Genomic DNA, 55,783 nt, shown 5'->3' with positions numbered 1-55,783 from the left:
CTGGCTGCCCTCCTCCTTACCGACCCACACATCTTGCACTCTTGAGTTGGTCCTTTTCCCACCCCACCGCCCTCTTCTTATCCCGGGGTGTGTGTCTCTTCGTCTGCCCCCACCCCCCCCCCGCCCCCAGGTGCTTCCCCACGGCCGGACCGCGGGGTCAGCGCCTCATTCGTCCTCGTCCTCCGCCTTGTCCTCGGCGGACAGCGGCTGCTCCAGCACCGGTCCCTCGCCCGGTGCCAGGGAGCCGAGAATCCGCTCCAGATCGTCTATCGAGGCGAACTCGACGACGATCTTTCCCTTCTTCTGACCGAGGTCGACCTTCACCCGCGTCTCGAAGCGGTCCGACAGCCGGGACGCCAGATCCGTGAGCGCGGGGGATACCCGGGCACCGGCCCGCGGTCCCTTCGACTTGGGAGCACCGTCCGACCGCGACCCCATGAGGGTGACGATCTCCTCGACCGCCCGCACCGACAGCCCCTCGGCGACGATGCGATGCGCCAGCCGGTCCTGTTCCTCCGAGTCATCCACGGAGAGCAGGGCCCGGGCATGGCCCGCGGAGAGGACGCCCGCCGCGACCCTGCGCTGGACGGAGGGAGAGAGCTTCAACAGCCGCAGCGTGTTGGAGACCTGCGGACGCGAACGCCCGATCCGGTCCGCCAGCTCGTCATGCGTGCAGTTGAAGTCCTTCAGCAACTGGTCGTACGCCGCCGCCTCTTCGAGCGGATTGAGCTGTGCCCGGTGCAGGTTCTCCAGCAGCGCGTCGAGCAGAAGCTTCTCGTCGTCGGTGGCCCGGACGATCGCGGGAATCTTCTCCAGCCCCGCCTCACGGCAGGCCCGCCAGCGCCGCTCGCCCATGATGAGCTCATAGCGCTCCGGCGCCAGCTGCCGCACCACGACCGGCTGGAGGAGGCCGACCTCCTGGATCGAGGTGACCAGCTCGGCCAGGGCGTCCTCGTCGAACACCTCACGCGGCTGACGGGGGTTGGGTGTGATGAAGTCGAGCGGCAGCTCGGCGAAGTGCGCCCCGGCCACCTCGTCCACCGGGGCCGGAGGCGCGGCCTCGGGCTCCTTCTCCGGCGGGGCGGGTGGCTCGGTTTCACGTGGAACGCTCTGTGCGGCCAGACCGGCCACCTTGGCCGCCGCCACCCCGCGCTCCTGGGTGAGCACCGGGACCGCGGTCGGTGAGGTGCTGGCCCCTGAGGCCGTGGCCGTCCCCCCGCCCGTCGCGGACCCGGCGTTGTCGGTCCCCTTCGGCGCGGGAGGGATCAAAGCACCGAGCCCACGGCCCAGTCCTCTGCGTCGCTCACTCACTGAATCCCCTCCTGCTGCATGCTGTGCTGGTCGTGCTGGCTGATCTCGGGCATGGGCAAGGCATGAGCGTGCTGGGGGTCGTACTGCACGTTCACCCCGCGGAGCGCGATCTCCCGGGCCGCCTCAAGATAGGAGAGCGCACCGCTCGATCCCGGGTCATAGGTGAGGACCGTCTGCCCATAGCTGGGGGCCTCGGAGATGCGCACCGATCTCGGGATGCTCGTCCGGAGCACCTCGCCGCCGAAGTGGCTGCGGACCTCGTCCGCCACCTGGGAGGCCAGCCGGGTCCGGCCGTCGTACATCGTGAGCAGGATCGTCGAGACATGGAGCTTGGGGTTGAGATGACCCCGCACCAGATCGACGTTCCGCAGGAGCTGCCCGAGCCCCTCCAGAGCGTAGTACTCGCACTGGATCGGGATCAGCACTTCCGCCCCGGCGACCAGCGCATTGACCGTCAGCAGCCCGAGCGAGGGCGGACAGTCGATGAGGATGTAGTCCAGTGGCTGTTCGTAGGCCTGGATGGCTCGCTCCAGCCGGCTCTCTCTCGCCACCAGAGAGACCAGCTCGATCTCGGCACCGGCGAGGTCGATCGTGGCCGGGGCACAGAACAGCCCCTCCACGTCCGGCACCGGCTGCACCACATCGGACAGCGGCTTACTGTCGACCAGGACGTCGTAGATCGAGGGGACTTCGGCGTGGTGGTCGATCCCCAGCGCCGTCGAGGCGTTGCCCTGCGGGTCGAGGTCGATCACGAGGACTCGTCCACCGTGCAGGGCGAGAGACGCCGCCAGATTGACCGTGGTCGTGGTCTTCCCGACCCCGCCCTTCTGGTTGGCGACCACCATCACCCGGGTCTGCTCCGGCCTGGGCAGTCCCTCACCAGCCCGGCCAAGCGCTTCCACCGCCAGTTGAGCGGAACGGCCAATTGGGGTGTCGTCCATCGGGGGCGGAGTTTCACGTGAAACGTCCTCCCCCGCCGATTCGGTACGGGGGCCGGGGACCGGATCGGTCATCGGCCCCGCGATGTTGGCGTCGGACCGCAAGGATTCACTCTCCTCGACATCAGGCTCGCGATGCACAGAGCCTGCCATGCTTTGGGGGTTGTGAACCAGCGAGGCCCGTCCTCCTGTGGATGAATCCACATCTTTACGGGGGCGACGGTCGCGGGGCAGAGCCGCCGCACGACCGCGACTGATGATTCCATGCAGCAGGGAGCGACGTTTCACGTGAAACACGATGCACGGGCAGGCCCGTTGTTCCGTCGCGACACTCCGGTATGCGTAGTTTAGGCAGCTTGTATGGAGCACCCTGTCAGGCCGGTCGGCCTACGTCAGGGGGCTCAGGGACGACGTCGCGGCGCTTTCCGCGCCGCCTTGGCACGCTTCGCGGCGAACCTCACACCACCGGGGCTCTCCCCGACCTCGACCCGCACCACGGTGGACAGCGGATCCACGACGCCCTCGCCGACATGCAGCACCGAGGTGTCCACCACGCCGAGCTTGCTCAGCGCCGCGCGGGCATGCTTCAGCTCCTCCTCGGCCGTGTCGCCCTTCAGTAGCAGCATCTCCCCGTACGGCCGCAGCAGCGGAACCCCCCAGCCGGCCAGCCGGTCCAGCGGGGCCACCGCACGCGCCGTGACCACATGCACCGGAGGAAGCTTCCCCAGGACCTCCTCGGCCCGGCCGCGCACGACCGTGACATGCTCCAGGCCCAGCAGCTCCACCACTTCCCGAAGGAAGTTCGTACGGCGCAGCAGCGGCTCCAGCAGAGTGATCCGCAGATCCGGGCGGGTCAGGGCCAGCGGGATGCCGGGGAGGCCGGCGCCCGAGCCCACATCGCACACGGTGACGCCCTCGGGCACCACCTCGGAGAGCACGGCGCAGTTCAGCAGATGCCGCTCCCACAGCCGCGGCACCTCGCGCGGGCCGATCAGCCCGCGGGTCACGCCCACATCGGCCAGCAGCTCGCCATACCGAACAGCCTCCGGGAAGCACTCACCGAATACATCCCGAGCCTCCTCGGGCGCCGGGGGTAGCTCCGCTGCTTCCGTCACGGGGACCGTCCTTCCGTACCGAGCACTGTCTGAACGATGCTGATGTAAGGCTGACAAGATTCGGCCCCGTCTGCGCACAGACGGGGCCGGGGAGACCATGAGGCCGGGCCTGGTCAGGCCGGGAGTACGACCACACAGCGCTGGGGCTCCTCGCCCTCGGACTCGCTGTGCAGTCCGGCGGCGGCCACCGCGTCGTGTACGACCTTGCGCTCGAACGGCGTCATCGCCTTGAGCTTCACCGGCTCGCCGGAGCCCTTCGCGTCTTCCGCGGCCTTGGTGCCCAGCTCGGTCAGCTCGGCGCGCTTACGGGCCCGGTATCCGGCGATGTCGAGCATCAGCCGGCTCCGGTCACCGGTCTCCCGGTGCACCGCGAGCCGGGTCAGCTCCTGAAGGGCCTCCAGCACCTCACCGTCACGGCCGACCAGCTTCTGCAGGTCACGGCTGGTCGATTCGCTGATGATCGACACCGCTGCGCGGTCGGCCTCGACGTCCATGTCGATGTCACCGTCGAGGTCCGCGATGTCCAGCAGACCTTCGAGGTAGTCGGCCGCGATCTCCCCTTCCTGTTCGAGGCGGGTCAGGGTGTCGACACCCTCGGCGGCGGGGGTGGTGCCTTCCGTCACGGATGGACTCCTTCGTTACTTCTTGGACGGGTGCTTGGGCCGCTGCTGGCCCTTGCGCTGCCCGGACTTCGTGTTCCGGGAGCCGGAGGCCGAGCCGCCGGCCGGCTTGCCGCCCTGCGAGCCCTTCTTCTCCGCCGCGCTCTGCTGCGTCGGCTCCTGGTCGGACTTGGTCACCTTCGCCGTGGATTCCGACTGCGCCGTCGCCTTGCTGTGGCCGTGGCCGCCCGCGGTGGTGCGCTTCGACTTGGTCTGCCGCTTGGGCTGCTGGCGGTTGGCACGGGCCGTCTCGGCGGCCTCCTTGGCGGCGACCTCGGCCGGCTCCTCCTTCAGCTTGCCCTTGGCCCGCAGCCGCTCCTGGCGGGCCTCGAAGGCGACGCTGCCCGGGGTGGGGTTGCGGCGGATGACGAACATCTGCTGGCCGAGGGTCCAGACGTTGGTGGTCAGCCAGTAGACGAGGACACCGACGGGGAAGTTGATGCCGAAGACGGCGAACATGATCGGGAAGACGTACATCAGCATCTTCTGCTGCTGCATGAACGGCGTCTTCACCGTGAGGTCGACGTTCTTGGTCATCAGCTGGCGCTGGGTGAAGAACTGCGACGCCGACATCAGCACGATCATGGTGATCGTCACGATGCGGACGTCCGTCAGCGACGCTCCGAGGGACTCGACCTTCGAAGCGGAGTCCATGAACTTCACGGACAGGGGAGCGCCGAAGATGTGCGCGTTACGGGCGCTGTCCAACAGCGACTGGTCGATGACGCCGACCGTCTTGTTGTTCGCGATGTGGTTGAGGACCTGGTAGAGCGCGATGAAGAACGGCGACTGCGCCAGAATCGGGAGACAGCTCGAGAGCGGGTTGGTGCCCGTCTCCTTGTAGAGCTTCATCATCTCTTCGGACTGGCGCTGCTTGTCGCTCTTGTAGCGCTCCTGGATCGCCTTCATCTTCGGCTGGAGCGCCTGCATGTTCCGCGTTGCCTTGATCTGCTTCACGAAGAGCGGGATCAGACAGATGCGGATCAGCACCACCAGCGAAACGATGGACAGACCCCACGCCCAGCCACTGTTCCGGTCAAAAAGAAGGCTGTAGAACGAGTGGAACTGGACGATGATCCAGGAAACTACGTCATAAAGAGGACCGAGGATCGTGTCCACGAATCAGGCTCCTTGGGCGTTGGGCTGGGTCTCGGGCTGTGCGGCAGGCTCCACAGCGGAGTGCCCGCCGAAGCGGTTCCGCAGCCGCTGGTGCCACACCGGATGCTTCCGGGGCGGCACATGGTCGACGCCACCGGGCGACCACGGGTTGCAGCGCAGGATGCGCCACGCCGTCAGCGCCGTTCCTTTCACCGCGCCGTGCCGGTCAATGGCCGTGTGGCCATAGTGTGAGCACGACGGGTAGTACCTGCAGACCGGTCCCAACATGGGGCTGATGGTCCACTGGTACAGCTTGATCAACCACAGCAGCGGGTACTTCATCGCGGCACCCCTCCCAGTAGCCGCTGCACTGCGGTGTCGAGGTCGCGGGCCAGCTGGTCGTGACCCGCCTCACCCGCACCGGGCAGCGCCCGTACGACCACAAGGCTACCTGCGGGAAAATGATCGAGACGGTCCCGCATGAGATGGCGCAGTCTGCGCTTCACCAGGTTGCGGACGACGGCACCGCCGACCGCCTTGCTGACGACGAAACCCGCACGCGCCGGGGGAGCACTCTCCCCAGGTGCGTGCGGGTCCGTGTTTTTGCTGGTGAGGCCGCTGCGAAAGTGCACGACGAGAAGCGGGCGACCAGCCCTGCGTCCGCGTCGTACCGCGGCGGCGAAGTCCTGGCGCCGCCTCAGCCGATGCTCGGTAGGCAGCACGTCATGGACCTTGGGTCAGGCTGCTCAGGCCGACAGGCTGGCGCGACCCTTGCTACGGCGGGACGCGAGAATCGCGCGGCCGGCACGGGTCCGCATACGCAGCCGGAAGCCGTGGGTCTTCGCGCGACGACGGTTGTTCGGCTGGAAGGTGCGCTTGCTCACTCGGGGGCTCCAGAAATGAATCGGGTAGTGGCGGTACATCGCCTGGCTGTCACCGTGCGCCCACGAGTAGCTCGCAATACGCCCGAGTGCACCGCTTCACGATCACGGATCATGAAGTCCGTGACCCTTGCCCATCGGAGGCAGGCGGCAGCAGCCATCGACAACTCGACCTGGTTACGGTACGCGCGGTTACGCCATCCGGTCAAACCGACAGACGGCCCGCACCGCGCACCGCTCCGTCCGCCCGTGGGGCACGGGAACGACCGGCGACATCACATGGCACATTTGTACACACCCTGTGGACAACGACTTGAACCCTGTACCCCGGCCTGACTACCGTGGCCGGGCTCCGATTCCTTCCCACCCGTCCCGAGAACCACCTTTCGTGGGACATGTCGGCGTCCCCCACCCAGCGAGTGAGAGAGCGTGCCCTGTGGCTGACGTACCTGCCGATCTTGCCGCAGTGTGGCCACGCGTGCTGGAACGGCTTCTGGGAGAAGGCACGGGTCAGGGAGGGCAGGGCGTCGAGGCCAAGGACGAGCACTGGATCAAACGGTGCCAGCCCCTCGCCCTCGTCGCCGACACCGCCCTGCTCGCCGTCCCCAATGAATTCGCCAAGGGCGTGCTGGAGGGCAGGCTGGCCCCGATCGTCAGCGAAACGCTGAGCCGGGAGTGCGGCCGCCCGATCCGCATCGCGATCACCGTCGACGAGTCGGCCGGTGAGCCGATCATCCCGCAGCAGTCGCAGCGCGACAGCCGGGACAGCCGGGACGGATACGAGAACCACCGCGAGGGATACGAGAACCGCGACGGTCGCGACGGGTACGAGAGTTACGAGAGCCGCGACGGCTACGGCCGCCAGGCGCCCGACGAGCTGCCGACCGCCCGCCCCGCGTACCCCGGCTATCAGCAGCAGCGCCCCGAGCCCGCCGCCTGGCAGCGGCCCCATGACGACTACGGCTGGCAGCAGCCCCGGCTCGGCGGTTTCCCCGAGGCCGATCCGTACGCCTCGCAGCAGCGCTCCCCGTCCGGCTACGACCAGCAGCCGTACGACCAGCAGCCGCGCGGCGACTACCGGGGCCCCGGCCAGGAGCGCCCCGGTCCGGGCGGTTCCGGCAGCCACGGTGGCCATGGCGGTCATGGGGGCCACGGCGGTCCGGGCGGCCACGGCGGCGCACCCGAGCGCCCGCCGTACGAGCAGCAGCGCCACGATCTCCCCGACCCGCTGGAGCGCGCCCGCGGCGGACCGCCCGTCCTGCCCTCGCAGACCGGCGCCCCCGGCCCGCTCGCCGCGCAGCCCGCGCCCGCGTCCGGCCCCGGTGAGCCGACCGCCCGGCTGAATCCCAAGTACCTCTTCGACACCTTCGTCATCGGTGCCTCCAACCGCTTCGCGCACGCCGCGGCGGTCGCGGTCGCCGAGGCGCCGGCCAAGGCGTACAACCCGCTCTTCATCTACGGGGAGTCGGGGCTCGGCAAGACCCATCTGCTGCACGCCATCGGGCACTACGCCCGCAGCCTCTATCCCGGCACCCGGGTGCGCTACGTGAGCTCCGAGGAGTTCACCAACGAGTTCATCAACTCCATCCGCGACGGCAAGGCGGACGCGTTCCGCAAGCGCTACCGCGACATGGACATCCTGCTGGTCGACGACATCCAGTTCCTGGCGAGCAAGGAGTCGACGCAGGAGGAGTTCTTCCACACCTTCAATACGCTCCACAACGCCAACAAGCAGATCGTGCTCTCCTCCGACCGGCCGCCCAAGCAGCTGGTCACCCTGGAGGACCGGCTCCGCAACCGCTTCGAGTGGGGGCTGATCACCGATGTGCAGCCGCCGGAGCTGGAGACGCGGATCGCGATCCTCCGCAAGAAGGCGGTGCAGGAGCAGCTGAACGCGCCGCCGGAGGTGCTGGAGTTCATCGCCTCCCGGATCTCCCGCAACATCCGGGAGCTGGAGGGTGCGCTGATCCGGGTCACGGCCTTCGCGAGCCTGAACCGGCAGCCGGTGGACCTCGGCCTCACCGAGATCGTCCTCAAGGATCTGATCCCCGGCGGCGAGGACGCGGCCCCGGAGATCACCGCCACCGCGATCATGGCCGCCACCGCCGACTACTTCGGGCACACGGTGGACGACCTGTGCGGCGCCTCCCGCAGCCGGGTGCTGGTCACGGCGCGGCAGATCGCGATGTATCTGTGCCGTGAGCTGACCGATCTCTCCCTGCCCAAGATCGGCGCGCAGTTCGGCGGCCGGGACCATACGACCGTGATGCACGCGGACCGCAAGATCCGGGCTCTGATGGCCGAGCGGCGCTCCATCTACAACCAGGTCACCGAGCTGACCAACCGCATCAAGAACGGCTGAGCGGGCCGCGGAGACGGTCGGCGACGGGCGCCACACGGCCCCGTGACACACCGCAGAGACGCACCAGGGCGCTCCGGGACGGACAACTCCCGGGGCGCCCTTCGTCGTTCGCTCTCCCCAGCTGTTCGATTCCATGCCCTGACAGGCGAGTTCTCCACAGATCGGCGGCGAATGCGCCGTCCACACCTTGGGGACTTCTCGGTTGTCCCGAATCCGTCCACAGGCTTGGGGTGCAGGATGGGATCAGTGGAGGTCAGGCGGTTGTGGAATTGTGGCAAACCTCAGTCCACAGACTGTGGACGACGAGATTGCCCACAGGCCGTGCTTCGAGTTGTCCACCGGCCGCCCACAGGCACAGGGGGGTTACCCACAGCTCCTCCACACGCCTGTCCACTGTTCGGCAACGAAATGGTCACCCTCACCGGACCGAGTGAAAGGCGTCACACCAAGGAGCCGGGTTGGGCTGTGGGGAACGTGGGTAAAACTGGGGACGCCGCTGGGGAGAACCGGGCCACTCCTGTGCATCGCGTGTGCAGAACTTTCCGGCGTCCACAGAACGCGTGAGTTGTCCACGGGTGCCGCCCACAGGGTCGGTGGACAAAAAAGCGGTGCTGACCTGCGCAAAGGCAGTTATCCACGGTTTCCACAGGCCCTACTACTACGACCACAGAGTTAGAGCGGGGAAATCGCTTCGAAGTGGGGCCTGTGCACAACTTCGGGCCGAGCCGCCCGACACGTCTCGCACCGACTTGACCCCGAGCCGCGCCGACTGTCAGCGCCGTGCGTCAGACTGGTCTCCGGCACAACAGCCGACGACGAAGGCCAGCAGGGCGAGCCAGCAACAGCAGGAGGCGGTTTCCGGTGAAGATCCGGGTGGAGCGCGATGTACTCGCGGAGGCAGTGGCCTGGACAGCCCGCAGCCTCCCGGCCCGTCCGCCGGTGCCCGTCCTCGCGGGCATCCTGCTGAAGGCGGAGGAAGGCGCGCTGAGCCTCTCCGGCTTCGACTACGAGGTCTCGGCCCGCGTCTCCGTCGAAGCCGACGTGGAGGACGACGGCACGGTCCTGGTCTCCGGCCGCCTCCTCGCCGACATCTGCCGCGCTCTCCCCAATCGCCCTGTGGAGATCTCCACCGACGGTGTGCGCGTGACCGTCGTCTGCGGCTCGTCGCGCTTCACCCTTCACACACTGCCTGTGGAGGAGTACCCGGCGCTGCCGCAGATGCCGACCGCGACCGGCACCGTCCCCGGTGAGGTCTTCGCCGCCGCCGCCGCCCAGGTCGCCATCGCGGCCGGCCGGGACGACACCCTGCCGGTGCTCACCGGTGTGCGGATCGAGATCGAGGGCGACACCGTCACGCTGGCGTCCACCGACCGCTACCGGTTCGCGGTCCGCGAGTTCCTGTGGAAGCCGGAGACGCCGGACATCTCCGCCGTCGCCCTGGTCCCCGCCAAGACGCTGCTCGACACCGCCAAGTCGCTGACCAGCGGCGACACGGTCGCCCTGGCGCTGTCCGGCTCGGGCGCGGGCGAGGGGCTGATCGGCTTCGAGGGCGCCGGGCGCCGTACGACCACCCGGCTGCTCGAGGGTGACCTGCCGAAGTACCGCTCGCTCTTCCCGACCGAGTTCAACTCCGTCGCGGTGATCGAGACCGCGCCCTTCGTGGAGGCCGTCAAGCGTGTGGCCCTGGTCGCCGAGCGGAACACGCCGGTGCGGCTCAGCTTCGAGCAGGGCGTGCTGATCCTGGAGGCCGGTTCCAGCGACGACGCACAGGCTGTGGAGCGCGTCGACGCCCAGCTCGACGGCGACGACGTCTCCATCGCCTTCAACCCGACGTTCCTGCTCGACGGGCTCAGCGCGATCGACTCCCCGGTCGCCCAGCTGTCCTTCACCACGTCGACGAAGCCCGCTCTGCTCAGTGGCAAGCCCGCCATGGACGCCGAGGCGGACGAGGCGTACAAGTACCTGATCATGCCGGTCCGGCTGAGCGGCTGAGGTGCCGAAGACCGAGCGGATGAGCGGGTGTAGCCAACATCTGTGCGGACACTCGCGGGCGTAGGCTCGGTCCCAGGTACGAACCGCACTGACTACGGCATAAGGATCATTGATGGAGCTCGGTCTCGTCGGCCTCGGCAAGATGGGCGGCAACATGCGCGAGCGCATTCGCCGCGCAGGCCACACCGTTATCGGATACGACCGCAACCCGGACGTCGCCGATGTGCACAGCCTCGGTGAGCTGGTGAGCGAGCTCAAGGGCCCGCGCGTGGTGTGGATCATGGTTCCGGCCGGTGTCGCGACCCAGACCACCATCGACGAGCTGGCCGAACTCCTGTCGCCCGGCGACATCGTCGTGGACGGCGGCAACTCCCGCTGGACGGACGACGAGAAGCACGCCGAGGAGCTGGGCGCCAAGGGCATCGGCTTCGTCGACTGCGGTGTCTCCGGCGGAGTCTGGGGCCTGGAGAACGGCTATGCGCTGATGTACGGCGGTGCGGCCGAGCATGTCGCCAAGGTCCAGCCGGTCTTCGACGCGCTCAAGCCCGAGGGAAGCGCCGGGGCCGTCCACGCGGGCAAGGTCGGCGCGGGCCACTTCGCCAAGATGGTCCACAACGGCATCGAATACGCGATGATGCAGGCCTACGCCGAGGGCTGGGAGCTGCTGGAGGCCGTGGACTCGGTCACCGACGTCCGCGAGGTGTTCCGTTCCTGGCAGGAAGGCACCGTCATCCGCTCCTGGCTGCTGGACCTGGCCGTCCGCGCCCTGGACGACGACGAGCACCTGACCAGGCTGCGCGGATACGCCGAGGACTCGGGTGAGGGCCGCTGGACCGTGGAAGCCGCGATCGACAACGCGGTGCCGCTGCCCGCGATCACGGCGTCCCTGTTCGCCCGCTTCGCCTCGCGTCAGGACGACTCCCCGCAGATGAAGATGGTCGCCGCGCTGCGCAATCAGTTCGGCGGTCACGCGGTCGAGAACACCAAGTAAGCAGCACCTCAAGGGTGTAGTACTGCCGGGGGAGGTCGGCGCAGCCCATCATGCACGTCACGCATCTGTCGCTCGCCGACTTCCGCTCGTACGCCCGGGCCGAGGTCGCCCTGGGCCCGGGCGTCACCGCCTTCGTCGGGCCCAACGGCCAGGGCAAGACCAATCTGGTCGAGGCCGTCGGCTATCTCGCCACGCTCGGCAGTCACCGCGTCTCCTCAGACGCCCCGATGGTGCGCATGGGCGCCGAGCGGGCGGTCGTCCGGGCCGCGGTGGTCCAGGGGGACCGGCAGCAGCTGATCGAGCTGGAGCTGAACCCCGGCAAGGCCAACCGCGCCCGCATCAACCGGTCCTCGCAGGTCAAACCGCGTGATGTGCTCGGCATCCTGCGCACGGTGCTGTTCGCGCCCGAGGACCTGGCCCTGGTCAAGGGCGACCCCGGTGAGCGCCGCCGCTTCCTCGACGAGCTGATCACCGCCCGTGCACCGCGCATGGCCGGGGTCCGCTCGGACTACGACCGGGTGCTCAAGCAGCGCAACAGCCTGCTGAAGACCGCCGCGTTGGCCCGTCGGCACGGCTCGCGCGGCGGGAGCGGCGGCAGCAGTGGCGACGCGGCGCTGTCCACCCTCGACGTCTGGGACCAGCACCTGGCCCGGACCGGCGCCGAGCTGCTCGCCCAGCGCTTCGATCTGATCGGCGTGCTGCGGCCGCTCGCCGACAAGGCGTACGAGCAACTGGCCCCGGGCGGTGGCCCGGTCCTGCTGGAGTACCGCGGTTCGGCCGGTGAGGACCTGGCCGCGGCCGGCAGCCGCGAGGAGCTGTACGAGCGGCTGATGGCCGCCCTGGCCGACGCGCGCAAACAGGAGATCGAGCGCGGCGTCACGCTGGTGGGACCGCACCGGGACGACCTCGTCCTCAAGCTCGGGCGGCTTCCGGCCAAGGGCTACGCGAGCCATGGCGAGTCCTGGTCGTACGCCCTCGCGCTGCGGCTGGCCTCGTACGACCTGCTGCGCGCGGAGGGCGCCGAACCGGTGCTGGTCCTCGACGACGTCTTCGCCGAGCTGGACACCCGGCGCCGGGAGCGGCTGGCCGAGCTGGTCGCCCCCGGGGAGCAGGTGCTGGTCACGGCGGCCGTGGAGGAGGATGTCCCGGAGGTGCTGGCGGGCGTGCGCTACGCGGTGGCCGAGGGGGAGGTGCGGCGGGTATGACGGACCAGGCCCCGAAGACCCCCGAGCCCTCGGGCGTCGATCTGGCGCGGGTCGCGCTGCGCGCCGCCAAGGAGCAGGCGCGGGCCCGTGGCGCGGCCGCCCAGCAGAAGAAGCAGGCGCGTCGAGGGGGCTTGCGCTCCGGCGCGCGCGCCGATGGACGCGATCCGCTCCCGCTGGGTGCGGCGATCAACCGGCTGATCACCGAGCGGGGCTGGGAGGCCCCGGCGGCGGTCGGCGGGGTGATGGGCCGCTGGCCGCAGATGGTCGGCCCGGAGGTCGCCCAGCACTGTGAGCCGCAGCGGTACGACGAGGACGCCCGGGTGCTGACGGTGCGCTGCGACTCCACGGCGTGGGCGACCCAGCTGCGGCTGCTCGCACCGCAGCTGGTGGCCCGGCTCAACGCCGATCTCGGGCAGGGCACGGTGCGGTTGATCAAGGTGCTGGGCCCGGGCGGCCCGCCCCGGCGCTACGGCCCGCTGCGCTCCCCCGGCAGCACCGGCCCGGGTGACACCTACGGCTGACGGTCGCCCGGGGCCCGTACGGATCCGTCCCCGGAAGCCTGTCCGGCCCGCCCCCGGACGCCGTCCGGACCCGTCCTCAGGGCCTGTATGGACGCCTGAGCACAGGGTGACGGCTGAGACCCCGGTCACGGTAGCCGGTGGTTGACAGCTCGAAGCGCTGAGTGGCGGTGTGAGCCTCTTGGAGCCCGTCCCCGCATATGGGGAGTCGCCGCCGACCGGTTCAGGGCGGCACATGCGGACTCAGGCACCAGCAAGCCCCCATTCTTGTCGGCGCTACCGGTAGACTGGGCGAGTACACCGTCGCCGCTGGCGCACCGAGCGCTTGCGGACACATGTTGAACGACGCAGCCGCTCCTGCCTGCCCGGAGACGGCATGTGCTGTGCCAGAAAGGGCGCTTCGTGGCCGATTCCGGCAACCCCATCGAAAACATCACGTCCATCCCCGGCGGCGAGGCCCTGGCTCCGCCGTCGTACGACGCCAGTGCGATCACCGTGCTGGAAGGGCTGGACGCGGTCCGCAAGCGACCCGGTATGTACATCGGTTCCACCGGCGAGCGCGGCCTGCACCACCTCGTCCAGGAGGTCGTCGACAACTCCGTCGACGAGGCCATGGCCGGTCACGCGGACTCGATCGACGTCACGATCCTCCCCGACGGCGGGGTTCGCGTCATCGACAACGGCCGCGGCATCCCGGTGGGCATCGTCCCCTCGGAGGGGAAGCCGGCCGTGGAGGTCGTGATGACCGTCCTGCACGCGGGCGGCAAGTTCGGCGGCGGCGGCTACGCCGTTTCCGGTGGTCTGCACGGTGTCGGCGTCTCCGTCGTCAACGCCCTGTCCACGAAGGTCTCAGTCGAGGTCAGGACGGACGGACACCGCTGGACCCAGGACTACAAGACTGGTGTGCCGACGGCGCCCCTGGCCCGCAACGAGGCCACGGAGGAGACCGGCACGACGGTCACTTTCTGGGCCGATGGGGACATCTTCGAGACCACCGAGTACTCGTTCGAGACGCTGTCCCGGCGTTTCCAGGAGATGGCGTTCCTGAACAAGGGGCTGTCGATCTCGCTGCGGGACGAGCGCGACGCCCATGTGGACGAGGAGGGCAACCCGCTCTCCGTGAAGTACCACTACGAGGGCGGCATCGTCGACTTCGTCACGTACCTCAACTCCCGCAAGGGCGAGCTGGTTCACCCCACGGTGATCGGCTTCGAGGCCGAGGACAAGGAGCGGCTGCTCTCCTTGGAGATCGCGATGCAGTGGAACACCCAGTACTCCGAGGGTGTCTACAGCTTCGCGAACACCATCCACACCCATGAGGGCGGTACGCACGAGGAGGGCTTCCGGGCAGCGCTGACGTACCTGATCAACAAGTACGCGCGCGACAAGAAGCTGCTCCGCGAGAAGGACGACAACCTCACCGGTGAGGACATCCGCGAGGGCCTGACCGCGATCATCTCGGTCAAGCTGGGCGAGCCGCAGTTCGAGGGCCAGACGAAGACGAAGCTGGGCAACACCGAGGCGAAGACCTTCGTCCAGAAGATCGTCAACGAGCACCTGACCGACTGGCTGGACCGGAACCCCAACGAGGCGGCGGACATCATCCGCAAGGGGATCCAGGCGGCGACGGCCCGGGTGGCGGCCCGCAAGGCGCGCGACCTGACCCGCCGCAAGGGGCTGCTGGAGACCGCGTCGCTGCCGGGCAAGCTGAGCGACTGCCAGTCCAACGACCCGGCGAAGTGCGAGATCTTCATCGTCGAGGGTGACTCCGCCGGCGGTTCGGCCAAGTCCGGCCGTGACCCGCAGTACCAGGCGATCCTTCCGATCCGAGGCAAGATCCTCAACGTCGAGAAGGCCCGGGTCGACAAGATCCTCCAGAACAACGAGGTCCAGGCGCTGATCTCGGCCTTCGGCACCGGTGTGCACGAGGACTTCGACATCGCCAAGCTCCGCTATCACAAGATCATCCTGATGGCGGACGCCGATGTCGACGGCCAGCACATCAACACCCTGCTGCTGACGTTCCTCTTCCGCTTCATGCGTCCGCTCGTCGAGGCCGGGCACGTCTTCCTCTCCCGCCCGCCGCTCTACAAGATCAAGTGGGGCCGGGACGACTTCGAGTACGCGTACTCGGACCGGGAGCGGGACGCCCTGATCCAGGCCGGCCGCGAGCAGGGCAAGCGCATCAAGGACGACTCGGTGCAGCGCTTCAAGGGTCTGGGCGAGATGAACGCCGAGGAGCTGCGCGTGACCACCATGGACCTCGACAGCCGGGTCCTCGGCCAGGTCACGCTGGACGACGCGGCGCAGGCCGACGACCTGTTCTCGGTCCTGATGGGCGAGGACGTCGAGGCCCGGCGTTCGTTTATCCAGCGCAACGCCAAGGATGTCCGCTTCCTCGACATCTGAGTCGGCCACCCGCAGCCGCAGACGACAGAAGGACTTGACCAGCAATGGCCGACGAGAACAACCCCACCACGCCCGACGAACTCGCCGAAGGCGCCGCCATGCGCATCGAGGCGGTCGGCCTCGAGACCGAGATGCAGCGCTCGTACCTCGACTACGCGATGAGCGTCATCGTGAGCCGTGCGCTGCCCGACGTCCGGGACGGCCTCAAGCCGGTGCACCGGCGCGTGCTGTACGCGATGTACGACGGCGGATACCGGCCCGAGAAGGGCTTCTACAAATGCGCCCGCGTCGTCGGCGACGTGATGGGCACGTACCACCCGCACGGTGACTCGTCCATCTACGACGCCCTCGTGCGGCTGGCCCAGTCGTGGTCCATGCGCATGCCGCTGGTCGACTCCAACGGCAACTTCGGCTCCCCGGGCAACGACCCCGCGGCGGCCATGCGGTACACCGAGTGCAAGATGGCGCCGCTGGCCATGGAGATGCTCCGGGACATCGACGAGGAGACCGTCGATTTCCAGGACAACTACGACGGCCGTAACCAGGAGCCGACGGTCCTGCCGGCCCGCTTCCCGAACCTGCTGGTCAACGGCTCGGCGGGCATCGCGGTGGGCATGGCCACCAACATCCCGCCGCACAATCTGCGCGAGGTCGCCGAGGGTGCCCAGTGGTTCCTGGCGAACCCGGAGGCCACCCAGGAGGAGCTGCTCGAGGCCCTGATCGACCGCATCAAGGGCCCGGACTTCCCGACCGGCGCGTTGGTCGTGGGCCGCAAGGGCATCGAAGAGGCGTACCGCACCGGGCGTGGCTCGATCACGATGCGAGCGGTCGTCGAGGTCGAGGAGATCCAGGGCCGCCAGTGCCTGGTGGTCACCGAGCTGCCGTACCAGGTCAACCCGGACAACCTGGCGCAGAAGATCGCCGACCTGGTGAAGGACGGCCGGATCGGCGGCATCGCGGACGTCCGCGACGAGACCTCGTCGCGCACCGGCCAGCGCCTGGTCATCGTGCTCAAGCGGGACTCGGTCGCCAAGGTCGTCCTCAACAACCTCTACAAGCACACCGATCTGCAGACGAACTTCGGCGCCAACATGCTGGCGCTGGTCGACGGCGTGCCGCGGACCCTGTCGCTGGACGCGTTCATCCGCAACTGGGTCACCCACCAGGTCGAGGTCATCGTCCGCCGGACCCGCTACCGGCTGCGCAAGGCCGAGGAGCGGGCGCACATCCTGCGCGGCCTGCTCAAGGCGCTGGACGCGATCGACGAGGTCATCGCGCTGATCCGGCGCAGCGACACGGTCGACACCGCGCGCGGCGGCCTGATGGGGCTGCTGGAGATCGACGAGATCCAGGCGAACGCGATCCTGGAGATGCAGCTGCGGCGGCTGGCCGCCCTGGAGCGTCAGAAGATCATCCAGGAGCACGACGAGCTGCAGGCGAAGATCAACGAGTACAACGCGATCCTCGCCTCGCCCGAGCGGCAGCGGCAGATCATCAGCGAGGAGCTGACCGCGCTCATCGAGAAGTTCGGCGACGACCGGCGCTCCAAGCTGGTGCCCTTCGACGGCGACATGTCCATCGAGGACCTGATCGCCGAGGAGGACATCGTCGTCACGATCACCCGTGGCGGCTATCTGAAGCGGACCAAGACCGAGGACTACCGCTCGCAGAAGCGCGGCGGCAAGGGCGTGCGCGGGACGAAGCTGAAGCAGGACGACATCGTCGACCACTTCTTCGTCTCGACCACCCACCACTGGCTGCTGTTCTTCACCAACAAGGGCCGGGTCTACCGGGCCAAGGCGTACGAGCTCCCGGACGCGGGCCGCGAGGCGCGCGGTCAGCACGTCGCGAATCTGCTGGCGTTCCAGCCGGATGAGCAGATCGCCCGGATCCTGGCGATCCGGGACTACGAAGCCGTGCCGTACCTGGTGCTGGCCACCAAGTCGGGTCTGGTGAAGAAGACACCACTGAAGGATTACGATTCGCCGCGCTCCGGCGGTGTGATCGCCATCAACCTCCGGGAGATGGACGACGGCCGCGAGGACGAACTGATCGGCGCCGAGCTGGTCTCCGCCGCGGACGATCTGCTGCTGATCAGCAAGAAGGCGCAGTCGATCAGGTTCACGGCGACCGATGACTCGCTGCGGCCGATGGGGCGCGCGACCTCGGGCGTGAAGGGCATGAGCTTCCGCGAGGACGACGAGCTGCTCTCGATGAATGTCGTCCGGCCCGGTACGTTCGTGTTCACCGCCACCGACGGTGGGTACGCGAAGCGTTCGAACGTCGACGAGTACCGCGTCCAGGGTCGCGGCGGCCTCGGAATCAAGGCCGCCAAGATCGTGGAGGACCGGGGTTCGCTGGTCGGAGCGCTGGTGGTCGAGGAGAGCGACGAGATCCTCGCCATCACGCTCGGCGGCGGTGTGATCCGTACACGGGTCAGCGAGGTCAGGGAGACGGGCCGTGACACCATGGGCGTCCAACTGATCAACCTGGGCAAGCGCGATGCCGTCGTCGGCATCGCCCGGAACGCCGAGGCCGGTCGTGAGGCTGAAGAGGTCGAGGACGTCATCGAGACCGCGATCGAGGCAGCCGAGGAGGCCGCGTCCGAGGCGGCCGGGGGCACGCCGCCCCCGGCCGATGAGACGACCGAGGAGTAAGTCGTGAGTGGAGCCACGGGCGGAGCGGGTGGCGGCACGGGAGCCGAGGGGCGTCCGGGATCGAAGCCCCCGTCCTCCGCGGGCGGCGCGTCCGCCGGGAAAGACGCCCGTGGCCCCGCCTCCGACTCCCAGGGGGGCGCCGACTCCCACGGGGGCACGGTGACGGAGACCCGGAAGTTGCGTCCCGTGCCCGCGTCGGACGCCGAGCCCGCGCCGCAGGCCGAGTCGCAGTCCGAGCGGCGTACGGCGAGCCCGCTGCCCAGTGAGCGGGCCGCCCAGCCGCAGCCCGAGCGGCCGTACCACCCGCCGCAGGCCTACTCGCCGCCGCCCGGCGGCGGCGCGGCGGGCGCCGCGGGCGCGTCGGCCACGGCCGGGCGCGGAGCCTCCACGGCGCAGCAGCCCGCCGTGCCCGGGCAGCAGCCCCACGGGGCGGCGGCCCGCCGCCCCGGCCCCGGTACCGGCGGCGGTGTGCCCGCCGCGCGCCCGGCGCCGCGTACGCGCAAGGCGCGGCTGCGGGTGGCGAAGGTCGACCCGTGGTCGGTCATGAAGGTCAGCTTCCTGCTCGCGATAGCGCTCGGGATCTGCACGGTGGTCGCCGCGTCGGTGCTGTGGATGGTCATGGACGCCATGGGCGTCTTCAGCGCGGTGGGCGGGACGATCAGCGAGGCGACCGAGGGCCAGCAGGGCGGCGGCTTCGATCTGGAGTCGTTCCTGTCGCTTCCCCGCGTCATGACGTTCACCTCGGTGATCGCCGTGATCAACGTGGTGCTGGCAACGGCTCTGACCACGCTGGGCGCGTTCATCTACAACCTGTCGGCGGGCTTCGTGGGCGGCGTGGAGCTGACGCTGGCCGAGGACGAGTAGCCGGACCGGGACGGCCGCCGTTACCGATTTTGGGACTGGGCAGGTGGTGCGCTAATCTTTCGGTGCAGCGCGGGGCTATAGCTCAGACGGTTAGAGCGCTTCCCTGATAAGGAAGAGGCCACAGGTTCAAGTCCTGTTAGCCCCACCGGCGCGATCAGCCTGGACGGAGATTCTCCGTCCAGGCTGATTCATTTGGGTGCCCGGGGAGTTGATGACCGGATACCGCCCGCCGATGCCGCGCATAGGTCACCGAACGGTATCGGTCGGTGTGTATCATCGGGCGCCAGAGGTCCCCTACGTCAAGAAAGAGACGAGGTAGCGCGGTGAAGAAGCTTCTCCTGGTCGCACTGGCCGCCATCGGCGGGCTCCTCGTGTACCGCCAGATCCAGGCGGATCGCGCCGAGCAGGATCTGTGGACGGAGGCGACCGACTCCGTGCCCGCAGGTTCGGGTGTGTGACCCCCACAGTCCCGTTACGAGGGCCCCGATCGCTGCAGCGGTCGGGGCCCTCGTCTTTACTCTCGCAAACAAATCGCTTGCATAAGCAAATGTGACGTGCTGGTCGACCGGTATGAGACCGGTGCGACGAGGGGGACGCGATGGAGCACCGCAGCAGGCACAGGGCAGGTTTCACCGCGGTGACGGCGCTGTGCGCCGTGGCGACGATGGCGGTGCAGATCCCGGTCGCAGCCGCTGACAGCGCCACCGGGGCCCGGGAGTACCGGGTCCGGGGCACCCCGGTGCGGGGCGCCGGGAGCGGCGCGGACGCCCCGTCCCTGAGACCCGGCCGGACGTACGCGGACCGCCTGGGGCCCGGTGAGAAGCGGTTCTACGGCGTCGACCTCGACGCGAAGTCCGCCGCCTACGTCTCGGCGGTCGCCGCGCCCCGGCCGGGCGCGGGCGTCGTCTCGTACCGCGACGGCGTCACGGTGACGCTGAAGAACCCCGAGGGCGGCATCTGCGACACCACTCCCCGGCGGATCGAGACGAAGGGGGTCGCCTATCCCCTCGCCGACTACGTCACCCGTCAGACCGGCTCGGGCTCGGTGGCCTCCTGCCGCACGGCGGGCCGGTATCTGGTCACCGTGGAGCGCCAGGCCGGTTCCGCGGACCCCGACAGCTGGCCGCTGGAGCTGCGGCTGATGGTGGAGCCGCCGGTGAAGGGCGGATCCACCGGCCAGGCTCCGGAGGGCAGTTGGCACGCCGAGCCGCCCCAGCCGCCGTCCGGCGGCGCCAGGCCACGGCAGGGCGGGCGGGGCTTCTCCGACGCGCCGCTGGTGTCCACGGGGGTGTGGCAGGACGACTTCGAGCCGGGGGAGACCCACTTCTACCGGGTGCCGGTCGACTGGGGACAGCGGATATCCGCTATCGCCGAACTCCCCGCCGACGGCGCGGACAAGAGCACCCGTCTGCTCGGCCAGGCGGTGGTCATGCGTGCCTACAACCCGGCGCGGGGGCTGGCGAAGCGGGGCACCGCCCTGGCCCCGGAGGGCGAGCGGCCGCAGTCCGAGGTCAGCACGGCCCCTGCGGCGTACGGGAACCGGTATGCGAAGGCCGACTACTCGGTGCGCGCCATGAGCCTCACCGGCGGGTACTACCTGGCGGTCACGCTCAATCCGCCGAATGTGGAACCCCACTTGGACCGGACGGTTCCGGTGACGCTGCGGGTGCGGATCGCAGGGCAGGCGAGCAGTGGCCCGGCCTACGACGGGAACGCGGTCACGGCGGGCTTCGGGCTCACGGACGCCGAGAAGCGGGAGGCCCGCAAGGCGGCCTCGCCGCTCCAGCCCGACCCCATGGGCCGCCCGGGCGCCGAGCACCGCGCCACGCTCCAGGCGGTGGCCTACACGAGCTTCGGGACGGGTTCGCTGCTGCTGGTCGGGCTCGGGGTATGGATCCTGACCGCCCGGCGCCGGGCCGCGGCGGACGGCGTGCGGGAGGGGCCGGAAGCGGTGGATCCGACGACCGGACAGCGCCGGTACGGGCCGCCGCCCGCCTGGTAGTTCAGCCCGCGGCGACCAGTGCCCACGCCCCCACGGCGAAGCACAGCACCGCGACGATCAGGATCGCGACCGTCGTCTTGCGGGACGGCCCCCGGCGCCGCGCGGCGCGGGCGGCGGGAACCTGGGGCGTCCGAGCGGTGTATGCACGGGTGAGGGGGTAATCACGCGGCGCCGGCAGGGGCGCGGCGGCCGGTGCGGGCGTGGGAGTGGGGGGCGTATGAAGGTGCGCGGGCTGGGGCGATGGGCCCGGCTGTCCGGGCTGTGGGCCCTGTGGCTGGTGTGCGGGCGGCTGGGGCGGCTGCGGGAGCGGCGCCGCGGTCGACGGGGTCGGCGGCTGCTGTGGGGGCTGAGGGAGCGGGGTTTGAGGATGGGGGGTTTGTGGATGAGGTGTCGCGGGGTGCGGAGTCGGCGCCTGCTGGGGCGGCGCCGGGAGTGGCGATATCCGCGGGGGCGGCGTTCGGGGCTGTTCAGGCTGGGGGTGTGGGGTCCCGGGGTGCGGCGTCCGCGGCTGCGGTGGCGGGAGGGTGAAGCTGCCGGTGTCCGACATCGACGGCTGCGCGGGCGGCTCGGCCGCGGGCAGTGCGGCGGCGGGCCCGACGGCGGGTCCGTTGTTCTGCCCAGCGGCGGGTCCGGCGGCGGGGTCAGCGGACTGGTCGGGTTCGGCTGGTTCGGTGGCGGGCGGCGAGGGGCGCGGCGCCGTCGCGGTGCCCCCGGGCGGATCGGCCTTCGCGTGACGGCGGCCAGGCCGGGCCGGGCCGTTCGGGCCGAATCCGGTCGGCAGCGGCCCGAGATGGTCGAAGACCTCGATCGCCTCGTCGTCGAGACCGGCCTCGGGCAGCATCTCGACCGCCGACGCGAGCGCCTTGCGCGCCCCCGTGGCGGACCGGAACCGGTCCTCCGGGTCGGGCTGCAGCAGCCCGCCTATCACCTGCCACAGCGGCTCGGGCACGCCCTCGGGGGCGTGCGGCACGCCGTGCTCGCCGAACAGCTTCACGATCGCTTCCCCGTCGGGCTTGTGCCCGCGGAGCAGATACAGCGTCACCAGGCCTACGGCGAACAGGTCGGCCGGGAAGTCCGGCTCCTCGCCCATCATCTGCTCGGGCGCGAAGTAACCGGGCGTGCCCATCACGTAGTTGGCCTCGGTGAGGCGGGGCTCGCCTTTGGTGAGCGCGATGCCGAAGTCGCCCAGCCGGACATGGGGACGGCCGGTTCCGGTGGACTCCAGCAGGATGTTCGCGGGCTTGATGTCCCGGTGGACCACTCCCTCCGCGTGGACCGCGGCCAGCCCGGAGAGCAACTGGTCCAGCAGGGTGCACACGTAGCGGGTTGGCAGTGGACCGTAGTCGCCGATGAGGTGTGCGAACGAGCCGCCGGCCACCAGGTCCATGGTGAACAGCACCTTGTCGTCGTCCGCCGCCCAGCTCGCCGGAGCCAGCACATGGGGGTGGTCGATCCGCAGGGCCTGTTCCCGCACGAAGCGCAGCAGTGTGTGCGCGTCGCGTTGCTGAAGCACCTTCGCCGCGACGTACCGGCGGCGGCGATGGTCCCAGACCCGCCACACGGCGCCCACGCCTCCGCGCCCGATCGGGTCCACCAGTTCGTACCGGCCCGCGAAGATCTCACCCATCGCGCCGTGCCCGCCCCGTCATCGAATGGTCAGCAGTCCAACAGCCCGTCAGCTCTGGTGCGCCTCGTAGTGCGCGACCGCCTCGGCGGTCCGCCCGGCGCCGTACACACGGAGGAACTCTGCCAGCTCGGGGTGGGTGGGGGCGAGAGAATCCGCCGCATCGATGATGTCCCCGGCGGCGGCCACGGACCGCAGCAGCGACTGGATTTCGCGGACCACGCGCCGCACGGTCGGGGCCCCGGTGCTGGCGGCGGTCTGTGCGGTGGAGTTGAGGACCGACCCGCCCGCGGTCTTCTTGATCTCCTCCATGCGCTCCGCCGCCTCGGCGGCGCTCACCCGGCCGTCCGCCGCCTGACTGGACAGCTCCTGGAGCGCCTGCACCCGCTGGACCACCGCCGGATTGCCGATCTTGGCGCGCTGTCCGCTCATGAGCTGGGACAGCATGGGCGCCGAGAGCCCGAGGATGGCGGCCAGGCGCGCCTGGTTGAGACCGAGGTCGTCGATGAGACGGCGAAAGAGCGCCCCCAGCGGTTCCCCGTACCAACTGCGCTGCAGCTCTCGTGCGCGCGCGGTGGCATCCTGCTGTGTTGCGTCCATCTCGCTCTCCCCTTCGCTTCGCTGCCGCGAATCTTGCGTGGCATCCTACGGAGAGCGCTACCCGCGAGCGATACCCGGTCGGGAAAGGCCGCCGGTACCAGGTATCCTGATCGGCGAAGGGGCCTTAGCTCAGTTGGTAGAGCGCCGTCTTTGCATGGCGGATGTCAGGAGTTCGACTCTCCTAGGCTCCACTCTATGAGAGCTCTCCTGACCTGCAAAAACGCAGGTCAGGAGAGCTTTTTGGGTAGGTGGCGGATGGGGTGCCGCCTAGGACTCCTGTTTCTCGTGCCGCGCCGCGGCTCGCTGGGATTCCTCGACGATCCGGTGCAGCGCCGCCACATGTCCTTCGAGGGCGTCCCGTCCGGTCTGGCTGAGAAGGACCCAGGTGCGGGGGCGCTTGCCCACGTAGCCCTTCTTCGTCTCGACATAGCCGCGGGCTTCAAGCGTGCTCACCTGTTTGGAGAGGGCGGAGGCGGACAGGCCCACCGTCTCGCGCACCCAGCCGAACTCGGCCCAGTTCACGCCCGCTAGCAGCGACACGATCGACAGCCGGGTCGGGTCGAGGAGGGCGGCGTCGAAGTCAGCGGGATCCATTGGCGCCCTTGTCCGAACTGGTGCCGGAGTCGCGTGCGGCGAGGGAGCTCAGGGCCTGCTGCAGGCTGCGGCCGAAGAGGATCAGGGTGCCGCCGAGCACCGCACCCAGGACCGTCCCCGCGTACGGGAACAGTCCGTCGTCCAGGAAGTACGCGCCGATGAAGCCCATCAGCACCACAGCGGCGAGCGCCACCTGGGCCGACACCACGAAACGCGAGGAGAGTTCGCGTTTGCGTACATGGGTGGCCCGGCCCAGCAGGGCGCCGCCGCGTGGGGTCCGCAGCATGACCGCGTACGCCACGACGAGCGCGGTGACCACCCAGGAGACCCCGATGCGCACGCCCTCCCCGAAGAAGTCGGGTGCCGCCAGCTCGGCGAAAATCGCGACGCCGAACACGACGCCGACCCAACGGGATTCCCGCTCCGACGCCTGGGCTTGGCCGCGGCGCTGCTCGACGTCCTGGAGTGCGCGGGCGGCCTCGGCTGCCGAGATCGAACGGTTGGACATGGGGTACCTCCTGGGCTTGAGCGTGGGGGACTCGGACGTGCTTCAGTGGAACACGTTTCCTGTCAGGAAACTAGTTCCCTGAGTGAGAGGAGTCAACCAAAGTGGTGTTGCCGCTCTTGGTGTTGGCCCGTGCAACACCCCCCTGATGCCTCACGCTGTTTCACAACTCGGGCAAGCCGCCCGGGAATCGTCTGATCGGCGTGAGTCGCCGCACAAGGGGACGCAATGGGTGAGCTGCATCCGCTGGGGGAGAACCTGCCCGAGGAGTGCCGGGCGTTCGCCGTGGAGCTGCGGAAGCTCTTCGACGGGCTGGGGGTCTCGGTGCGCCGGTACGCCGCACGCAGGTTCCGGGACCCCAGTACGATCTCGCGCTATCTCAGCGGGACGAGAGTCCCGCCCTGGGAGTTCGTGCTCGACCTGCTGGCGGATCTCGCGGAGTGCCGGGGCTCCGCGCCCACTCCGGCCGCCATCGACGTGGTGCGGGAGCTGCACCGGTCCGCGGTGCGCACCGGTGGGTCCCCGGGGCACGCCCTGGAGATCCTGCAGATCCAGCTGGCCGACGCGGACCGGGAGGCGCGGCGTTCCAGCGTGCACGAGGACGCGCTGGGTGAGGCGCTGCTCGACCGTCGGCACCGGATCGCGGACCTCGAGGTGCGGCTGAGCCAGACCGAGGCGGCGTGGGTGGCGGAGCGGGCCCGCGCGGACGCCCTGGAGCGGAACTTCCCGGATCACCAAGAACTGATCAAGGAGCGGGACCGGCTGCGGCAGGAGGTGCACCGGCTCACCGAGGAGCTGGAGGAGGTGCGGCAGCTGGGGCGGCTGGCGGAGGACCGCTGCCAGATGCTGGAGCGGCAGCTGGCCATGGTGGAGTCACAGCGGATGGCGGCGGTCCCGCAGCAGGACGAGGAGCCCGGCGTTCCCGCGGCGCCGGTGGTGCCCGAGCCGTGCGCGGGGCCGCGGCCCAAGATCCTGGTGGTCGACGACCAGCCCAACAACCTGCTGGCCATGGAGGCGGTGCTGGCCACCCTCGACCAGGAGCTGGTGACCGCGACCTCCGGGCAGGAGGCGCTGAAGGCGCTGCTGGACTACGACGACTTCGCGGTGATCCTGCTCGATGTGCAGATGCCCGAGATGGATGGCTACGAGACGGCCGCCCACATCAAGCGGCGCCCGCGCAACCGGGACGTGCCGATCATCTTCCTCACGGCGATGGGCGCCGATCCGGAGCACACCTCGCGTGGCTACGCGGCGGGGGCGGTGGACTACATGGCCAAGCCGATCGACCCCTGGGCGCTGCGGGCCAAGGTCTCCGTCTTCACCGAGTACTTCCTGGAGCGGCGCCGCTACAGCGAACGGGAGGCCAAGGAGGCGAAGGAAGCCAAGGGGTAGCCGAGGCCGGGGAGCCATCGGAACGGGCCGAGGGGCGGAGGGGATCCCGCGGCCGGAATTCCGCGGTCCTCCGCCCCTCCGCCGGGTGCGACGAGGGTGCGACGGCGAGAGCGTCAGCGCTGGTCGTCGTCCTTCCCGGCCTCGGCCTCGGCCTGCTTGGCCTGCACCTCGGGGTCGAGGGTGCTCTGGTCGCTGCCGTCCACCGCGGCCAGCCGCTCGCGGTCGCCCACCTCGGTCGCCGCCGGGGGCTCGACCAGCCAGTCGGGGTTGGCCTGCCGGTCCCACCACTTCCAGGCGGCGTAGACACCGGCGCCCACCAGGCCGATGAAGGTGGCCCGCTTGGCGGCGCGGCCCATGCTGGCCCGGCGGCGGCGCTTGCGGGCGAGCTTCTCGATGTCGGCCGCCGTCACATGGGTGCGCAGCGCCGCGACGGCGGCGCCCGCCCGCGTGACGGCCTCCTCGCGCGCCGGGCCGGCGGCCGCGCGCGCTCCGGCCACCGCGTGCTCGACGCGCGGCCCGGTGTAGTCGGCGGCCTGCCGCGCGGCCTTGCGGGTGCGCTTGGCGGCGCGGACGGCGGCCGCGTCCACCTTGGGCGGCAGGGTGCCGCGGGCCTGGTTGAGCCGGGGTGCGACATGCGCGTGGTACTGGCCCCCGGCCGCGCAGCGGGCCTGGTGCGCGGCCTGGGAGACCTTCGGTGCCAGCCGTACGCGGGCCTCGTGCGCGTAATGCGTGGCGGTGTCCTTGGCCGTGCCGGCGTACGGCGCCACCGCCTCCGCGGCGTGCAGGACGCTGTCCTTCGCGGTGCCGGTCGCGGCTCGCACGCTGTCAATGCGGGTCACGGGATCCTCCTCCTCGGTGGCGTGGTGATGCTCCGGGGTGCAGAGTGCTGAGCTGCATGTGCGCAGTTTCGTGTTTCCATCCGAAGAAAGATCATGCCTGTTTGTGGAGATCATGCCCGTTCGCAGCCCACGCGGCATGCGTGAACCGGCATCCGGGTCATAGGGAATATTCTCCCGGAAAACACGCGGAATGGCGCGCCGCGTGCGTCCTCGGCGGCTACTCGTCGCGCTCGGGTCCGTGCGAGGATCAGGGCAAGGAAGCGAAAACGATGGAAGGTAGACCGTGGCCGAGCAGCTGTACGCCACCCTCAAGACCAACAACGGCGACATCGTGGTCCGGCTGCTGCCGAACCACGCCCCCAAGACCGTGAAGAACTTCGTGGAGCTCGCGGAGGGCACGCGCGAGTGGACCCACCCGGCCACCGGCAAGAAGGCCGCGGAGAAGCTCTACGACGGCACCGTCTTCCACCGCGTGATCAGCGGTTTCATGATCCAGGGCGGTGACCCGCTGGGCAACGGCACCGGCGGCCCCGGATACGAGTTCGGTGACGAGTTCCACCCGGACCTGTCGTTCAACAAGCCGTACCTGCTGGCCATGGCCAACGCCGGCCCGGGCACCAACGGCTCGCAGTTCTTCATCACGCTCGCCCCGACCACCTGGCTGACCGGCAAGCACAGCATCTTCGGCGAGGTCGTCGACGAGGCCAGCAAGAAGGTCGTCGACACCATCGGGGGTGCCGCGACCAACCCGCGCACCGACCGCCCGCTCCAGGACGTCGTGATCGAGTCCGTCGTCGTGGAGACCCGGGAGGGCTGAACCCCGCACGGGAACTCCGCGCCCCGCTTGTCCGTGTGTACAAGCGGGGCGGGAGAACGCGCGCGAGTCCGCGGACAGGGGGCGAAGGGACACCATGGAGGACCAGGCGGTCTGCTGTTACCGGCACCCGCAGCGGGAGACCGGCATCAGCTGTACCCGCTGTGAGCGCCCGATCTGTCCGGAGTGCATGATCAGCGCCTCGGTCGGGTTCCACTGCCCGGAGTGCGTGCGCGGCGGTGCGTCCGCCCCCGGCGAGCCCCCGGGGCCGCCGCGGCGCGCGGCCGAGCCGCGCACCATAGCCGGCGGCGCGTACACCGCCGATCCGCGCCTGGTCACCAAGATCCTGATCGGCCTCAACGTCGCCGTCTGGCTGGCGGTGCTGGGGACCGGCGACCGGCTGGTGGACGACTTCGACCTGGTCGGCCGGGCCTTCAATCCGGGCACCGCCGACATAGTGGGCGTCGCCGAGGGACAGTGGTACCGGCTGCTGACCGCGGTCTTCCTGCACCAGCAGCCCATGCACATCGCGTTCAACATGCTGTCCCTGTGGTGGATCGGCGCCCCGCTGGAGGCCGCGCTCGGCCGCGCCCGCTACCTCACGCTCTACCTGCTGTCCGGGCTCGGCGGCAGCGCGCTGTCGTATCTGCTCGCCGCGCAGAACCAGCCCTCGCTGGGCGCCTCCGGCGCGGTCTTCGGCCTGCTGGGCGCCACCGCCGTCCTGATGCGACGGCTCAACTACGACATGCGCCCCGTCATCGCGCTGCTCGTGCTGAACCTCATCTTCACCTTCGGCTGGTCCGGCATCGCCTGGCAGGCGCATGTGGGCGGCCTGGTGGTCGGCACGCTGGTGGCGTACGCGATGGTGCACGCCCCACGGGAGCGGCGCGCCCTGGTGCAGCGGGGCGCCTGCGCCGTGATGCTGCTCGCGATCGTCGCGACGGTCTGGGTCCGTACGCTCCAGCTCACCGGCTGACCGCGGCGCGGGGCGGGCCCGGGCCCGCCCCGGGCGGGGTCTCGAACGGGGGTGGGCTCGGTCAGTTGTCCACAGCACGTGGTCGATCTTGCGCAGCCTGTGGAGAACATCTGTGCGTTTCCCCGCTGACCTGCGTTTTCGCAGGAAGACGCCGGTGTGAGCGATCGAACGCGACCGTTCTGCCGGTCACACCGGCGTCAATCCGACAGAGGTTATCCACAGATCTTCTGAGTTTTCCCCGCCTGTGGATAACCCTGTGGACAGGCTCTGCGGAGCGGTTCTACTTCCACTGGGTGGAGACGACGAACCCCGCGGCGATGAAGCCGAAGCCGACGACGATGTTCCAGTTGCCCAGGGACTTGACCGGCATGTCCCCTGTCGTCACGTAGAAGAGGACGATCCAGGCGAGGCCGATCAGGAACATCGCCAGCATCAGCGGCGCCACCCAGCGGCGGCCGCTGCTCAGGCTGATGCTGGTCGCCTGCTTGGCCGGCGGCGGCGTGAAATCGTCCTTCTTGCGGATCCGTGACTTCGGCACGAGGAACTCTCCTGTCGATGCGCTGCGTGACCGCGCGGGGGCTGTGTACGGACGGCGCCGGGGCGGGACGGTGAAGGGGACCACTGCCCTCCCCGACACGTCAGTTAGCGTAGTCCTTCCGCGGCGTCGTAAGGAGTAAGGGTACGTTGAGCAATTCCGCTGACTCCCCCACCCCGGCGTCCCGCCGCCCCGCTTTCCGGCCCGTCCGGCTGCTGACCGGAGCCGTCTTCGCGCTGGCCGGGATCATCTTCTGGACCAGCTTCAACACGGCCCAGGGCACCGACATCCGCAGCGATGAATCGATGCTGCGGCTGTCCGATCTCATCCAGGAGCGCAGCCGCAAGAACGGCACCCTCGACGAGAGCGCCGCCAAGATGCGCTCCGACGTCGACGCCCTCGCCCGCCGCGACAACGGCAGCAGCAAGGCCGAGCAGCGCAAGCTGGAGAACCTGGAGAAGACCGCGGGAACCCGGGGGCTGAGCGGCTCCGGGCTCACCGTCACCCTCACCGACGCCCCGCCGAACGCCACCCCCCAGATCCCCGGCGTGCCCGACCCGCAGCCCAATGACCTCGTCATCCACCAGCAGGACCTGCAGGCCGTGGTCAACGCGCTGTGGCAGGGCGGCGCCAAGGGGATCAAGGTGATGGACCAGCGGCTGATCTCCACCAGCGCCGTGCGCTGCGTCGGCAACACCCTGATCCTCCAGGGCCGGGTCTACTCCCCGCCCTACAAGATCACCGCCGTGGGTGACCGGGACCGGCTGAACACCGCGCTCACCGCCTCCCCCGCCATCCAGAACTACCGCTCCTACGTCGAGGCGTACGGCCTCGGCTGGAAAGTCGACCAGCACGACACGGTGACTCTTCCCGGCTACTCCGGCACAGTGGATCTGCACCAGGCACAGCCCGTCCCGTAGCCGCGCGCCGATGGGGGGCCGATGGGGCCGAAGAGGCCGATGGGGCCGAAGAGGATCCGGCTGGTCATCAGGACGCTCAGCGAGCTGTGCGTCACCGCGGGCACCCTGATCCTCCTCTTCGTCGTCTATCTCCTCTACTGGACCTCCGTCCGCGCCGACCAGGCCATGGACGGCGAGATCGACCACCTCCAGGACCGCTGGGCCGCCGGTCCGGTCGCCGCGGCCGGTGCCGACCGGCCCGCGCCACGGCCGCGCCGCTACGAGAGCGGCGGATCCTTCGCGATCATGTACATCCCGCGCTTCGGCGCCGACTGGGCCAAGCCCGTCCTCCAGGGCACCGAAGCCGCCACCCTGCGCAAAGGGCTCGGGCACTACGCGGGCACCGCCCGCCTCGGCGCCACGGGAAACTTCGCGGTCGCCGGGCACCGCCGCACCTACGGCGACCCCTTCAAGGACTTCCCCCGGCTGCGCCCCGGCGACGCGGTCGTACTGTCCGACGGCGCCACCTGGTACACGTACCGCATCGCCGGACGCCCCTACCGCACCCTGCCGACCGACGTCGGAGTGCTCGACCCGGTCCCGCGCGCCTCCGGCTTCCGCGGCCCCGGGCGCTATCTGACGCTCACGACCTGTGAGCCGGAGTGGGGGCACAGCCACCGGCTGATCGCCTGGGCGCACCTCGACGCCACCCAAACCGTTGCCCAAGGCAAGCCCGAGGCTTTGTCCGGCTGACCCACCGGCCCCACCCCCGGACCTTTACTCTGGTCCTGCACTCCGGTGCTGCAATCGACTTCGTCATCGGTGAGTAGGGACGGCATGTACGGCTGGATCTGGCGGCATCTGCCGGGTAACGCATGGACGCGGGCGGCGATTTCGCTCGTACTCGTGCTGGCGATCGTGTTCGTGCTCTTCCAGTACGTCTTCCCGTGGGCGGAGCCGCTGCTGCCGTTCAACGACGTGACCGTCGACCAGGGAATGGCGGGTCCCCGATGAGCGCGCGCGTCCTGGTCGTCGACAACTACGACAGCTTCGTCTTCAACCTCGTCCAGTACCTCTACCAGCTCGGCGCCGAGTGCGAGGTGGTGCGCAACGACGAGGTCTCCCTCGCGCACGCCCAGGACGGCTTCGACGGCGTGCTGCTCTCCCCCGGCCCCGGCACCCCCGAGAAGGCGGGCGTCTGCGTCGACATGGTGCGGCACTGCGCGGACACCGGCGTGCCGGTGTTCGGCGTCTGCCTGGGGATGCAGTCCATGGCCGTCGCCTACGGCGGCGTCGTCGGCCGCGCCCCGGAGCTGCTGCACGGCAAGACGTCGCTGGTGACCCACGAGGGCGCGGGCGTCTTCAGCGGGCTGCCGTCGCCCTTCACCGCCACCCGCTACCACTCCCTCGCGGTCGAACGGGGCACCGTCCCCGACGCGTTGGAGATCACCGCATGGACGGAGACGGGCATCGCCATGGGGCTGCGCCACCGTGAACTACGGGTCGAGGGCGTCCAGTTCCACCCCGAGTCGGTGCTCACCGAATGGGGCCACCGCATGCTCGCCAACTGGCTGGTGGAGTGCGGCGACACGGACGCGATAGAGCGGTCCACGGGGCTCGCCCCGGTGGTCGGGGCGGTCGGCGGCAAGGCCGTCGAGTGACCGCACCGCGCCCCGGGCCCGAGGGCGCGGCCCAGGGCGCCCCGGAGCCCGCCCCGGGCGCCGCACCGGGTCCCGAGCCGCACCCCACCGGGCGCCGCCGCCGCGCCCGTCCCGCGGTCACGGACGAGCGCCCCGACGAGGCGGCCGCGGCGCCCACCGGCCGACGGCGCGCCCGGTCGGCAGCGGCAGGCCCCACAGGTCCCGCCGGGCACACAGGCCCCACAGGTCCCGCCGTGCCCGTGAGCGCGGGTGAGACGGCCGTCCTGGCCCCCGTCGCTTCCGACCCTCCGGCGGCTCCCGGGGCGGCTCCCCCGGCGGCTTCCGGGGACGACGACGAGACGATGGCACTGCGGGCCGTGGCCGCCCGCGCCGCACCCCCCGCCCACGACCGGACCATGCCGCTGCGGACCGTCGAGCAGAACCGGGCGGACGAGGCGCCGTCCCCCGGTGGCCGCGCGGCCCGCCGCAAAGCGGCTCAGGAGGCCGCGAAGCGCGGCGGACGGCACGGTGCCCGGGCGCGGGGCGGTACGGCCGCCACAGGGGCTACAGGCGCCTCGGCTGGGGCGGCGGCGCGGCCCCGCACCCGTATGGAGGCCAAGCGCGCCGCCCGCGCCCGCAAGGACAGCCCGGGGGTGCTGGCGAGCCGGGTGGTGGGCGAGGTGTTCATCACCCTCGGCGTGGTGATGCTGCTCTTCGTGACGTACCAGCTGTGGTGGACCAACATCCGGGCGCACCAGCAGGCGAACGGCGCGGCGGGCGATCTGCAGAAGCAGTGGGACACGAAGGGCGCGGACCGCGATCCGGGCGTGTTCTCCCCCGGCCAGGGCTTCGCGATCATCTACATCCCGAAGCTGGATGTGAAGGCCCCGATCGCCGAGGGGATCGACAAGAACAAGGTCCTCGACCGCGGCATGGTCGGCCACTACGCCAAGGGCAAGCTCAAGACCGCGATGCCGTGGGACAAGAAGGGCAACTTCGCGCTCGCCGGGCACCGCAACACCCATGGCGAGCCGTTCCGCTACATCAACCGCCTCAAGCCCGGCGACAAGATCGTCGTCGAGACGCAGAGCCGGTTCTACACCTACGACATGACCAGCATCCTGCCGCAGACGTCCCCCTCCAACACGGGCGTCATCGGCCCGGTGCCGCCCGGCTCCGGCTTCAGCAAGCCGGGCCGCTACCTCACGCTGACGACCTGCACCCCCGAGTTCACCAGCACTTATCGGATGATCGTCTGGGGCAAGATGGTCGACGAGCGGCCGCGCAGCGAGGGGAAGCCGGACGCACTGGTCGAGTAGGACCGGGAAGATCCAGAAAAGGGGAACGACGCGGTGGCACGGACCGACGACGACCAGCGGCAGGGGCAGGACCCCGCCCCGCCCACCCAGCCCACCCAGCCCGCCCAGCCGACCCGCGGCTCCTCCGGCCGCGGCCGGATCGCGGCGGCCATCGGAGTGCTGGGCGAGCTGCTGATCACCGCGGGGCTGATCCTGGCCCTCTTCGTGGCCTACTCCCTGTGGTGGACGAACGTCCTCGCCGACCGGGAGGCGAAGAAGCAGGGCGACCAGGTGCGCAAGCACTGGGCCGACCGGGGGCCGGGCAGGCTCGACACCAGGGACGGCATCGGCTTCCTGCACGTACCGGCCATGGGCGACGGCGAGGTACTGGTGAAGAAGGGAACCTCGGCCAAGATCCTCAACAACGGCGTCGCCGGTTACTACACGGAGCCGGTCAAGTCCGCGATGCCGTGGGACAAGAAGGGCAACTTCTCGCTGGCCGCCCACCGGGACGGGCACGGTGCCAAGTTCCATGGCATCGACAAGATCCACGACGGCGATCCGGTGGTCTTCGAGACCCGGGACACCTGGTACGTCTACAAGGTCTACGAGACGCTGCCCGAGACCTCGAAGTTCAACGTGGACGTGCTGAACGCGGTCCCGAAGGAGTCGGGCAGGAAGAAGGCGGGCCGCTACATCACGCTCTCGACCTGTACCCCGGTCTTCACCTCGCAGTACCGCTACGTCGTCTGGGGCGAGCTGGTGCGTACCGAGAAGGTCGACGCGGACCGTACGCCCCCCGAGGAGCTGCGCTGAGCGCACTCCACAGCTGTCCGCACCACGGGGAAGCCCCCGGCGCCCTCTCGATGGGCGCCGGGGGCTTCCCCGTGCGATACGTGCTGTGACGCGCTGTGCTGTCCGCGACGCGGGCTAGCCGAGGCCGCCGAAGAAGCCTCCGTCGTCATCGTCGCCGTTCCCGTTTCCGTTGCCCTGGACCGTCACGAGGTTCACGGACTGGCCCTTGGGCACCTGGGTGCCCGCGCCGGGGTTGCTGGCGACCACGGTCGCGTTGTCGTCCTGCGGGCCGTTGATGTTGCCCACGTTGAGCCCGAGGTCCTGGAGGGCCTTCTTGGCGTCCTTGAGCTTCTGGCCGCCCAGGTTGGGCACCGGGACCTGCTGCTGCTGATCCGGGGCCTTGGCGACGGTCAGGTTGATGACCGAACCGGGCGCGGCCGTTCCGCCACCGGCCGGGTCCTGGCTGATGACCGTGCCCGCCTGGGCGTCGGCGCTGTCCTGCTCCGTCGACTGGACCTTGAAGCCCTGGGCCTTGAGGGCCGTCTCGGCGTCCGCGAGCGGCTTGGTGGTCACGTCGGGGACGGGGACCTGCTGCTGCGGTGCGGCGACGGTCAGGGTGATCTTGGTGCCCTTGGCGACCTTCTTGCCCGCGTCCACGCTCTGGCGGATCACCTTGTTCGCGGTCTGGTCGGACTCCTCGGTCGTCTTGTCGACGGTGAAGCCCTTGGCCTTGAGGGACGCCTGAGCCGACTCGAACTGGACGTTGAGGACGTCGGGGACCTCGACCTTCTCGGCCGGCTTCTTGCCCTTCGACATGGTCAGCTGGACCGTGCCGTCCCGCTCGACCTTGCCGTTCGGGGGTTCCTGACTGCAGACCGTGTCCTTCGGCTGGTCGCAGAAGTCGGTGCCGGCCTTCTCGACCTTGAAGTCGCCGTTGTCCCCCTGGGCGCTGGCCTCCTTGAACGTCTTCCCGACCATCGAGGGCACCGGGACCATGGAGTCGTTCTTGCCACCGCCACTGAAGATCGCCTTGCCGATGAAGATCGCGCCGACGAGCACCAGGACGCCGGCCACCACCAGCAGGATCGTCGAGAGGTTGCTCTTCTTCTCCGGGCCGCCGCGCCGCCGATCCGACCGGTCGTCGTAGCCGAAGCCGCCGTCGTCGTCCCGCATCGGGGGCAGCATCGAGGTCGCCGGACCGGCGTCCTGCGGCCGCAGCATCGTCGTGGGCTGGTCGCCCGAGCCGTAGCCGACCGCGCCCAGCGCGGCGGTCGCGGCGACCGGCTGGCCCTCGAGCGCCGCCTCGATGTCGGCGCGCATCTCGTCGGCCGACTGGTAGCGGTAGTCGGGGTCCTTGACCAGGGCCCGCAGGACGATCGCGTCCATCTCCGGGGTGATGTCGGGGTCGTACGTGCTCGGCGGCTGCGGCTCTTCCCGAACGTGCTGGTAGGCCACGGCCACCGGGGAGTCCCCGACGAACGGCGGCCGCACCGTCAGCAGCTCGTACAGCAGACAGCCGCTGGAGTAGAGGTCGCTGCGCGCGTCGACGGTCTCGCCCTTGGCCTGCTCGGGGGAGAGGTACTGCGCGGTGCCGATGACGGCCGCCGTCTGCGTCATGGTCATACCGGCGTCGCCCATGGCGCGGGCGATGCCGAAGTCCATCACCTTGACCTGGCCGCTGCGCGTGAGCATCACGTTCGCCGGCTTGATGTCCCGGTGGACGATGTTGTTCCGGTGCGAGTACTCCAGAGCCTGGAGGATCCCGACCGTCATCTCCATCGAGCGCTCGGGGAGCAGCTTTCTCCCGGAGTGGAGAAGCTCACGCAGAGTCGAGCCGTCGACGTACTCCATCACGATGTACGGGATCGAGACACCGTCGACGTAGTCCTCGCCGGTGTCGTAGACCGCGACGATCGCGGGATGGTTGAGCGAGGCTGCCGACTGGGCCTCTCGGCGGAACCGGGCCTGGAAGGACGGATCGCGGGCGAGGTCCACCCGGAGCGTCTTCACGGCGACAGTGCGGCCGAGGCGGGTGTCGTGCGCGAGGTAGACCTCGGCCATGCCACCGCGGCCGAGCACCGAGCCCAGCTCGTACCGGCCGCCGAGGCGACGCGGCTCTTCCATAGCTACTCCAGCCCTCTTCCGTCATTCCCGGCCGCACCCTGTGTGGGGGACCGGCGAAGTGCTGCTCGCGCATACGGTACCCGGCACGTCTTACGGGACCCGGCCTCGGCCGATTCTTGATACCGGACCGGTACGACGACGTGCGGGATTGGCATCAGGGCGTGACCGGCGTCACTTGTCGCGCTCGCTGTCCAGTACCGCCTTCATCACATCCTTGGCGATCGGTGCCGCCAGCTTGCCGCCCGCGATGTCGTCGCGGAGGGTGTCGGAACTCTCCACCACGACGGCGACCGCGACCGGGGAACCCTCGTCGGTCTTGGCGTACGAGATGAACCAGGCGTACGGGTTCTCGCTGTTGTCGACGCCGTGCTGCGCGGTACCGGTCTTGCCGCCGACCGTGGCGCCCGGGATCTGGGCGTTGGTGCCGGTGCCCTCCTTGACCACGGTCTCCATCATGTCCTGGAGCTTGCCCGCGTTTTCCGAGCTGAGCGGCTGGCTCATCTCCTCCGGGCTGGTCTGGTCGATCGTGGTCAGGTTGGGGGCGCGCAGCGAGTCGATCATGTACGGCTTCATCAGCTTGCCGTCGTTGGCGATCCCGGAGGCGACCATGGCCATCTGCAGCGGGGTGGCGCGGGTGTCGAACTGGCCGATGGAGGACAGGGCGTTGCCCGGCCGGTCCATCTTCTCGGGGTAGACGCTCTCGGAGGCGCGGACGGGCATGAAGACCTCGTCGTTGAAGCCGAACTTCTTCGCCTGCTCCAGCATCTTGTCCTTGCCCAGGTCGTCACCGAGCTTGCCGAAGACGGTGTTGCAGGAGTAGCGCAGGGCCTGCCGCATGGTGGCGTTCTTGCAGGGGATGTTGCCCTCGTTGCGCAGGGGCTGGGTGGACAGCGGCAGCTTCCACGGCAGGGGCGAGTTGGTCGGCCCGTCGATGTCGGTGTACTTGCCGTCCTCCAGCGCGGCCGCGGCGGTGACGACCTTGAACGTGGAGCCGGGCGGGTACGTCTGCCGCAGCGCCCGGTTCAGCGTCGGGTTGCCCTCGTCGGTCTCACCCTGCATCGCCTTCCAGGCGTCCGCGTCCTTCGTCGAGCTGCCCGCGAACTTCGACGGGTCGTAGCTCGGGGTGGAGACGAGGGCGAGGACCTTGCCGGTGCGGGGGTCGAGCGCGGCGACGGCGCCCTTGTTCTTGCCGAGGCCCTTGTAAGCGGCTTCCTGGGCCTTGGAGTTCAGGGTGGTGATGACGTCACCGCCCTTCGGCTTCTTGCCGGTGAACATGTCGACCGTACGGTTGAAGAACATCCGGTCGTCGTTGCCGGTGAGGATGCCGTCCTCGATGCTCTCGATCTGGGTCGCGCCGAACGCCTGGGAGGCGTATCCGGTGACCGGCGCCCACATCGGGCCGTTCTTGTACGTGCGCTTGTACTTGAAGTCGACCCCGTCGGTCTCCACGGACCCGGTGATCGGGCGGCCGTCGACGATGATGTTGCCGCGCGGCTGGCTGTACTGCTCGATCGCCACACGACGGTTCTGCTCATGGGTCTTGAGGCCGTCCGCCTGGACGTACTGGATCCAGTTGTCCCGCACCAGCAGGGCGAGGACGAGGAGGCCGCAGAAGATCGCGATTCGGCGCAGAGGCTTGTTCACGGGCGGACCACCTGAGTCATCTCGGCGTCAGTGGAGGGGGCGGGCGCGGGAGCGGGCCGCCGGGCGGTATCGCTGATCTTGATGAGAAGCGCGACCAGTGCCCAGTTCGCGAGCACCGACGAACCGCCGTACGCCACGAACGGCATCGTCATACCGGTCAGCGGGATGAGGCCCATCACACCGCCGGCGACGACGAAGACCTGGATGCCGAACGCGGCGGACAGGCCCGCCGCCAGCAGCTTGCCGAACGGGTCCCGGGCGGCCAGGGCGGTGCGCATGCCGCGCTCCACGATCAGGCCGTAGAGCAGGAGGAACGCCATGGTGCCGGCCAGCCCCAGCTCCTCGCCGACGGTGGCGAGGATGAAGTCGGAGTTGGCCGCGAAGCCGATCAGGTCGGAGGCGCCCTGGCCCCAGCCGGTGCCGGAGACGCCGCCGGAGCCGAAGGCCATCAGGGAGAGGGCGATCTGGTCGGTGGTGGCCCAGCTGGGCCGGGGGGTGTCGTAGACGGCGAACGGGTGCAGCCACGCCATCACACGGACCTTCACGTGCGACTCGAACGAGGCGACGCCGACCGCGCCGACCGCGGACATCAGCAGACCGAAGACGATCCAGCTGGTGCGCTCGGTCGCCACGTACAGCATGACGACGAACAGGCCGAAGAACAGCAGCGAGCTTCCGAGGTCCGTCTCGAAGACCAGGATCAGGATGCTCATGGCCCAGACGATCAGGATCGGACCGAGGTCACGGCCACGCGGCAGGTACAGCCCCATGAAGCGGCGGCTGGCCAGCGCGAGCGCGTCCCGCTTCACCATGAGGTAGCCGGAGAAGAAGACCGCGATGATGATCTTGGCGAACTCGCCGGGCTGGATGGAGAAGGAGCCGACGGTGATCCAGATGCGTGCGCCGAACCGGGCCGGGAAGAACATCGGCAGGATCAGCAGGATCAGCGCGCCGATCATGGAGATGTAGGTGTACCGCTGCAGAATCCGGTGATCCTTGAGGAGGATCAGGACGGCCACGAACAGGGCCACGCCCATCGCCGAGTACATCAGCTGGTTGGGCGCGGAGGGGGCGAAGGTCTGACCGATGTCCTCCGCCCGCTGGGCCAGCCGCCTCGACTGGTCCAGCCGCCAGATGATCACGAGGCCGAGGCCGTTGAGGAGCGTGGCGATCGGCAGCAGCAGCGGATCGGCGTACGGGGTGAACTTGCGCACCACGATGTGGCCGATGCCCGCGAGCAGGCCGAGCCCGATGCCGTAGCTGAGCATGCCCGAGGGCAGCTCGTCGCTGAGCGCCAGGCCCGCGTTGGCGTACGCGAAGACCGGGATGATCACCGCGAACGCCAGCATGGCCAGCTCGGTGTTGCGGCGGCTCGGTGGACCGGCCGTACTGATCGTGGTCGTGTTGGTCGTACTACTGCTCATGGGTGGGCGGCCCTCTCACGGCTTCACGGCTGGGTGCTGCTGCACTGCGGGACCAACTCCTTCTCCTGCTCCGACAGGGTGGGACCCGGCTTCGGAGTGGGAGAGGACGACGCCGTGTTCTTCGGCGTCGGTGTGGCCTTGGCGGCGCGCAACCCCGTCGTCGCGCTCTGACTCTGCGGCGTGCTGCCGCTGCTACCTGTCTTGCCTCCGGATCCGCCGCCGGCCTGCCCCTTGCCGCCGGTGAGGTCCTTCTGGCTCTCCTCGGCCTTGCGCTGTGCGTCAGCCTTTCTGCAGGCGCTGGCGAGAGTGGCGAGATCCTTCGTCTTGTCCTCGGCCTGGCCGAGCCCGCTGACCGCGATGGTGTCCTCCACGCGGCTGCGCTGATCGGTCGGGAGGTACTTGAGTTCGATCTCGCGGTGATCCTCATGGACCTTGTTGAGCTTGATCCACGCGAGGTCCTGACTGATGCCCCGGTAGATCGCCACGTGGTCCCCGTTGGAGCCCACGTAGTACTGCGTCTGCGTCCACTGATAGCCGCTGTAGAGGCCGCCGCCGAGCACGGCGAGGCCCAGCGCGATGAACAGCGACCGCTTGACCCAGGTCTTGCGGCCGCTCTTCTTGGTGTAGTCGCCCTCCGCGTAGGCCCCGTAACTGCCCTCGGGCGGTCCGCCGAGGCCCGGGTCGCCGCTGCCGGGCGGACCGAAGCCGCCCGGTGCGTCGCCCTGCTGCGGTACGGGACGGTTGCGCCCCAGCTCGGCGGCGCGGCTCGCCGGGGTGTTGCCGGCGCCGCCGTCCCCGAGGGGGACCTGGTTCTCGGCCACCGCGCCCACGATCACCGGGGTGTCGTTGAGCTGGCCCGCCAGGGTGTCGCCGCCGTCCACGTCGAGGACGTCGGCGACGATGCAGGTGATGTTGTCGGGGCCGCCGCCGCGCAGCGCGAGCTGGATCAGCTCCTGGATCGTCTCGTGCGGTCCCTGGTAGCTGGCGAGGGTGTCCTCGAGGGTCTGGTGGCTCACGACGCCGGACAGGCCGTCGGAGCAGATGAGGTAGCGGTCGCCGGCCCGGACCTCACGAATGGACAGGTCGGGCTCGACGTGGTCGCCGCTGCCGAGCGCGCGCATCAGCAGGGAGCGCTGCGGGTGGGTGCCCGCCTCCTCCTCGGTGATGCGGCCCTCGTCGACGAGCCGCTGCACCCAGGTGTGGTCCTGGGTGATCTGGGTGAGCACGCCGTCGCGCAGCAGATACGCGCGCGAGTCGCCCACGTGCACGAGGCCGAGCCGCTGACCGGTCCACAGCAGGGCGGTGAGCGTGGTGCCCATGCCCTCCAGCTGGGGGTCCTCCTCGACCATGACCCGCAGCTGGTCGTTGGCCCGCTGCACGGCGCTGCCCAGGGAGGTCAGGATGTCCGAGCCGGGGACGTCGTCGTCGAGCTGGACCAGGGTGGAGATCACCTCGGAGCTGGCGACCTCGCCGGCGGCCTGGCCACCCATGCCGTCGGCGATGGCGAGCAGCCGGGGGCCGGCATAGCCGGAGTCCTCGTTGCCCTCCCGGATCATGCCCTTGTGGGACCCGGCGGCGAAACGCAGTGACAGACTCATGCGCACCTCGCCCGTCGGCTCCGGGTACAGCCCCTTGCCAACCACGCTGCCCACCCTCCGGTCGTCATGGTCCTACTACTTCCGCAGCTCGATGACGGTCTTGCCGATGCGGATCGGTGCACCCAGCTGAATCGGTGTCGGTGTGGTGAGCCGGTTCCGGTCGAGATAGGTGCCATTGGTGGAGCCGAGATCCTCGACGATCCACTGGCCGTCACGGTCCGGGTAGATCCTGGCATGCCGGCTGGAGGCGTAGTCGTCGTCCAGCACGATTGTTGAATCGTGCGCACGACCGAGAGTGATGGTCTGACCCTGGAGCGCGACCGTGGTGCCGGTCAGGGTGCCTTCGGAGACCACCAGCTTGGTGGGGGCCCCACGGCGACCGCGGCCCGAGGGCTGCTGGCGCTGCTGGGGCGGTGCGGTCTGCTGTTGCTGCCGCTGTTGCTGCTGCGGTCGGTCGGGGGCGCTACGGCGCGCCGAACCGCGCTGCGTCACGCGGGTCCCGAACAGGTCGCTACGGATGACCTGAACGGCCACGATGACGAACAGCCACAGTACGGCGAGGAAACCCAACCGCATGACCGTGAGGGTCAGCTCTGACATTGCCCCCGCTTCACCCTTCGGCTTGCCGGTAAACGATGGTGGTGCTGCCCACGACGATCCGTGAGCCGTCGCGGAGCGTAGCGCGGGTGGTGTGCTGTCCGTCCACCACGATGCCGTTCGTCGACCCCAGATCCTGGACGGTCGGCGGTGTTCCGACCCGGATTTCCGCGTGCCTGCGGGAGACACCGGGATCGTCAATGCGCACGTCAGCGTCGGTACTGCGGCCCAGAACCAGGGTGGACCGGGAGATCTGGTGGCGAGTGCCATTGATCTCAATCCAGCGCCGGGTCTGACCCTGCGGCTGCGGGCCGACGCCCGCGCCTCCGCTCCGGGCTCCGGGGCGGGCGCCGGGAGGGGCGCTGGGCATGGGCGGCGCGCCCGCGGGCTGGCCGTAGCCGCCCGGGCGCTGCTGCGGTGCTCCGCCGCCTCGGGCCGGGGCCTGCTGGGCCGCCGCCGGGCTCTGGGACTCGCTGGAGGCCAGGGTCCGGCTGCGCACCCGGTACAGGCCGGTGTCGAGGTCGTCGGCCTTCTCCAGGTGGACCTTGACGCCGCCCATGAAGGTGTACCGCTGCTGCTTGGCGTACTCGCGGACCATGCCGGACAGCTCGTCGCCGAGCTGCCCGGAGTACGGCGCGAGCCGCTCGTAGTCGCCGGTGCTCAGCTCGACGATGAAGTCGTTGGGGACGACGGTCCGGTCCCGGTTCCAGATGGTCGCGTTGTTGTCGCACTCGCGCTGGAGCGCGCCCGCGATCTCGACGGGCTGGACCTCCGACTTGAACACCTTGGCGAAGGTGCCGTTCACGAGACCCTCGAGACGCTGCTCGAAGCGCTTCAGCACTCCCACGGGGCACCTCCTTCCTCAGTCGTGCTCAGTGTCGTCCTGGTACTGCTTACTGATCGTATCCACGCGTCGGGAAATCGGGTGGTTCCCCTTCCTGGCCCTGCGGAGCAGTGTCACCTCTCACAGGATCGTAGAGGTGCCCTCTGGACAGTGTCCCGCAACCGCGACGGAGCCCCTCCGCGCGGGGGCTCGACAACGAGTGTGAATCCACCCTGCCCAGCGTGCTAGTGTTCTGGATGTCGGAAGGCGCCGCAGCGAACCGGACCGAAAGGCCCGCGGAACAGGCGGTGAGCGGAAGACAAGCACCCATGCGCGGGTGGCGGAATAGGCAGACGCGCTGGATTCAGGTTCCAGTGCCCGAAAGGGCGTGGGGGTTCAACTCCCCCCTCGCGCACCAGTCGGAGCGGGCCTCTCCGGAGTGACGAAAGTCGCTCGGAGGGGCCCGCTTCGCGTTATGTGGCTCTCCTCGTGCCCGACTCGAGTTCGGCTTGATCCACTGCCACTTCGGCTTGATCCACATCAGCCTTCAACGGCTCGGCCGGGACGTCGGTTTGGACTCCTTTTGGACAAACGGAAGCGGGGCCTCCCCGGGTGGGGCGGCCCCGCGGTTCCGCGGCCGGACGCTGATCAGGCGGCGAAGCGGGAGGCGAGCGACTTGGCCTTCGAGGCGGCGTCCTCGTGGGCCTTCGCCTTGGAGGCGTCCGACAGCTCGACCAGCTCGGCCATGGCCGGGTTGCTGCGGGCCAGGGTCAGCTCCGGCACGACGAACTCGACGTCGAGGCCCAGCGTGTCCTTCAGCGTCTTCTCCAGGTAGGTCGTGACGAACTCGAAGCTCTCCCGAGGCGTGCCCGGGCCGTAGCCGCCGCCCCGGCTGGCGACGACGATCGCCGGGGTGCCCGAGGTGGAGGTCTGCTCGGCGCCGGAGGTGCGGCCCATGATGATCACGTGGTCCAGCCACGCCTTGAGCGTGGAGGGGATCGTGAAGTTGTACATCGGGGCGGCTATGAGCACCACGTCGGCCTGCTCAAGCTCACCGGCCAGGGTGTCGCGCAGCGCGAAGGCGGCCTTCTGCTCGGGGGTGTGGGCCTCGGCGGGAACGAATCCGGCCTGGGCGGCGAGACCGTCGAGGTGCGGCAGCGGCTCGGCGGCCAGGTCGCGGTAGATGACCGTGCCGGTCGGGTGCTGGGCCTCCCACTCCTTGCGGAAGGTGGCGGTCACCGCGCGGGAGGCGGAGGCTTCGCCGGGGAAGACCGAGGTGTCGAGGTGAAGAAGCGTGGGCATGGAGGTGCCTCCGTGGACAAGGCGCTCCACAAAGGAGCGGTGGTTTTCTACGTACCTACGATTGGCACAGTAGCTTACTTTTCTGCAGTACCGAACGGGAACGCAGTATCGTGTATTCCATGGCGGACGGAGGTGGGCGCGAGACCCACGGCGAGCACGAGATCCACGACGAGCACGTGTGCAAGCAGGTCGACGGCAAGATGACCCGGGTCTTCGAGCTGTTCGGCAAGCGGTGGACGGGGCTGATCGTGGCCGTTCTGACCCAACAGGGGGCGTACTTCGCGGAGTTGCGACGGGCCATCCCGGGCATCAGCGAGCGGATGCTGTCGGACCGGCTCACCGAACTGGCGGCGGCGGGGCTGGTGATCCGGGAAGTGGACTCCGGGCCTCCGCTGCGGGTGGCCTACCGGCTGACGGAGGCCGGGAAGGCGCTGGAGCCCGCGCTGAGGGAACTGGGGCGGTGGGCCGAGGACCATATGCCCGAAGGCGGCGGCTGCCCGGACCAGTTCCGGCCCTGAGCAGGGACTTCGCCGGACTCGCCGGAGTTATCCACAGGCCCTGACGGGATCTGGGCGATCGGGGGTACGGTGCTGGTCGGTCGACGGTGAGCCGCCGTCGGCGATGCCGGTGACGGGCGAAGAACGAAGCGGGGGGCGTGATGGCTGACGGCACGGGTATGGGCGGGGCGGCCCGGCGGCTGCCCCAGGTCCCGGGGTTCGCCGCCTGGCGCGGTGAGGGCCCCTCTCCCCGGCAGGAGGGGAAGGCACTGCGGAAGCGGGTGCCGCGCTCGGCGCACGCCGCGCTGCCGTCCCCCGGCCCCGGGCGGCCGGACGCGGTGGCGGCGGTCGAGCGGTCGAACGCCGGGCGGCTGCCGGAGCTGACGCCGATACGGGTGGGGCGGATGATCGCGACCCCGTTCTCCTTCCTCCGCGGTTCGGCCGGGCTGATGGCGCACGACCTGGCGGGCACCCCGGTCACCGGCGTCGGCGCACAGCTCTGCGGTGACGCGCACGCCGCCAACTTCGGGCTCTACGGGGACGCGCGCGGCGGCCTGGTCATCGATCTGAACGACTTCGACGAGACCGTCCACGGTCCGTGGGAGTGGGATGTGAAGCGGCTCGCGGCCTCGCTGGTGCTGGCCGGGCGGGAGGCCGGTGCCGACGAGGACACCTGCCGGTCGGCCGCCCGTGACGCGGCGGGCGCCTACCGGCGCACGGCGCGGCTGCTGGCCAAGCTCCCGGCCGCCGACGCGTGGAACGCGATCGCGGACGAGGAACTGGTCTCGCACACCGACGCCCGGGACCTGGCCGGGACGCTGGGGCGGGTCGCCGAGAAGGCCCGGCGGAACACGAGCGCGCGCTTCGCCGCCAAGGCCACCGAGGCGGTCCCGGGGGACGGGGGCTCCTCCGGGCGGCCCGTGGCCCGGCGCTTCGTGGACGCGCCGCCGGTGCTGCGGCGGGTGCCGGACGCCGAGGCGGTGGCGGTCGCGGCGGCGCTCGGCGACTATCTGGGCACGCTGCCCGAGGACCGGCTGCCGCTGCTCGCCCGGTACGAGGTGCACGATGTGGCGTTCCGGGTCGTGGGCACGGGCAGCGTGGGGACGCGTTCGTATGTGGTGCTGCTGCTCGACCACCGGGGCGAGCCGCTGGTGCTCCAGGTGAAGGAGGCCCGGCCGTCCGCGCTGCTGCCGCATCTGGGGCGGGCCGGTTTCGAGATACCCGAGGTCGTCCACGAGGGGCGGCGGGTGGTGCTCGGCCAGAAGCGGATGCAGGTCGTCAGCGACATTCTGCTGGGCTGGACGACGGTGCGCGGGCGGCCGTACCAGGTGCGGCAGTTCCGCAACCGCAAGGGGAGCGTGGACCCGGCGGCGCTGGCCGCCGACCAGATGGACGATTACGGACGGATGACGGGCGCGCTGCTGGCGCGGGCCCATGCGCACAGCGCGGATCCGCGGCTGCTCGCCGGGTACTGCGGCAAGGGGGAGGAGCTGGACGAGGCGATGGCCGACTTCGCGGTGGCGTACGCGGACCGTACGGAGGCCGACCACGCGGAACTGCTGACCGCGGGGCGCGCGGGGCGGATAGCGGCCGAGCCGGGGGTGTGAGGCTCGGGAGCCGAGAGAGGCCCCACGTAGGCTGAGCGGGTGACGAACCGGGAAGCGCAGCAGCAGGCACAGCGGGCGGTGCCCGAGGCGGAGCCCCAGGAGGAAGACCGGGCGGCGGCCGAGGCACAGTCCGAGCAAGCACGTTCCGAGGAGGCGCGATCCGAGGAAGAGGCGCGGGCCGCCGAGCGTCTTGAGCGGGCGGTGCGGGCGGCCGAGCAGGCGCTGATCGAGTTCGAGATCGCGGTGGAGACCTTCCGGGTCGAGGTGGAGAACTTCTCCCGGCTGCACCATCAGCGGCTCGGGCCGATGTACTCGCGCCTGGACGAGCTGGACGCGCTGATCGCCGAGGCGGTCGCGGCGCGCACCGGTGATCCGGAGGACCAGCGACGGGCCCGTGAGGCGCGCGGTCTGGTGCAGCCGATGCCCGGTGTGGAGGAGCTGTTCCACGGCTGGATCGACTCGGACGGTCTGTCGCCGGAGGCGTCCGCGATGCTCACCGAGCAGCCGGTGCAGCCGCCGCCCCGGGTGCGGCCGAGCGAGGAGGCCCGCCGGATCTACCGTGACCTGGCCCGCAAGGCCCATCCGGACCTGGCCGAGGAGGGGGCCGAGCGGGAGCGGCGCGGTGAGTTCATCGTGCGGGTCAACGCGGCGTACGCGGCCGGGGACGAGGCGGCGCTGCGGGCGCTGGCCGAGGAGTGGGAGGCCGGTCCGCCGCCGCCCGAGCGGCGGGCGAGCCGCAGCGAGGAGCTGTACGCCCGGCTGGAGTGGCTGGCCGAGCGCAAGGAGATGCTGGCCGAGGCCGCGAACGAGCTTGAGTCGAGCGCGATCGGCGCGATGATCAAGATGGCGCCGGAGGATCCGGACCGGCTGCTGGACGAGATCGCCGAGCAGCTGATCGCCCAGGTTTCCGAGAAGGAGGCCCGGCTCGCGGAGCTGGCGCGGTAGTAGGTTTGCCGGGCTGCCCATGTCACCGGGCTGCCCATGTCATGTGAGAGGTGTGTGTGATGCATTTTGCCCAGCTTCCCCAGATGGAGGCCGCGGCGGTGCCGGCCGATGGCTTTCTGCTCGACGTCCGGGAGGACGACGAGTGGGCGGCCGGGCATGTCGAGGGCGCGCTTCATATCCCGATGAGCCAGGTCGTCGCCCGGTTCGGCGAGCTGACCGAGTCGGTTGATGAGGGGCGCCGGGTGCATGTGATGTGCCGGGTCGGCGGGCGGTCCGCGCAGGTGACGCAGTATCTGGTCGCCCAGGGCCTGGACGCGGTGAACGTGGACGGCGGGATGCTCGCCTGGGAGGCGTCCGGTCGGCCGATGGTCGGCGGCCAGGACGGCACGGCCGACGGCGCCTTCGTGCTCTAGGGATACCCCCACTCTGTCGCGGGTCGCCTCAGGCGAGGGGGTGGGCGGCGAGGAGTTCGCCCAGCTGCTCCTCGTGGGCGGCGGCGGGGCCGAGCGACAGCTCCAGATGCTTGGCCCAGGCGTGATAGCGGTGCAGCGGATAGTCGGTGACCGCGCCGAAGCCGCCGTGCAGATGCTGCGCGGTCTGGACGACCCGGCGTACGCCGTCGGCGGCCCACATCTTGGCGACCGCCACGTCTCCGGCGACCGGCAGTGCCCCGTTCGCCGTCGCGTCCGTGCCCTTCTCGTCCGTGCCCTTCTCGTCCTGGGAGAGCCGCCAGGCGGCCTGCCACAGCGTGGCCTCCATGGCCCGCAGATCGATGTACCGGTCGGCGGTCTGGACGGCGACCGCCTGGAACGTGGCGAGCGGATGGCCGAACTGCTCACGCGTGGACGTGTAGGAGCTGGTCAGGCCGAGCACCGCCGTGCCGACGCCCAGGGCCAGCGCACAGGTGCCGGTGGTGAGCAGCGCGCGCAGCCAGTCCCAGGCGCCGTCCGTGTCCAGCACCTCGTGACCGGCCGCCCGGACCGCGTCCAGCCGGACCTCGGCCAGTCGCTCGCCGCTGGTGGACACCTGCTCGTCCAGGCCGATACCCGCCCGGTCGCGGGGGACCAGGGCGAGGAGCGCCCGGCCCGCGCCGGTGTGCGCGGGGATCAGCAGGAGATCGGCGTCGGCGGCCCAGGGGACGGCGGTCTGCACTCCGTCCAGCACCCAGTCGGCGCCGTCCCGGCGTGCCTGGACGGCGAGTTCGGCCGGGCCGTGGCCGGTGCGTCCGGCAGTGGCCACGGTGAGCACGAGGTCGCCGCGGGCGGCCCGGGGCAGCACGGCGGCGCACAGCTCGGGTGTGCCGTACCGCTGCACGGCGAGGGCGGCCGCGGCGGTCTCCAGCAGGGGCACCCGGGCCAGCACCTTCGCGGACTCGCGCAGCACCAGGCACAGGGCGAGGGGGTCGAGCCCGGAGCCGCCGTAGCGCGGGTCGAGGATCAGCCCGAGCAGATCGGCGTCGGCGAGCCTGCGCCACAGCGCGCGGTCGATGTCCTCGGCGACGGCGCCGGGGGTGAGGGCGGGGCTGGGCACCGCGTCCGGTGTGGTGGAGGAGAAGACGGCCTTCGCCGCCTCGACCGCCGCCCGTTGCTCCTCGGTGAAGGTGAAGTCCACTGTCCGTCCTCCCGCGCCGCGAGCTTCGTCTGACGGACCGTCAAGATAGAACACGTTCTATAAGAAGGGAACGCCCCAGCAAGAGGGGAACGCCCCGCAAGTCGGGGAACGTCAGCGGTCGAAGTCCAGCTCCACCCGCTCGCCGACCGGATGGGACTGACAGGACAGCACATAGTCCGCCTCCACCTCGTCCGGCTCCAGCGCGAAGTTCCGGTCCATCCGCACCTCCCCGGAGACCAGGAACGCCCGGCAGGTCCCGCACACCCCGCCCTTGCAGGCGTACGGCGCGTCCGCGCGATTGCGCAGCACGGTCTCCAGCAGCGGCTCCCCGTCCCGCACCGGCCAGCTGCCCGACCGGCCGTCCAGGGTCGCCGTCACCGTGCTGTGCGAGGACGCGGCGGCCGGGCGGGGGGCGGGGGAGACGCCCTCACCGGGCTCGCCCGCCACATGGAAGATCTCCTGATGGACCCGGCCGCGCGGCACCCCGAGTCCGCGCAGCGCCTGCTCGGCGGCGCGCACCAGCCCGTAAGGACCGCACAGGAACCAGCCGTCCACCGAGGTCACCGGCAGCAGCGCGGGCAGCAGCCCGGTCAGCCGCTCCTGATCCAGCCGCCCGGACACCAGCCCGGACTGCTGTTCCTCCCGGGAGAGGGCGCACACCAGCTGGAACCGGTCGGGCCAGCGGTCCTTGAGGTCGGCGACCTCCTCCAGGAACATCGTGGAGGCCGCGGTGCGGTCGCTGCGGATCAGACAGAAGCGGGCTTCGGGCTGCCGCTCCAGCAGGGTGGCGGCGATGGAGAGCACGGGTGTGATGCCGCTGCCGCCGACGACCGCGGCGAAATGACCGGGCCTGGGGTCGAGCACGAACCGCCCGGCCGGGGCCATCACCTCCACCACCTCCCCGGCCGCCAGCTCCTTGAGCGCGTACGTGGAGAACGCGCCGCCCTCCACCAGCCGCACCCCGACCCGCAGCAGCTCCGGACCCTCCGGACCCGGGGCGGGGACGCAGATCGAATACGTACGCCGGATCTCCGCGCCGTCCGTGAACCGCCGCACCGCGATGTGCTGCCCGGGGAGGAAGCGGAACGTCTCGCGCAGCGCGGGCGGCACCCGGAGGGTGACGGCCACCGCGTCATCGGCGAGCGGATCGACGGCCGCCACCCGCAGCGGATGGAACGCGCCGTGGCGGGGCGCGGTGCTCGGCACCACTTCCGCGGCCATCACAACTCCTTGAAGTGGTCGAACGGTTCGCGGCAGGTCTCGCAGCGGCGCAGCGCCTTGCACGCGGTGGAGGAGAAGCGGCTGAGCAGCGTGGTCTCGGTCGAGCCGCAGTGCGGACAGCGCACGGTCAGCGCGACGGGCACCGGCCCGGACGCCGCGGCCCGCGTCGGCGCGGGCGGCGCGATGCCGAATTCCGCGAGCTTGCGGCGGCCCTCGGCGCTGATCGCGTCCGTCGTCCAGGGCGGGGCGAGCACCGTACGGACCTCGACCTCGGCCATGCCGCGGTCACGCAGCACCCGCTCGATGTCGGCGGCCATCGTCTCCACCGCCGGGCAGCCGGTGTAGGTGGGGGTCAGGTCCACCTCGACCCGGCCCGGTGCCGGGACCCGCAGCCCCCGCAGCACGCCCAGCTCGGCCAGGGACACCATCGGCAGCTCGGGATCCGGCACGGATCCGGCCAGCCGCCGCAGCTCCTCCTCGAGCGCGGTGGGGGCGTGGGGCGCGGGCGTCACCATGCCGCCCCCGGGTGGCTGCGGTGCAGATGCTGCATCTGCGCGAGCATCGGGCCGAATGGCTCGGTGTGGATGCCCTGGCGCCCGGCACCGGCCGCCCAGCCATCGCGCCTCGGCCCCTCGGGCACGCTCAGTGTGGCCCGGGTGAGGACGGCGCTGACGCGCTCCAGCCAGGCGCCCTGCAGCGCGGACCACTCGGCCTCACACCCCTCGACCGGCTCGAACAGCTCGCCGGTGAATCGCCATAGCGCGTCCACCCCGTGGCGCATCCGCTGATGGCTCTCCTCCGTGCCGTCGCCGAGCCGCAGCGTCCAGTGCTCGGCGTGGTCGCGGTGGTAGGCGACCTCCTTGACCGCCTTGGCGGCCAGCGGCGCGAAGGGGCCGTCGCCGCGCGCCAGCTCCTCGTACAACAGCTCCTGGTAGGTGGAGAAGTAGAGCTGGCGGGCGATGGTGCGGGCGAAGTCCCCGTTGGGCTGCTCGACCAACTGGACGTTGCGGAACGCCCGCTCCTCGCGCAGATACGCCAACTCGTCCTCGTCACCGGCGAGGGAGAGCAGCACCCGGGCCTGGCCGAGCAGGTCGAGGGCGATGTTGGCGAGCGCGACCTCCTCCTCCAGCACGGGGGCGTGGCCCGCCCACTCCCCCAGCCGGTGGGAGAGCACCAGCGCGTCATCGCCCAGGGCGAGGGCCGCGGTCACAGGTGCCGCACCCCTTCCGGGATCTCGTAGAACGTGGGGTGCCGGTAGGGCTTGTCGGCGGCGGGCTCGAAGAACGGGTCCTTCTCGTCCGGCGAGGAGGCGGTGACCGAGGCGGAGGGCACCACCCAGATCGAGACGCCTTCCGAGCGCCGGGTGTACAGATCGCGCGCGTTCCGCAGGGCCATCTCCGCGTCCGGGGCGTGCAGGGAGCCCGCGTGGGTGTGCGCGAGGCCGCGCCTGCCGCGGACGAACACCTCCCACAGCGGCCATGCGCCGTCTCCGCTACCGCTCATGCCTGTGCCTCCCCGTGCTTGGCCGCGTACGCCGCGGCCGCCTCGCGCACCCAGGCGCCTTCCTCATGGGCCCGGCGCCGCTGGGACATCCGCTGGGCGTTGCACGGCCCGTTTCCCCGCAGCACCTCGCCGAACTCGTCCCAGTCGATCGCGCCGAAGTCGTGGTGGCCCCGCTCCTCGTTCCATCGCAGATCGGGGTCGGGGAGGGTGAGGCCGAGGGATTCGGCCTGCGGGACGCAGATGTCGACGAAGCGCTGGCGCAGCTCGTCGTTGGAATGGCGCTTGATCTTCCAGGCCATCGACTGGGCGGAGTGCGCCGAGGCGTCGTCGGGCGGGCCGAACATCATCAGCGACGGCCACCACCAGCGGTCCACCGCGTCCTGGGCCATGGCGTGCTGGGCCTCGGTGCCCCGGCTCAGGGCCAGCAGCAGCTCATATCCCTGGCGCTGGTGGAAGGACTCCTCCTTGCAGATCCGCACCATCGCGCGGGCGTACGGCCCGTAGGAGCAGCGGCACAGCGGGACCTGGTTGGTGATCGCCGCGCCGTCCACCAGCCAGCCGATGGCGCCCACGTCGGCCCAGGTCAGCGTCGGGTAGTTGAAGATCGACGAGTATTTCTGGCGGCCCGTGTGGAGCTTGTCGAGCAGCTCGTCCCGGCTGGTGCCCAGGGTCTCCGCCGCGCTGTAGAGATACAGGCCGTGGCCCGCCTCGTCCTGGACCTTCGCCATCAGGATCGCCTTGCGCCGCAGCGAGGGGGCGCGGGTGATCCAGTTGGCCTCGGGCTGCATGCCGATGATCTCGGAGTGGGCGTGCTGCGCGATCTGCCGGACCAGGGACGCCCGGTAGGCGTCGGGCATCCAGTCGCGCGGCTCGATGCGCTCGTCCGCGGCCAGGGCGGCGTCGAACACCGCCTCGTAGGCCCCCGCCCCGGCATCCGCCGCCATCGTCGTCATGCGAAGCCCCTTCGCCAGGCCAATAACCGACCGACCGATCGTTCGGTTCAATGGTGTGCCGAGGGAACGTAGGGTGTCAAGCCTGTGGATAACGCTGAGGATGCTGTGCCCGGTGGGCCGCATCGGTAGCGTGCCGGACGCAGGGACACCCCCTGGGGACCGTGGGTGCGCGGCCGTCCGGGCCGGGTGCGGGGACCTGGACCATCGGGAGTGGGGCGGGGCATGGCGGTAACGGAGCCGGACGACGAGGCGGCGGAACGGCTCGCCGCGCTCTCACTGCCATCACAGCTGATCGTCGCGGTGGCTGTCGCCGCCGTCGCGGTCGCCGTGGCCATCCACCTCGGGCTGGCGTTCCTGAGCGTTTCGCCGCCCAACACGATCAGCAAGCGGCACGGCGCGGCCATGGACGAGTACACCTATCCGGAATTCGAGCGGAACTGGAAGCTCTTCGCGCCCAATCCCCTCCAGCAGGACATCGCCATCCAGGCCCGGGCCGAGATCCGCACCCCCGAGGGCGGCCTCGCGACGACCGACTGGACCAATCTCTCCGCCCAGGACGGCGCCGCCATCCGCCACAACCCGCTGCCCAGCCACACCCAGCAGAACGAACTGCGCCGCGCCTGGGAGTTCTACGCCGGTTCGCACGACGCGCGGGAACGGCCGAACGGCACCCGCGGCAGCCTCTCCGAGCAGTACATACGCCGGATCGTCATGCTCCGGCTCGGCCCGGAGCCGGAGGGCGGCCGGGTGCAGCGCGTCCAGGTACGGTCCGCGACCACGCCGCTGGCCGCACCGCCGTGGAGCGACGAGAAGACCGACACCAAGACGTACTACCGGACCCTGCCCTGGTGGACGGCGACCGGGGCCGACCTTCCGGAGGGGACGCGCCGGTGACGATATCCGCTGCCCAGGCCGCCCTGGCGCGCGTCCAGACCGCCGTGGCGCGCGGTCACGCCCGCGTCACCGGCTCCGCGCTCGGCCCGTACCAGACGGCCGTGGTGCGCATCGGCTTCTCCTTCACCTGGCTGCTCTTCCTGCTCCGCGAATGGCCCCACCGCCGGGAGCTGTACGGCCCCGACGGCCCCTGGAACTGGGACATGGCCCGTCAGCTCATCGACGGCAACCGCGCCTTCACCGCGCTCATGTGGTCCGACAGCGGCCTGTGGTTCGAGACCGTCTACGCCCTCGCCCTCGTCTCGGCCCTGCTGCTCCTGCTCGGCTGGCGCACCCGCACCATGTCCGTGCTGTTCATGCTCGGTGTGCTGGCGCTGCAGAACCGCTCCATCTTCGTCGGCGACGGCGGCGACAACCTCATCCACCTGATGTCGCTCTATCTGGTGCTCACCCGGTGCGGCCAGGTCTGGTCGCTCGACGCCCGCCGCGCCGCCCGCCGCCCGGACGACGGGCGGGAGCCGTCGCGCGATACGACCGGGATCGTGCTGTGGACCGTCCTGGGGCTCGCCCTGGCCTGGATCCAGTTCTTCACCGGCGCCGGGCTGTCCCCGACCGCCGACGGCCCGCTCCCCGGCCTCGGCTGGGCCACGGTCCTGTGGGGGCTGTGGCTCGTCCAGGGCGGCTGGTGGCTCGTGCGCCGCTACGCGCCGGGGGAGCCGCGCACCGTCCTGGACATGCTCGCCAACCTGGCGCACAACGGCACCCTCGTGGTGATCATGGGCGAGGTGTGCCTGCTCTACGCCTCCGCCGGGTGGTACAAGGTCCAGGGATCGCGCTGGCAGGACGGCACCGCCCTCTACTACCCGCTGCACCTGGACTACTTCTCCCCCTGGCCGTCGCTGGCCGACGCGCTCGCGAGCAGCGGCACCCTGGTGATGCTGCTGACGTACGGCACGGTCGTCGTCCAGGTCGCCTTCCCCTTCACCCTGCTGAACCGCCGGGTCAAGAACGCCATGCTGGTGCTGCTGATGCTGGAACACATCGGTATCGCCGTCGCGCTCGGCCTGCCCTTTTTCTCGCTCGCCGCCATCGCCGCGGACGCGGTGTTCCTGCCGACCGCCTTCCTGCTCTGGACCGGCCGGAAGGCGACCGGGGTCCGCGACCGGCTGGCCGCGCGCGCCGTCCGCCTGCCCAGGCAGCGGGCGCGGGAGGACGACGAGCGGCCGGACGACGAGCAGCCCGCCCCCACGCTCACCGGCTGAGCGGCCTCGCCCGCCCCGGCCCGCCCCGGCGCTTCATCCGTCGAGGACGGCCAGCTCCAGCCCGCCGAGCCGGGCCGGGTCGGCGATCACCTCGTACGCGGCGATCCGCCCGTCCTCGACCGTGAACGTGAGGGCGAGCCGCAGCCGCCCGTACGGCGCCACGACCACGCCCACAGAGCCGTTCACCAGCGCGGGTGCGGCGAACCGCGCCCGGCGCCCGAGCACGGTGGTCTCCTCGGCCACCGCGCGCGCACCACGGGAGATCACCGGGACGCCCGGCGGGAGGGCCGCCCGGTCGGCGCGGCGTACGACGTCCGGGGCGAGCACCGCCAGCAGCCCCTCCAGGTCGCCGTCGCGTGCGGCGGCGAGGAAGGCGTCCACGGTCCGGCGCTGGGCGGCGAGTGCGGCGGCGGAGACCGAGGGCGTGCCGCGCACCTTGCGGCGCGCGCGGCTGGCGAGCTTCTTCGCCGTCTCCGGGGAGCGCTCCACGACGGGAGCGATCTGGTCGAACGGCACGGCGAACGCGTCGTGCAGGACGAAGGCGATCCGCTCGGCGGGGGCGAGCGTGTCCAGCACCACGAGCAGGGCGCGGCCGACCGAGTCGACCAGGACCGCTTCGCCCTCGGGATCGCCCCCGCCGCCCGTACCGCCGCCGTCCCGGACCTGGTCGGCCGACTGCCGCTCGATGGGCTCCTCCCGGCGGGAGGAGCGCGAGCGCAGCATGTCCAGGCACAGCCGGGAGACGACCGTGTGCAGCCAGGCGGGCAGGTTCTCGACCCGGTCGGCGTCACTGCGGCTGAGCCGCAGCCAGGTCTCCTGGACGGCGTCGTCCGCCTCGCTGAGCGAGCCGAGCATCCGGTAGGCGACCGCCCGCAGATGGCCGCGATGGGCCTCGAAACGTTCGGCCAGCCGGTCCTGCTCGTCCATGGGTCACCTTTCGCCGCCGTGCTCCGTCACCGTGATGACGCGCGGAACGGGCCTGACGTGACCGTATGCCGCCAGGAAGACACGAACGACAGGAAGAACGGGAGACACGCCATGTACACCGCCGACACCCTCAGCACCGCCGAGACCGCCCACACCGCCGTCGCGACAGACCTGGGACAGCCGCTGCTGGGCCCTGCGGACCTCGGCGGCTTCCGGTTGCCCAACCGGGTGGTGATGGCACCGGTCACCCGCGCCCGCGCCGCCGCCGACGGGCTGGTGCCGACCGCGATGCACGCCGCGTACTACGGCCAGCGGGCCAGCGCCGGGCTGATCATCGCCGAGGGGACCTGGGTCAGTGAGCAGGCGATCGGCTTCGTCAACGTGCCCGGTATCTACAGCGAGGAGCAGGTGGCCGCCTGGCGGAGGGTCACCGGCGTCGTGCACGCGCTCGGCGGCCGCATCGTGCTCCAGCTGTGGCACACCGGCGCCGCCTCGCACCCCGACCACCTGGGCGGACGGCAACCCGCCGGGCCCTCGGCGATCAACCCCCGTACGCGGTCCTTCACTCCCGGCGGGTTCACGGGAACCGTCACGCCCCGGGCCATGACCGAGGCCGACATCGCGGCCACGGTCGCCGCTTTCGGCGCCGCCTCGGAGAACGCCCGGCGGGCCGGGTTCGACGGGGTCGAGATCGGCGCCCTCGGCTCGTTCCTGATCACGCAGTTCCTCAACCCCCGGCTGAACCACCGGACGGACGGCTACGGCGGCGACCGCGCGGCCCGCAGACGGCTGCTGCTGGAGATCGTCGACGCGGCCGCCCGGCCCTGGGACGGCCGGGGCGCCGGGGTCCGGCTGGGGCCGTACTGGAGCGACGGGGAGCTGTTCCGGGCGGACGAGGAGACGCTCGCCGACTACGACGCGCTCGTGTCGGCGCTGAACGACCACCCCGTGGCCTATCTGCATCTGCGCGGACGGGACCTCGCCGCGCCGGGTGACGCTCCCGACGCCGGGGAGACCGCCCGGTACCGGCGGCTGTTCGACGGCCCGCTGATCGCCAACAACGGCTACGACCGCGCCTCGGCGAACGCCCTCATCGCCTCCGGGACCGCCGACGCCGTGTCCTTCGCCACCCACTTCATCGCCAACCCCGATCTGGTCACCCGGTTCGCCCTCGGCCGGGAGCTGGCGGCCGGTGACCGGGACACGTACTACACCGGCGGGGCGGGCGGCTACGTGGACTACCCGGTCAGCGACTGGCGGGACGGCCCGGGGTGACCGGCCCGGGGTGACCGGCCCGGGATGACCGTCTGCCCGGCGGGGGGGGGGGGGGGGGCGCCG

The 55,783-nt window shown here is 70.5% G+C and carries 54 protein-coding genes and 3 tRNA genes; 29 read left to right on the top strand and 28 right to left on the bottom strand.

Features of this window, described 5'->3' with window-relative positions:
• Window positions 1-165: 165 nt before the first annotated feature.
• From ACFV9T_RS32440 to rpmH, 8 genes are all read right to left on the bottom strand, one after another.
• Window positions 166-1,311 (bottom strand): ParB/RepB/Spo0J family partition protein, encoded by a 1,146-nt coding sequence (locus ACFV9T_RS32440; protein WP_385446057.1) that lies wholly within the window; start codon window positions 1,309-1,311, stop codon window positions 166-168.
• On the bottom strand, window positions 1,308-2,402 hold the full coding sequence (locus ACFV9T_RS32435; RefSeq protein ID WP_385446056.1) for a ParA family protein: 1,095 nt from the start codon (window positions 2,400-2,402) through the stop codon (window positions 1,308-1,310). Before ACFV9T_RS32435 ends, ACFV9T_RS32440 begins: the two co-directional genes overlap by 4 nt.
• A gap of 248 nt (window positions 2,403-2,650) precedes the next feature.
• On the bottom strand, window positions 2,651-3,364 hold the full coding sequence (gene rsmG, locus ACFV9T_RS32430; protein ID WP_385446055.1) for a 16S rRNA (guanine(527)-N(7))-methyltransferase RsmG: 714 nt from the start codon (window positions 3,362-3,364) through the stop codon (window positions 2,651-2,653).
• A gap of 113 nt (window positions 3,365-3,477) precedes the next feature.
• Window positions 3,478-3,987 carry a protein jag gene (locus ACFV9T_RS32425; protein WP_385446054.1) on the bottom strand — a complete coding sequence of 170 codons (510 nt, stop codon included), beginning with the start codon at window positions 3,985-3,987 and terminating at the stop codon, window positions 3,478-3,480.
• A 15-nt stretch (window positions 3,988-4,002) separates the two neighbouring features.
• Window positions 4,003-5,142, bottom strand: a complete 1,140-nt coding sequence (gene yidC, locus ACFV9T_RS32420) for a membrane protein insertase YidC (protein ID WP_385446053.1) — start codon at window positions 5,140-5,142, stop codon at window positions 4,003-4,005.
• Between the two features lie 3 nt (window positions 5,143-5,145).
• The gene (gene yidD, locus ACFV9T_RS32415) at window positions 5,146-5,463 is read right to left on the bottom strand and encodes a membrane protein insertion efficiency factor YidD (protein WP_385446052.1); all 318 of its coding nucleotides are present in this window, start codon (window positions 5,461-5,463) and stop codon (window positions 5,146-5,148) included.
• Window positions 5,460-5,843, bottom strand: a complete 384-nt coding sequence (gene rnpA, locus ACFV9T_RS32410) for a ribonuclease P protein component (RefSeq protein WP_009716484.1) — start codon at window positions 5,841-5,843, stop codon at window positions 5,460-5,462. The genes yidD and rnpA overlap by 4 nt, the downstream gene beginning before the upstream one ends.
• Before the next feature lie 24 nt (window positions 5,844-5,867).
• Window positions 5,868-6,005 carry a 50S ribosomal protein L34 gene (gene rpmH / locus ACFV9T_RS32405; protein WP_006348049.1) on the bottom strand — a complete coding sequence of 46 codons (138 nt, stop codon included), beginning with the start codon at window positions 6,003-6,005 and terminating at the stop codon, window positions 5,868-5,870.
• Window positions 6,006-6,303: 298 nt separating this feature from the next.
• Here rpmH and dnaA point away from each other — a divergent pair, with 298 nt between their 5' ends.
• The 11 genes from dnaA (at window position 6,304) to ACFV9T_RS32350 (ending at window position 21,002) form a co-directional block, all read left to right on the top strand.
• Window positions 6,304-8,364 (top strand): chromosomal replication initiator protein DnaA, encoded by a 2,061-nt coding sequence (gene dnaA / locus ACFV9T_RS32400; RefSeq protein WP_385446051.1) that lies wholly within the window; start codon window positions 6,304-6,306, stop codon window positions 8,362-8,364.
• An 861-nt stretch (window positions 8,365-9,225) separates the two neighbouring features.
• Window positions 9,226-10,356 (top strand): DNA polymerase III subunit beta, encoded by a 1,131-nt coding sequence (gene dnaN / locus ACFV9T_RS32395; protein WP_385446050.1) that lies wholly within the window; start codon window positions 9,226-9,228, stop codon window positions 10,354-10,356.
• A gap of 112 nt (window positions 10,357-10,468) precedes the next feature.
• A complete protein-coding gene (gene gnd / locus ACFV9T_RS32390) occupies window positions 10,469-11,347 on the top strand; it encodes a phosphogluconate dehydrogenase (NAD(+)-dependent, decarboxylating) (protein ID WP_385446049.1) in 879 nt (292 codons plus the stop codon).
• A gap of 50 nt (window positions 11,348-11,397) precedes the next feature.
• Complete coding sequence (recF, locus tag ACFV9T_RS32385) at window positions 11,398-12,552, top strand: DNA replication/repair protein RecF (protein ID WP_385446048.1); 1,155 nt, start codon at window positions 11,398-11,400, stop codon at window positions 12,550-12,552.
• Window positions 12,549-13,073: a DUF721 domain-containing protein gene (locus tag ACFV9T_RS32380; RefSeq protein ID WP_385446047.1), complete on the top strand. Its 525-nt coding sequence runs from the start codon at window positions 12,549-12,551 to the stop codon at window positions 13,071-13,073. Before recF ends, ACFV9T_RS32380 begins: the two co-directional genes overlap by 4 nt.
• 375 nt (window positions 13,074-13,448) lie before the next feature.
• A complete protein-coding gene (gene gyrB / locus ACFV9T_RS32375) occupies window positions 13,449-15,479 on the top strand; it encodes a DNA topoisomerase (ATP-hydrolyzing) subunit B (protein ID WP_385446046.1) in 2,031 nt (676 codons plus the stop codon).
• A 44-nt stretch (window positions 15,480-15,523) separates the two neighbouring features.
• Window positions 15,524-18,136, top strand: a complete 2,613-nt coding sequence (gyrA, locus tag ACFV9T_RS32370) for a DNA gyrase subunit A (RefSeq protein ID WP_385446044.1) — start codon at window positions 15,524-15,526, stop codon at window positions 18,134-18,136.
• A gap of 3 nt (window positions 18,137-18,139) precedes the next feature.
• Complete coding sequence (locus ACFV9T_RS32365; RefSeq protein WP_385446042.1) at window positions 18,140-19,000, top strand: DUF3566 domain-containing protein; 861 nt, start codon at window positions 18,140-18,142, stop codon at window positions 18,998-19,000.
• A 71-nt stretch (window positions 19,001-19,071) separates the two neighbouring features.
• Window positions 19,072-19,145, top strand: a tRNA-Ile gene (locus tag ACFV9T_RS32360).
• Between the two features lie 178 nt (window positions 19,146-19,323).
• Window positions 19,324-19,458: a DLW-39 family protein gene (locus ACFV9T_RS32355; RefSeq protein WP_003958712.1), complete on the top strand. Its 135-nt coding sequence runs from the start codon at window positions 19,324-19,326 to the stop codon at window positions 19,456-19,458.
• Window positions 19,459-19,598: 140 nt separating this feature from the next.
• Window positions 19,599-21,002, top strand: a complete 1,404-nt coding sequence (locus ACFV9T_RS32350) for a hypothetical protein (protein WP_385446041.1) — start codon at window positions 19,599-19,601, stop codon at window positions 21,000-21,002.
• 1 nt (window position 21,003) lies between these two features.
• Here the strand turns inward: ACFV9T_RS32350 and ACFV9T_RS32345 are convergent, their stop codons facing one another.
• Both ACFV9T_RS32345 and ACFV9T_RS32340 read right to left on the bottom strand, forming a co-directional pair.
• Complete coding sequence (locus ACFV9T_RS32345; protein WP_385446039.1) at window positions 21,004-22,629, bottom strand: serine/threonine-protein kinase; 1,626 nt, start codon at window positions 22,627-22,629, stop codon at window positions 21,004-21,006.
• A gap of 48 nt (window positions 22,630-22,677) precedes the next feature.
• Window positions 22,678-23,226 carry a DNA-binding protein gene (locus tag ACFV9T_RS32340; protein ID WP_385446038.1) on the bottom strand — a complete coding sequence of 183 codons (549 nt, stop codon included), beginning with the start codon at window positions 23,224-23,226 and terminating at the stop codon, window positions 22,678-22,680.
• 118 nt (window positions 23,227-23,344) lie between these two features.
• On the opposite strand from ACFV9T_RS32340, the gene ACFV9T_RS32335 reads away from it, so the two are divergent.
• Window positions 23,345-23,417, top strand: a tRNA-Ala gene (locus ACFV9T_RS32335).
• Window positions 23,418-23,493: 76 nt separating this feature from the next.
• On the opposite strand, the gene ACFV9T_RS32330 is transcribed toward ACFV9T_RS32335, so the two are convergent.
• Window positions 23,494-23,820 carry a winged helix-turn-helix domain-containing protein gene (locus tag ACFV9T_RS32330; protein ID WP_385446036.1) on the bottom strand — a complete coding sequence of 109 codons (327 nt, stop codon included), beginning with the start codon at window positions 23,818-23,820 and terminating at the stop codon, window positions 23,494-23,496.
• Window positions 23,807-24,328, bottom strand: coding sequence for a hypothetical protein (locus ACFV9T_RS32325; protein ID WP_385446035.1), 522 nt, complete (start codon window positions 24,326-24,328; stop codon window positions 23,807-23,809). Before ACFV9T_RS32325 ends, ACFV9T_RS32330 begins: the two co-directional genes overlap by 14 nt.
• 225 nt (window positions 24,329-24,553) lie before the next feature.
• Here ACFV9T_RS32325 and ACFV9T_RS32320 point away from each other — a divergent pair, with 225 nt between their 5' ends.
• A complete protein-coding gene (locus ACFV9T_RS32320; RefSeq protein WP_385446034.1) occupies window positions 24,554-25,717 on the top strand; it encodes a response regulator in 1,164 nt (387 codons plus the stop codon).
• A 113-nt stretch (window positions 25,718-25,830) separates the two neighbouring features.
• Here the strand turns inward: ACFV9T_RS32320 and ACFV9T_RS32315 are convergent, their stop codons facing one another.
• Window positions 25,831-26,556 carry a DUF5324 family protein gene (locus tag ACFV9T_RS32315; RefSeq protein ID WP_385446033.1) on the bottom strand — a complete coding sequence of 242 codons (726 nt, stop codon included), beginning with the start codon at window positions 26,554-26,556 and terminating at the stop codon, window positions 25,831-25,833.
• 283 nt (window positions 26,557-26,839) lie between these two features.
• Here ACFV9T_RS32315 and ACFV9T_RS32310 point away from each other — a divergent pair, with 283 nt between their 5' ends.
• Together ACFV9T_RS32310 and ACFV9T_RS32305 are read left to right on the top strand one after the other, a co-directional pair.
• On the top strand, window positions 26,840-27,373 hold the full coding sequence (locus ACFV9T_RS32310; protein WP_385446032.1) for a peptidylprolyl isomerase: 534 nt from the start codon (window positions 26,840-26,842) through the stop codon (window positions 27,371-27,373).
• A 94-nt stretch (window positions 27,374-27,467) separates the two neighbouring features.
• The gene (locus tag ACFV9T_RS32305; RefSeq protein WP_385446030.1) at window positions 27,468-28,346 is read left to right on the top strand and encodes a rhomboid family intramembrane serine protease; all 879 of its coding nucleotides are present in this window, start codon (window positions 27,468-27,470) and stop codon (window positions 28,344-28,346) included.
• A 280-nt stretch (window positions 28,347-28,626) separates the two neighbouring features.
• Here ACFV9T_RS32305 and crgA read toward each other — a convergent pair whose 3' ends face one another.
• Window positions 28,627-28,884, bottom strand: coding sequence for a cell division protein CrgA (crgA, locus tag ACFV9T_RS32300; RefSeq protein WP_385446029.1), 258 nt, complete (start codon window positions 28,882-28,884; stop codon window positions 28,627-28,629).
• Window positions 28,885-29,030: 146 nt separating this feature from the next.
• On the opposite strand from crgA, the gene ACFV9T_RS32295 reads away from it, so the two are divergent.
• The 6 genes from ACFV9T_RS32295 to ACFV9T_RS32270 all read left to right on the top strand — a co-directional run bounded on the left by ACFV9T_RS32295 (window position 29,031) and on the right by ACFV9T_RS32270 (window position 33,534).
• A complete protein-coding gene (locus ACFV9T_RS32295; RefSeq protein ID WP_385446028.1) occupies window positions 29,031-29,801 on the top strand; it encodes a DUF881 domain-containing protein in 771 nt (256 codons plus the stop codon).
• 39 nt (window positions 29,802-29,840) lie between these two features.
• Window positions 29,841-30,533, top strand: coding sequence for a class E sortase (locus ACFV9T_RS32290; protein ID WP_385446027.1), 693 nt, complete (start codon window positions 29,841-29,843; stop codon window positions 30,531-30,533).
• Between the two features lie 84 nt (window positions 30,534-30,617).
• Entirely contained in the window at window positions 30,618-30,794 is a 177-nt protein-coding gene (locus ACFV9T_RS32285; RefSeq protein WP_385446025.1) for a hypothetical protein, read from the top strand.
• Window positions 30,791-31,441, top strand: coding sequence for an aminodeoxychorismate/anthranilate synthase component II (locus ACFV9T_RS32280; protein ID WP_063734566.1), 651 nt, complete (start codon window positions 30,791-30,793; stop codon window positions 31,439-31,441). The genes ACFV9T_RS32285 and ACFV9T_RS32280 overlap by 4 nt, the downstream gene beginning before the upstream one ends.
• Window positions 31,438-32,739, top strand: coding sequence for a class E sortase (locus ACFV9T_RS32275; RefSeq protein ID WP_385446024.1), 1,302 nt, complete (start codon window positions 31,438-31,440; stop codon window positions 32,737-32,739). The genes ACFV9T_RS32280 and ACFV9T_RS32275 overlap by 4 nt, the downstream gene beginning before the upstream one ends.
• 33 nt (window positions 32,740-32,772) lie before the next feature.
• Window positions 32,773-33,534: a class E sortase gene (locus tag ACFV9T_RS32270; RefSeq protein ID WP_385446023.1), complete on the top strand. Its 762-nt coding sequence runs from the start codon at window positions 32,773-32,775 to the stop codon at window positions 33,532-33,534.
• A 114-nt stretch (window positions 33,535-33,648) separates the two neighbouring features.
• Here ACFV9T_RS32270 and pknB read toward each other — a convergent pair whose 3' ends face one another.
• The 6 genes from pknB to ACFV9T_RS32240 form a co-directional block, all read right to left on the bottom strand.
• Window positions 33,649-35,637, bottom strand: coding sequence for a Stk1 family PASTA domain-containing Ser/Thr kinase (pknB, locus tag ACFV9T_RS32265; RefSeq protein ID WP_385446022.1), 1,989 nt, complete (start codon window positions 35,635-35,637; stop codon window positions 33,649-33,651).
• Between the two features lie 171 nt (window positions 35,638-35,808).
• Window positions 35,809-37,281, bottom strand: a complete 1,473-nt coding sequence (locus ACFV9T_RS32260) for a peptidoglycan D,D-transpeptidase FtsI family protein (protein WP_385446021.1) — start codon at window positions 37,279-37,281, stop codon at window positions 35,809-35,811.
• Window positions 37,278-38,705 (bottom strand): FtsW/RodA/SpoVE family cell cycle protein, encoded by a 1,428-nt coding sequence (locus ACFV9T_RS32255; protein ID WP_385446020.1) that lies wholly within the window; start codon window positions 38,703-38,705, stop codon window positions 37,278-37,280. The genes ACFV9T_RS32260 and ACFV9T_RS32255 overlap by 4 nt, the downstream gene beginning before the upstream one ends.
• A gap of 23 nt (window positions 38,706-38,728) precedes the next feature.
• A complete protein-coding gene (locus ACFV9T_RS32250) occupies window positions 38,729-40,303 on the bottom strand; it encodes a PP2C family protein-serine/threonine phosphatase (RefSeq protein ID WP_385446018.1) in 1,575 nt (524 codons plus the stop codon).
• Window positions 40,304-40,378: 75 nt separating this feature from the next.
• Entirely contained in the window at window positions 40,379-40,903 is a 525-nt protein-coding gene (locus ACFV9T_RS32245; protein ID WP_385446017.1) for an FHA domain-containing protein, read from the bottom strand.
• Between the two features lie 10 nt (window positions 40,904-40,913).
• Window positions 40,914-41,747, bottom strand: coding sequence for an FhaA domain-containing protein (locus ACFV9T_RS32240; RefSeq protein ID WP_385446016.1), 834 nt, complete (start codon window positions 41,745-41,747; stop codon window positions 40,914-40,916).
• Window positions 41,748-42,054: 307 nt separating this feature from the next.
• On the opposite strand from ACFV9T_RS32240, the gene ACFV9T_RS32235 reads away from it, so the two are divergent.
• Window positions 42,055-42,141 (top strand) — tRNA-Leu (locus tag ACFV9T_RS32235).
• 230 nt (window positions 42,142-42,371) lie between these two features.
• Here ACFV9T_RS32235 and ACFV9T_RS32230 read toward each other — a convergent pair.
• Window positions 42,372-43,025 carry an FMN-dependent NADH-azoreductase gene (locus ACFV9T_RS32230; RefSeq protein WP_385446015.1) on the bottom strand — a complete coding sequence of 218 codons (654 nt, stop codon included), beginning with the start codon at window positions 43,023-43,025 and terminating at the stop codon, window positions 42,372-42,374.
• Between the two features lie 119 nt (window positions 43,026-43,144).
• Here ACFV9T_RS32230 and ACFV9T_RS32225 point away from each other — a divergent pair, with 119 nt between their 5' ends.
• The 4 genes from ACFV9T_RS32225 to ACFV9T_RS32210 all read left to right on the top strand — a co-directional run bounded on the left by ACFV9T_RS32225 (window position 43,145) and on the right by ACFV9T_RS32210 (window position 46,487).
• A complete protein-coding gene (locus tag ACFV9T_RS32225; protein WP_385446014.1) occupies window positions 43,145-43,543 on the top strand; it encodes a winged helix-turn-helix transcriptional regulator in 399 nt (132 codons plus the stop codon).
• A gap of 140 nt (window positions 43,544-43,683) precedes the next feature.
• Window positions 43,684-45,129 carry a DUF2252 domain-containing protein gene (locus ACFV9T_RS32220; protein WP_385446013.1) on the top strand — a complete coding sequence of 482 codons (1,446 nt, stop codon included), beginning with the start codon at window positions 43,684-43,686 and terminating at the stop codon, window positions 45,127-45,129.
• 39 nt (window positions 45,130-45,168) lie between these two features.
• A complete protein-coding gene (locus ACFV9T_RS32215) occupies window positions 45,169-46,074 on the top strand; it encodes a hypothetical protein (protein ID WP_385446012.1) in 906 nt (301 codons plus the stop codon).
• Between the two features lie 59 nt (window positions 46,075-46,133).
• Window positions 46,134-46,487, top strand: coding sequence for a rhodanese-like domain-containing protein (locus ACFV9T_RS32210; protein ID WP_385446011.1), 354 nt, complete (start codon window positions 46,134-46,136; stop codon window positions 46,485-46,487).
• 28 nt (window positions 46,488-46,515) lie between these two features.
• On the opposite strand, the gene ACFV9T_RS32205 is transcribed toward ACFV9T_RS32210, so the two are convergent.
• From ACFV9T_RS32205 to paaA, 6 genes are all read right to left on the bottom strand, one after another.
• A complete protein-coding gene (locus ACFV9T_RS32205) occupies window positions 46,516-47,685 on the bottom strand; it encodes an acyl-CoA dehydrogenase family protein (protein ID WP_385446009.1) in 1,170 nt (389 codons plus the stop codon).
• A gap of 111 nt (window positions 47,686-47,796) precedes the next feature.
• Window positions 47,797-48,906 carry a 2Fe-2S iron-sulfur cluster-binding protein gene (locus ACFV9T_RS32200; RefSeq protein WP_385446008.1) on the bottom strand — a complete coding sequence of 370 codons (1,110 nt, stop codon included), beginning with the start codon at window positions 48,904-48,906 and terminating at the stop codon, window positions 47,797-47,799.
• Entirely contained in the window at window positions 48,906-49,421 is a 516-nt protein-coding gene (paaD, locus tag ACFV9T_RS32195; protein WP_385446007.1) for a 1,2-phenylacetyl-CoA epoxidase subunit PaaD, read from the bottom strand. The genes ACFV9T_RS32200 and paaD overlap by 1 nt, the downstream gene beginning before the upstream one ends.
• The gene (gene paaC, locus ACFV9T_RS32190; protein ID WP_385446006.1) at window positions 49,415-50,116 is read right to left on the bottom strand and encodes a 1,2-phenylacetyl-CoA epoxidase subunit PaaC; all 702 of its coding nucleotides are present in this window, start codon (window positions 50,114-50,116) and stop codon (window positions 49,415-49,417) included. The genes paaD and paaC overlap by 7 nt, the downstream gene beginning before the upstream one ends.
• Window positions 50,113-50,409, bottom strand: coding sequence for a 1,2-phenylacetyl-CoA epoxidase subunit PaaB (paaB, locus tag ACFV9T_RS32185; protein WP_385446005.1), 297 nt, complete (start codon window positions 50,407-50,409; stop codon window positions 50,113-50,115). The genes paaC and paaB overlap by 4 nt, the downstream gene beginning before the upstream one ends.
• Window positions 50,406-51,362 carry a 1,2-phenylacetyl-CoA epoxidase subunit PaaA gene (paaA, locus tag ACFV9T_RS32180; protein ID WP_385446003.1) on the bottom strand — a complete coding sequence of 319 codons (957 nt, stop codon included), beginning with the start codon at window positions 51,360-51,362 and terminating at the stop codon, window positions 50,406-50,408. Before paaA ends, paaB begins: the two co-directional genes overlap by 4 nt.
• 222 nt (window positions 51,363-51,584) lie before the next feature.
• On the opposite strand from paaA, the gene ACFV9T_RS32175 reads away from it, so the two are divergent.
• On the top strand, window positions 51,585-52,256 hold the full coding sequence (locus tag ACFV9T_RS32175; RefSeq protein WP_385446002.1) for a DUF5819 family protein: 672 nt from the start codon (window positions 51,585-51,587) through the stop codon (window positions 52,254-52,256).
• Window positions 52,257-52,258: 2 nt separating this feature from the next.
• Window positions 52,259-53,518, top strand: coding sequence for an HTTM domain-containing protein (locus ACFV9T_RS32170; protein ID WP_385446070.1), 1,260 nt, complete (start codon window positions 52,259-52,261; stop codon window positions 53,516-53,518).
• A 33-nt stretch (window positions 53,519-53,551) separates the two neighbouring features.
• On the opposite strand, the gene ACFV9T_RS32165 is transcribed toward ACFV9T_RS32170, so the two are convergent.
• Entirely contained in the window at window positions 53,552-54,445 is an 894-nt protein-coding gene (locus ACFV9T_RS32165) for a sigma-70 family RNA polymerase sigma factor (RefSeq protein WP_385446001.1), read from the bottom strand.
• Between the two features lie 111 nt (window positions 54,446-54,556).
• Between ACFV9T_RS32165 and ACFV9T_RS32160 the strand changes: the two genes are divergently transcribed.
• Window positions 54,557-55,720: an alkene reductase gene (locus ACFV9T_RS32160; RefSeq protein WP_385446000.1), complete on the top strand. Its 1,164-nt coding sequence runs from the start codon at window positions 54,557-54,559 to the stop codon at window positions 55,718-55,720.
• Window positions 55,721-55,783: the final 63 nt, after the last annotated feature.

Source organism: Streptomyces sp. NPDC059850 (assembly GCF_042731515.1).
GTDB lineage: Bacteria > Actinomycetota > Actinomycetes > Streptomycetales > Streptomycetaceae > Streptomyces.
Note: the sequence above shows the minus strand (reverse complement) of the source record. Positions and strands in the feature narration are given on the sequence as shown.

Excerpts from the sequence above, each read along its gene's own strand:
- ACFV9T_RS32435 (WP_385446056.1), bottom strand. The coding sequence starts at position 2,402 with ATGGCAGGCTCTGTGCATCGCGAGCCTGATGTCGAGGAGAGTGAATCC.
- yidD (WP_385446052.1), bottom strand. The coding sequence starts at position 5,463 with ATGAAGTACCCGCTGCTGTGGTTGATCAAGCTGTACCAGTGGACCATC.
- gnd (WP_385446049.1), top strand. The coding sequence starts at position 10,469 with ATGGAGCTCGGTCTCGTCGGCCTCGGCAAGATGGGCGGCAACATGCGC.
- recF (WP_385446048.1), top strand. The coding sequence starts at position 11,398 with ATGCACGTCACGCATCTGTCGCTCGCCGACTTCCGCTCGTACGCCCGG.
- ACFV9T_RS32380 (WP_385446047.1), top strand. The coding sequence starts at position 12,549 with ATGACGGACCAGGCCCCGAAGACCCCCGAGCCCTCGGGCGTCGATCTG.
- gyrA (WP_385446044.1), top strand. The coding sequence starts at position 15,524 with ATGGCCGACGAGAACAACCCCACCACGCCCGACGAACTCGCCGAAGGC.
- ACFV9T_RS32350 (WP_385446041.1), top strand. The coding sequence starts at position 19,599 with ATGGAGCACCGCAGCAGGCACAGGGCAGGTTTCACCGCGGTGACGGCG.
- ACFV9T_RS32345 (WP_385446039.1), bottom strand. The coding sequence starts at position 22,629 with ATGGGTGAGATCTTCGCGGGCCGGTACGAACTGGTGGACCCGATCGGG.
- ACFV9T_RS32340 (WP_385446038.1), bottom strand. The coding sequence starts at position 23,226 with ATGGACGCAACACAGCAGGATGCCACCGCGCGCGCACGAGAGCTGCAG.
- ACFV9T_RS32330 (WP_385446036.1), bottom strand. The coding sequence starts at position 23,820 with ATGGATCCCGCTGACTTCGACGCCGCCCTCCTCGACCCGACCCGGCTG.
- ACFV9T_RS32325 (WP_385446035.1), bottom strand. The coding sequence starts at position 24,328 with ATGTCCAACCGTTCGATCTCGGCAGCCGAGGCCGCCCGCGCACTCCAG.
- ACFV9T_RS32320 (WP_385446034.1), top strand. The coding sequence starts at position 24,554 with ATGGGTGAGCTGCATCCGCTGGGGGAGAACCTGCCCGAGGAGTGCCGG.
- ACFV9T_RS32305 (WP_385446030.1), top strand. The coding sequence starts at position 27,468 with ATGGAGGACCAGGCGGTCTGCTGTTACCGGCACCCGCAGCGGGAGACC.
- ACFV9T_RS32290 (WP_385446027.1), top strand. The coding sequence starts at position 29,841 with ATGGGGCCGAAGAGGATCCGGCTGGTCATCAGGACGCTCAGCGAGCTG.
- ACFV9T_RS32285 (WP_385446025.1), top strand. The coding sequence starts at position 30,618 with ATGTACGGCTGGATCTGGCGGCATCTGCCGGGTAACGCATGGACGCGG.
- ACFV9T_RS32280 (WP_063734566.1), top strand. The coding sequence starts at position 30,791 with ATGAGCGCGCGCGTCCTGGTCGTCGACAACTACGACAGCTTCGTCTTC.
- pknB (WP_385446022.1), bottom strand. The coding sequence starts at position 35,637 with ATGGAAGAGCCGCGTCGCCTCGGCGGCCGGTACGAGCTGGGCTCGGTG.
- ACFV9T_RS32255 (WP_385446020.1), bottom strand. The coding sequence starts at position 38,705 with ATGAGCAGTAGTACGACCAACACGACCACGATCAGTACGGCCGGTCCA.
- ACFV9T_RS32250 (WP_385446018.1), bottom strand. The coding sequence starts at position 40,303 with ATGAGTCTGTCACTGCGTTTCGCCGCCGGGTCCCACAAGGGCATGATC.
- ACFV9T_RS32245 (WP_385446017.1), bottom strand. The coding sequence starts at position 40,903 with ATGTCAGAGCTGACCCTCACGGTCATGCGGTTGGGTTTCCTCGCCGTA.
- ACFV9T_RS32230 (WP_385446015.1), bottom strand. The coding sequence starts at position 43,025 with ATGCCCACGCTTCTTCACCTCGACACCTCGGTCTTCCCCGGCGAAGCC.
- ACFV9T_RS32225 (WP_385446014.1), top strand. The coding sequence starts at position 43,145 with ATGGCGGACGGAGGTGGGCGCGAGACCCACGGCGAGCACGAGATCCAC.
- ACFV9T_RS32220 (WP_385446013.1), top strand. The coding sequence starts at position 43,684 with ATGGCTGACGGCACGGGTATGGGCGGGGCGGCCCGGCGGCTGCCCCAG.
- ACFV9T_RS32210 (WP_385446011.1), top strand. The coding sequence starts at position 46,134 with ATGCATTTTGCCCAGCTTCCCCAGATGGAGGCCGCGGCGGTGCCGGCC.
- ACFV9T_RS32200 (WP_385446008.1), bottom strand. The coding sequence starts at position 48,906 with ATGGCCGCGGAAGTGGTGCCGAGCACCGCGCCCCGCCACGGCGCGTTC.
- paaD (WP_385446007.1), bottom strand. The coding sequence starts at position 49,421 with ATGGTGACGCCCGCGCCCCACGCCCCCACCGCGCTCGAGGAGGAGCTG.
- paaB (WP_385446005.1), bottom strand. The coding sequence starts at position 50,409 with ATGAGCGGTAGCGGAGACGGCGCATGGCCGCTGTGGGAGGTGTTCGTC.
- paaA (WP_385446003.1), bottom strand. The coding sequence starts at position 51,362 with ATGACGACGATGGCGGCGGATGCCGGGGCGGGGGCCTACGAGGCGGTG.
- ACFV9T_RS32175 (WP_385446002.1), top strand. The coding sequence starts at position 51,585 with ATGGCGGTAACGGAGCCGGACGACGAGGCGGCGGAACGGCTCGCCGCG.
- ACFV9T_RS32165 (WP_385446001.1), bottom strand. The coding sequence starts at position 54,445 with ATGGACGAGCAGGACCGGCTGGCCGAACGTTTCGAGGCCCATCGCGGC.
- ACFV9T_RS32160 (WP_385446000.1), top strand. The coding sequence starts at position 54,557 with ATGTACACCGCCGACACCCTCAGCACCGCCGAGACCGCCCACACCGCC.